Below are 57,671 nucleotides of genomic sequence, written 5' to 3'. Positions count from 1 at the left end.
GCATTACCTGCTAACTGTTCAGGAAGAACCCGACTACGATTGTTTTAATCCCGTGCGCGATCGCATTCGTAAAGGACAAGGAATAATTCGCAAACACGGAGCAGATTATCTGGCTTATACTCTGTTAGATTCGATTATAGATGGATTCTTCCCTGTATTAGAAGTTTACGGAGAGCGCATTGAAGAATTAGAGGATGAAGTGGTGGTGAACCCCACCCGCAAAACCCTGGAAAAAATCTATAAAATCCGGCGAGAATTGCTGACGCTGCGCCGCGCCATTTGGCCGCAGCGGGATGCAATTAATGTTTTGATTCGAGATAGCAGTGATTTGATTAGTCCAGAGGTGCGAATTTACCTGCGGGACTGTTACGATCACACGGTGCAGGTGATGGATATGGTGGAAACCTATCGTGAGTTGTCTTCGGGTTTGATGGATGTTTATCTGTCCTCGGTTGGCAATAAAATGAATGAAATTATGAAACTGCTGACAGTGATTTCTAGTATCTTTATTCCTCTAACTTTTGTGGCGGGAGTATACGGGATGAATTTCAATACAGAGAAATCGCCTTGGAATATGCCGGAACTGAATTGGTATTTTGGCTATCCGCTTTGTTGGGCGCTCATGGTAGCGATCGCCTCTGGTTTAGTTTACTTCTTCTGGCGGCGCGGCTGGTTTGATAATTTTTCTACTATCAAAGATGACTCATTAAAGTAACCGAATTGAAGATTTGAGATTTGAGATAGGGCATAGGGGAGTGAATAATTCAAAACACTGTTAGGGATAAAGGTTTCCTGCCCCTAGTTGAAGCCGTGTCATAAATCCTGGTATCATCAATCAAAAATCCTTAAGCTTACAGATTCAATGCTGCAAGTAAGGATCGCGAATTAAATAACTTATCATTTTAATTGTTATTGTGGGAGGGGCGTCCCGCCCGTCCTTAAACGACGGGCGGGACGCCCATCCCACAAACTTGTGGAAGTTATTTAATTCTCATTCCTAAATCTAAAATCTAAAATCTAAAATCTAAAATTGATTGACGAACGATCGCGTACAATAAATCTGGGGGAAAAGTAGGCGCAGGCGGTTGCGGATTAGCGAAAGCTTGTCTGAGGAAAGTCCGGGCTCCCGAAAAACCAAACTTGCTGGGTAACGCCCAGTGCGAGCGATCGTGAGGATAGTGCCACAGAAAGATACCGCCAATTAGTCATTAGTCAGCAGTCATTGGTCATTAGTAAGTAACTGAGGATTTTTGACTGGGAAGCAACAACTAATTTGGTAAGGGTGCAAAGGTGCGGTAAGAGCGCACCAGCAGCATCGAGAGGTGCTGGCTCGGTAAACCCCAGTTGGGAGCAAGGTCGGAGGAACTATGGTTGGTTTTTTACCAGTTCCGTTTTTTGGTACCGCTTGAGGCGTCTGGTAACAGGCGTCCCAGATAGATAACTGCCCTCGAAAACTGCTTGCAGTTGAGAGAACAGAACCCGGCTTATGTCCGACTTTTTCCCCACCCAAATTTGGGTAAGGTGCTTAGGGGCAGACTTGTCAAGATTTAGTTAATGTGTTTGCGTCATCGTAACCATTGAGCTGTATTCTTGATATGTTATTTATTGCTAATAATCAATTAAATAAAGAAGATTTATCGATCGCCAGAAGCATAGATTTCCAGAGGTTGAGGCACTTTTCGCCACCTTGACAGAGTGGACGCTCAGCACCACGAGGACTATTGAGTTTGTTAATGAAAAGCTTTTTAGTGATATGAATCTGATCCCATTTTCAAAAAATCATGCAATTTTAGAAAAGCTCCAAGCCCGGATAGTCATCCGTCATTCGCAATTATAAAATCTAAAATCTAAAATCTAAAATCTAAAATGGTATGATTTATCCGGGTCGCCAAAAGCAACTTGAAACATTAATTCAAAAATTGGGACTGACGAAGAATGCTTCGATCAAATGGCATCTCGTCGATTTAGCTTTGACTCATGCGAGCGCGTCAGCTAAGGCAAATTACGAGCAACTAGAGTTTGTCGGCGATGCAGTTGTGCGGCTGGCTGCGTCGGAATTGTTGTTTGAGATTTATCCTGACTGTACAGTGGGGGAATTTGCTGCTATTCGATCGATCTTGGTGAGCGATCGCATTCTTGCTAAAATCGCTGAAAGTTACGGGTTCGATCGCTATTTAATTGTTTCCAGCAGCGCAGCCGCGGACAAAACAGGCGCTGAACCCCGGCTGGCAGATGCTTTGGAAGCGGTACTGGCTGCGCTTTATTTGAGTACCCAGAGCTTAGAATTAATTCGCCCTTGGCTAGATTCTCACTTTCAACGCTTAGCAACAGAAATCCGCAGCGATCCGGCTCGCCAAAACTACAAAGCTGCTCTCCAAGAGTTGACTCAAGGCAAATACAAAACTTTGCCTAAATATAGCGTGCAAGAAACCGGGACAGTGCAGGGCGGAGAGGATCGTTTTACCGCAGAAGTTATCATTCAGGGAAAGTTGGTAGCAGAGGGAAAAGGTCGATCGATCAAAGCGGCCGAACAAGCAGCGGCTCAGGTAGCTTTCAATAAATTAGTTGGTAGTGAGTAGTCAGTTGACTGTTGACTGTTGACGGTTGGCTGTTGACTGTTGAGTGGTGTTATCAGTTATTTGTTATTTGTTAGGAGCGCGAATTAAATAACTTACAATTTTAATTGTTATTGTGGGATGGGCGTCCCGCCCGTCCTTTTTGGAAGGGCGGGACGCCCATCCCACTTTCAAGAGTGGAAGTTATTTAATTCTCATTCCTTAGCTGATAACAATAACCAATAACCAATAACCAATAACTACTGAAAACAGTCAAAAGTCAACAGTGATTTTTTTGAGTGAAAACATAGATAATAATAACAAAATATGCTAGAATTGCTGTGCGATTTTTGAAATTATAATTAATGAAAATCGGAATAGCTGTATTGGGTGCAGGCCGCTGGGGAGTTAACCTAATTCGCAACTTTCTCGAACATCCCAACAGCCAAGTTTTAGCGGTGGTAGACCCGAATCGAGATTCATTGGCGGCCGTTCAAAAACAGTTTAATCTGGATGCCTCGGTGATTCTAGCTACCGATTGGTCTCAAGTGCAAGCCTTGCCGGGACTGCAAGCTGTGGCGATCTCCACTCCAGCTTCCACACACTACACCCTCGCAGCAGCAGCGCTGAAACAAGGCTACCACGTCTTAGCAGAAAAACCCCTCGCCCTCAACCTCACTGAAGCAATAGAACTCTGTCAATTAGCCGAAAAACAGCAGCGGCAACTCTTTGTTGACCACACTTATCTGTTTCATCCAGCAGTCGATCGAGGCCAAAGAATTATTCAACAGCATCAACTCGGAAAATTGCGCTACGGTTACGCCCAGCGCACCCATTTTGAACCGGTTCGCCATGACGTTGATGCCCTTTGGGACTTGGCCGTTCACGATATCGCTATTTTCAATACTTGGTTGGAACAAACGCCAATTGAAGTAAGGGCGATCGGCACTGTTTTTCCGAAGGAATCAGGAAGTTCGGCAACGGATTCTGTAACGGATGTAACGGATGTAACGGATGTAAAGGATAGAAGGAAGAAGAAAGAAGGAACAAGGAACAAGGAAGAAGGAATAAATCAAGACGCAGCAGAAATTGAAAATCAATTTGCTCCTTCACGGATGACTGCTAATCCTGCAGAAAAACTAGCAGATTTAGTTTGGGTAACGCTCACCTATCCCGACGGATTTCAAGCATTTATTCATCTGTGCTGGCTAAATCCCGACAAACAGCGGCGCTTAACAGTTGTTGGCAGTTTGGGAACCTTGATTTTTGACGAAATGTCGCCAGAAACTCCCCTGATTGTGCAGCGCGGCCGTTCTGATTGCGGGGGCGAAGAGAATCACTCTATTGAAAGTGCGTTAGCGAAGCCCGCCCCTACGGGGGCTACGCCAACGAAGAGGAGCGCGTCGCAGCCAACAAGCCTCAAACACCGCGAAGTGTTGAGTTTAGAAAAAGTAGAACCGCTGAGGCGAGTGTGCGATCGCTTCCTCAATTGCGTGCAAACAAATACCCCCTGTCTTACCTCTTCGGGCGCCGCCTCCGTCGAATTAATCCGCATTCTCAGCACTTTGAGCAAATCCCTCGAACTCGGCGGACAGCCCCTAATACCATTTTAGATTTTAGATTTTAGATTTTAGATTGGGAACATCACTCCTCAATTTTTAAAACTTCCCTTTTCCGTTACTAAGTCGGGGCTGTGAAAATAAAAACTTGACTGCTGATTGACAGGCAAAGAAATCATCACCGTAGTACCTTGATTCACGCCCGCGCTGTGCAGGGTAATGCTTCCGCTCATAGATTCCATTATCCTTCGCGAGATAGCCAAGCCCAAACCGTTACCGCCAAACTTGCGAGTTGTAGAACCATCAGCCATCACAAAAGGTTGAAACAATTTCTGCTGGTGCTCGGGATCGATACCAATTCCCGTATCTTTAATTGTCACCACCACCCAATCGCTTTGACCGCTGGGGCCCGTTGTACTTTCAGCACTGCCGTTAAAACTACCAGAATTAGTTCTCGACTCTAGCCGCACAGATATACTAATACTGCCAGACTCTGTAAACTTAACGGCATTGCTCAAAACATTTAAAAACACCTGTTTTAGCTTCTCTGGATCGGCATGAACAATAATCGGATCGTGAGGAGCGGGCAAACTTAACTTCAAGCCTTTTTCCTCGATTGGACTCGCTTGCAAATCAATCGCGTCTTCAAGTACCTGAGTAATATCAACTACTTCTAACATCATGGAGAACGTGCCGGATTCTATTTTAGCAATGTCCAAAATATCATTAATAATATTGAGCAATTGCATAGACGAGTCGTGGGCCCGCTGTAGAAATTCCATTTCTTCATCTCGGTCATCGCAGTAGCCGTCCCGCACAATTTGAATAAAACCAATAATCCCGTTGAGCGGCGTTCTCAATTCGTGAGAAATGTTTCCCAAAAATTCATTTTTTAATTGATTTGCAACTTGCGCTTCTTTGGTTGCGACTTCCAGTTCTCTGGCCCAGGATCTGAGGCGCTGCACCATGCTGTTGAGTGCTTCTGATAGTTGATTGAATTCCCTAATTTGGAAATCTTGGGGCACTGTCTGCGACGCTTCGGTATCTACTTTCATCGCGTAGTCTCTCAGTTTTTCCACAGGACGCGCCAAGTCGCGAGACAGATATAAAGTGGCGATGATACTAGCAGCAACCAAACCTACAATTAAATTAAATAAAACTTGCTGAATTTCTTCCAAACCCGACAGAGCGTAATCTAAACGAGAGACAGCTAAAATAATCCACTTGCTGTTCTCCTGTGTAGTTGAAGGACTCGGAATAGCGGCGTATCCTGCTAGCAACTCTACACCATTTCTTTCAAAGGAAAATAGGTGGAGAAAAGCTGTTCCGCCGGCCATCGCCCTTCTGACAATACTTTTTAGTCGAGCGGCATCTGCCTCTTGGTCAATATTGCGGCCCACGCGATTGATATTCGGGTGCGCCAAAATCGTCCCATCTTGGTCGATCGCCACCGTATAGCCAGCTAAAGAGCCCTTGGGAGCGCTGGTTTGCACAGGCAATGCCGACTGCAAACTCAAAGCATAACTCAACTGCAGGGTATTGCCCCGACGAATGTAAACAGGAGCGCTCAACACCAAACTCGCTTGGCTATCGGAGCCTTCTTTACCCGCATCGGGAAAATCCTCAGCCCCCAAAGCCGCCTTCCGATCGTTTGCTGTCCCCTGTCGCTGCGGAGGTAAAGACAGACTGATGTAAACGCTCTTGTCGTCCAGCAGCGTTTGCTGCTGCTGTACGGGCGGCCAAAATTTTGCCGGCAACGACTGAATCGGCTGCTGCCCGCAAGTGCTTGCTATCACTTGATTTGTCTTTAAATTAGTCAATTGCAAGCAATCAACCTGCGTCGGCAACCGCTGCCCTAATTGGGCGATAAACTTTTGATAATCCTTCGGATCTACCGACTGCAACATCGAGCTTTCCGAAGCGCCGATCAGATTCGACTTCAGCGATTTCGCCCACTGTTCAATAGTGTCTGCTTTTCTGACTGCACTTTCTGTCAAGTTTTGACGAGCAGTTTCCAGAAGCGTCGAGCGTGCCTTGCGATAGGTAACATACTCCCCCACCAGTAGAACAGGTACGCTGAGCAACAAAATCCGCGACAGTAAAATACGGCGAAAGGAGGATTGACCTAACTTAACCATAGGAAATATCTAAATTAAGGTGCAACACCCAACAGCGACCATTAAAGTGAAATAAACCAGACCGAAAGCATGAATCTGTCTAGGGGGCTCTGCTGACTGGACAACACAGCTTCCGAACAACATTTAAACACAATTATAGAAGCCACTGTAATAATCTCGATTCTAAGTGTGTGGGCCCAAAGATGCTCAGCAATTTGTTGGGCAAATGCCTGTGATTTCGGTCACACTTCCCTGCTCAATTCTCGGAACGACTGGCACCCGATCGCCCTGGTGCCAATTTTTCAGGCTGCAAAAAGCGTCGGGTGGACATACCGCCGTTGCTTGAAGCTAGAATCGCATAGATGCACTCTGGGCCGCAAATTAAGGGGCAAAAAGTTCTTTCTCCGGCTAGTGGACAGAGAAAATTCTGCTCGATCGGACTTTTTCTTTCCCAAGGCCTTCGAGAGATGGGCCAGAGATGGGCGATGCGAGATTTTGCACCCTGTCAAATATTTCTTTTGCCATCTGATTGATTCAGTTTGATTCAGTGAAAATAATTCACCTGTCAAACAAAAAGAATGAGACGATCGAGCTGCCGATCGACTCTGACAACCGTAATGTGGGGAACCTTGGCCCAAACAGTGTACCCACGCTCGGTAAATTCGCGGTCTCGGCAATAATCTCCATAGCTTAATCGATGAAAAAAAACTTTACCAATTATACGTATTATTACACAAACAACCGTCCGAGATATCATCACGCATATTTGATATCTCCCCTTTTAGAAATGCTGGCGACACTTCAGCATACCAGCAAGACAAAACTCCGAGTTTTGGATCTCGGCTGCGGCAATGGCAGCCTCAGTCACGTTATCGCAGAGCACGGCTGCGAAGTTGTCGGCGTTGACACTTCAGCGGCCGGAATTGCCATCTCCCGTCAAAGTTTCCCCGATTGTCAGTTTATCGAAGCAGATATTTACGACCTTCCAGATACCGATATTTTGAACTCATTTGATGTTGTATTAGCTATTGAAGTAATCGAACACTTGCTTTATCCTAAAGAACTAGCAAAAACTGCAAGAAGATGCCTCAATCCGGGAGGCAGATTAATTATTTCCACACCATATCACGGATATTTAAAAAATCTGGCTTTAGCGGTTTCTGGCCAACTAGATCGACATTTTACAGTTCTTTGGGATAACGGTCACATTAAATTTTTCTCAGTAGATACGCTGACCAAATTATTAACACATGAAGGATACACCGACATAAAATTTAAATTTGCTGGTCGGTGTCCCTATCTTTGGAAATCAATGTTATGCTCTAGTAAGTTTTCAGGTTATCCTGAAAACTTATGACGGGGGAGTTGTCAATAAATTAAGTTTCTTGACTAGACCACCAGGCATCATAAAAAGTAAAAAATAAGTTTCACTAAAAAACAAGTAAAATGACTGTTGGCGTTTGGATATTAGGCGATCAACTGTGGGAGAAGCAAGCTGCTCTCAACCGCACAGATGATACATCCTCCCTACCGATAATTTTAATTGAATCTTGGCAGCACGTTCAACAGCGGCGCTACCACCAACAAAAATTAGTATTAATTTGGTCGGCAATGCGGCACTTTGCTGAAGAATTGCGCGGCAGTGGATGGCAAGTTACTTACACAAAATCGGAGGACTTTGAAGCACCTCTCAAAGCTTGGATACAAGCTCACAACATCACCGAAGTGCGGGTGATGGCTCCGAACGATCGACCTTTTTTACAGCTCGTTCAAAACTTGCAACTCCCCTGTCAAATAACCCTAATTCCCAACAATCAATTCCTCTGGACAGAAACTGAATTCAAAGATTGGGCTTCAAGCCGCAAACGTTTGTTAATGGAAGACTTCTATCGAGCCAGCCGCCAGCGTTTTCAAGTTTTAATGGATAGCAGCAATAAACCTGTGGGAGGGAAGTGGAATTTTGACAAAGAAAATCGTCAGCCACCCAAAGGAAAACTGGATACCCCGAAACCTCTCTGGTTTGAACCAGACGCCATAACTCAAGAAGTTATCGCACAAGTTAAATCTCTATCTTTCCCAACTTACGGCAAGATTGAACCTTTTCGCTGGGCGGTTACACGAGAGCAAGCACTGCAAGTATTGGAGAATTTCATCGAACAGTGTCTCCCCGCTTTTGGCCCTTATCAAGACGCGATGGTAACGGGGGAGGACACAATGTGGCATTCCCTAATTTCTCCCTATCTCAATATTGGCTTGCTGCATCCTTTAGAAGTTATTCAAGCGGCCGAAACAGCCTACCTCGAAAAAAACTTAAGTTTAAACGGCGTCGAAGGTTTGATCCGCCAAATTCTGGGCTGGCGAGAATACATTCGCGGTGTATATTTTTACGTGGATGCTGATTATTTTGAAAAGAATTGGTTCAACCACACTCAGCCGCTGCCGGAATTTTTTTGGGACGCCAGCAAAACAGATATGAACTGTTTGCGCCAAGTTTTAACTCAAGTCGAAGGCAGCGGTTACGCGCACCATATCCAGCGGTTGATGATTTTGAGCAATTTTGGTCTAATTGCGGGAATCTCGCCCCAGGAGCTAGAAAAATGGTTCCACAGTGCGTTTGTGGATGCCTATGACTGGGTAATGCAGACTAATGTGCTGGGCATGGGTTTGTTTGCTGACGGCGGTGTGTTGGCGTCGAAGCCCTATGCTGCTTCTGCCAATTACATTCATAAAATGAGCGATTATTGTCGGGGGTGCAAATTCGATCGCACTGTGCGATCGGGCGAAAATGCGTGTCCCTTCAACTTCTTCTACTGGGATTTCCTAGCGCGCCACCGGGACAAACTTCAGTCGATCGGTCGCATGAGCTTTATCTTAGCCAATCTCGACAAAATGCCGCCTGCAGAATTGGCAACCATCCGGCAAAAAGCGGCAGAGTGGCACTTAGGAAGTCAGTAGTCATTAGTCATTAGTCATTAGTCATTAGTCATTTCCTACCCATGCCCCATGCCCCATGCCCCATGCCCGATGCCCCATGCCCGATGCCCCATGCCCCATGCCCTTTGCAATTCTTATTTTTTCCCTGACTTTTCCCTAAACATTCCACAGCGTTTCCCCAGGCAAGTCTGAGGTTTTCCACAGATTCGACAAAGTTTTCCACAGAAATTAACGGCACGGTAGCATCTTGCTGCGGAATTGGGGATTTCCTTAACTTGCTGCCTAATTTCTCATAAATCCCCCTAAACATAAAGATATGTAACAAAAAATGCCCTGAAAAGCTTATTATTTGGTAAACCTTTTTTTAATCTAAAGGACTTTGTAATACTTCGCAACATTGACAAACCCACCCCCTCATAGCGCACAATGATGCGACCGACCTAAAAAAAAGCGCTCTGATTTCGGCTGTACCTGCACCTGTATCCGGCCGAAGGGGGGGTTCTGTTTTCAATTTATTAGCGAGACTAAAAAAAAATGATGAACCCAACAGTCAGTATTTTTGCTGAAATTCCTGAAACGCTGCACGATTCTCTCAAAACTTACCTGGAAACCCATCCCGAATGGGATCTAGACCGAGTATTTTGCGCGGCCCTGTCGCTGTTTTTGTTGCAGAATGCCGATAGCGGTACGCCTGAAGCTTCGCGCAGTTATCGCCAAGCTGCGAGAGTGTATCTCGAAACTCTGTTTCAATCTCCTCAAGACTTGCACAGCAACAATGTAACTCCGCGATCTTAAAGGAGAAGGGGAGAGGGGGAGACGCAGTTTCTAGGAAGGATTTGAGTTGACCGAGAGGGCGCGCACTGCATTGGTGGCAACTTAAGCTTAAAATCCCTGAAAACTATCGCTTGTAGCTTAGGAATGAGAATTAAATAACTTCCACTCTTGAAAGTGGGATGGGCCTGAAAGCCCTTCCACTCATGACGGGCTTTCAGGCCCATCCCACAATAACAATTAAAATTGTAAGTTATTTAATTCGCGATCCTTAATGCCGAGTCCCATTGCATCTCCCTTAAGAAGCAGGGCGGTTTCATTCTCACGAAAATCAGGCTTTTGTAGGGGTAGTGCGCCCGTGCCTACCCCCTCCACGGACGAGGGAATCGGTGTTTCAAATATCGGGGCAACCGGGCGTGGGATTGCCCCTACAAGAGAATGAAACAGCCCCCCGGACTATCAGGGGATGCCGGGGGGATAAACTGCCTTAATCGTCAAATAGTAGACGGGTAGTACATAACACGCGCTTGTTTACACGCATGGTGCTTATGGCTGAAGACTACATCATGCCCATGCCGCCCATGCCGCCCATGCCGCCCATGCCGCCCATGCCGCCCATGCCGCCCATGCCGCCCATGCCGCCCATGTCGCCCATGTCGCCGCCGGCTTTTTTCTTCTCGGGTTTTTCGACAATCACAGCTTCAGTGGTCAGCACCATGCCAGCAATGGAACCGGCATTTTGCAAAGCCGATCGCACCACCTTAGCCGGGTCAATAATCCCGGCCGCAATCATATCTTCGTACACGTCGGTGAGAGCGTTGTAGCCAATGTTGAACTCGCTTGCTCGCACTCGTTCGATGACGATGGAACCTTCAACGCCGGCATTATCAGCAATTTGACGCAAAGGTGCTTCCAAAGCTTTCTTCACCAAGTCAGCGCCTACTTGTTCTTCGCTGTCTAAAGTATGGGCGATCGCATCTATTTTTGTAATCAGGTGAATTAGGGTCGTGCCACCTCCAGCAACGATACCTTCTTCCACAGCAGCTTTAGTAGCGTTCAGAGCGTCTTCAATACGCAGTTTGCGGTCTTTGAGCTCGGTTTCGGTAGCTGCGCCGACTTTAATTACAGCGATACCGCCGGCGAGTTTGGCGATGCGTTCGGTTAGCTTTTCCTTGTCGTACTCGGAATCCGTCGCTTCTAGCTGTTTGCGGATTTGCTCGATCCGTTTTAGCACGTCAGCTTTGTGTTCTTCGCCAGCAACCACGATCGTGTTTTCTTTGTCGATCGTAATTTTGCGGGCGGTACCGAGCATTTCTAGGGTTGCGGTATCGATGCTGAGTCCGACTTCTTCGGAAATCAGTTGACCGCCGGTGAGCACGGCGATATCTTGAAGCATAGCTTTGCGCCGATCGCCAAAACCAGGAGCTTTGGTAGCTGCAATGTTCAATACGCCGCGGGCTTTGTTGACTACCAGAGTTGCCAAAGCTTCGCCTTCAATATCTTCGGCGATAATTAGCAGCGGTTGACCTGTGCGGGCGATTTTTTCGAGAACTGGAATTAGTTCTTGAATCGAGCTAATTTTTTTGTCGGTAATCAGGATGCGAGCGTTTTCGTAATCAACTTCCATGCGATCGCCGTTTGTGACGAAATACGGAGAAAGATATCCGCGATCGTACTGCATCCCTTCGACAACTTCCAATTCTGTTGTCAGAGATTTCGACTCTTCTACAGTAATTACGCCGTCTTTGGTGACTTTTTCCATCGCTTGGGCAATCATGGCGCCGACTTCTTCGTCGTTACCGGCGGAGACAGTGGCGACCTGAGCAATGGCGCTTCCTTCGACGGGTTTCGCCAATTTCTCGATTTCCTGTACCAAGTGGGCGATCGTTTTTTCAATACCCCGGCGCAGCGCGACTGGGTTTGCGCCTGCTGCGACATTCTTCAAACCTTCGCGAATGAGGGATTGAGCGATTACCGTTGCGGTTGTTGTGCCGTCGCCTGCGATATCTTTAGTTTTGGAGGCGACTTCTTGAATTAAGCGAGCGCCGGCATTTTCCAGGGGATCTTCGAGTTCGATATCCCTAGCAACGGTGATACCGTCGTTAACAATTTGGGGACTGCCGTATTTCTTTTCCAATAGGACGTTCCGACCTTTCGGGCCCAAGGTGATGCGGACAGCATCGGCGAGTTGATTGACGCCGCGTTCTAGTGCCCGCCGAGATTTGTCGCTAAATGCAACTATTTTGGTCATGTTTGTCTCCAATCGCTTACATTAGCAAATTTAGCACTCTCTGAGTCTGAGTGCTAAGCCGATCGATTTTTGATTGTAGCGCGCCCCAACGGTGCGGGGGGTTGCGGGGGCGGATTGGAGATTTGGGCGCGATCGTTCCGGGTGGCTGAGGACTGGGGAATACCGTGTCCCCACATATCTCGTGTCGCCACAGATATAATAATGTGGTTTGTTACATATCGATATAATCAGATTTTGGTTGAGGCCAAAACCTAATTTTGATGGCGCGTCATCCCAAAGCAGAATTTTTATTCAAAATTTCTTAACTTGTGTTTTCGGTCATCTACCTTTCGATAGAGCTTCTATTCTTTTTTCCAACTTCTACCTTCTATGGATCGTCAATTAAATAATTTCCCTTTTTTCTTGTGGGATGGGCGTCCCGCCCGTCCCCAATAGACGGGCGGGACGCCCATCCCACAACAGTCATGAAAAGTGGATTTTATTTAATTCTCATCCCTATAGCAACCGCCAAGACTATTAGGACGTTCTTAATTGCTGAAAACCTTGGGGAAGACTCCTTCTTCCTTCAGCATCCATCCGTTACATCCCGTACATTGCTCGTTGCCGAACCTTCTTCCTTCTTCCTTCTTCCTATGGCTCGTTATTCTCGACTGCAAAAACTCGGCTCTTATATGCGCCCGCACTGGAAACCAACATTCTGGGGCGTTTTTTCGCTATTAGTTGTCAATGCTGTGGGCGTTTACATTCCCCTGCTGATTCGGAATGCAGTTGACACTCTGCAAATTGCGACTAAATTTGACGAAGTTTTCAACTTCGTGCTACTGATTCTGATTCTCGCCTCAATCATGTGGGTGATTCGGATGGCGTCGCGGATTTTGCTGTTTGGCGTCGGGCGTCAAGTCGAATTTGACCTCAAACAGCAAATTTTTAACCATTTATTAACATTAGAACCGTCTTATTTTGCTGCCAATACGGTAGGAGATTTAATTAACCGCGCTACTTCCGATTTGGACAATATTCGGCGCTTGGTGGGGTTTGCGGTGCTGAGTTTGGCGAATACTGCATTTGCCTATGCTTTGACTTTGCCCGTGATGCTGGGGATTAATGTAAGGCTGACACTGTTTGCGATCGCAGTTTATCCTTTAATGCTGGTTTTGGTACAGTTATTTAGCGACAAACTTCGCATCCAACAGTTAGCCGTGCAAGAGGAACTGTCGGCGATGAGCGATTTAATTCAGGAAGATATGAGCGGGATGTCCGTAATAAAAATCTACGCTCAAGAAGAAAACGAACGCCGAGCTTTTCGCAATTCCAACGCACAGTTGCTATCAGCAAATTTGGAATTAGCAAAAACTAGAAACTTTATTTTTCCGCTGCTGGGCGGTTTGGCAAGCATCAGTTTGTTGGTGCTGCTTTCTGCTGGTGGCGGGGCAATTGCTAATGGTCAAATTAGCATTGGCGATTTTGTGGCGTTGCTGATTTATGTCGAGCGTTTGGTGTTTCCGACGGCGCTGTTGGGTTTCACAATTACTGCTTACCAGCGGGGAGAAGTGAGTGTCGATCGCATCGAATCAATTTTGACTGTGGAACCGCAAATTAAGGATGCTGCCGGTGCAGTTGAACTGGCAACTCCAGTCAAAGGAGAAATTGCGGCTCGCCATCTAAATTATACTTATCCGGGTGCTAAGACACCTGCGCTTAAAGATGTTGACTTTACCATAAAACCGGGCGAAACTGTCGCAATTGTCGGGGCGATCGGATCGGGAAAATCAACTTTAGCTAATGCGCTGCCGCGCTTGCTCGATATCGATCCGGGCGAGTTATTTGTAGACGGACAGGATATTACCAAGGTAAAATTGACCGAATTGCGCGGGGCGATCGCCTACGTTCCGCAAGAAAGTTTTCTCTTCGGCACTACCATCAAGAATAACATCCGCTACGGAAACCCTTTAGCGGAACAGCCGGAGATTGAAGCGGCGGCAAAACAAGCGCAAATTCACGCCGAAATCCTCAACTTCCCGCAACAGTACAAAACAGTTGTCGGCGAGCGCGGCATTACTTTATCCGGCGGACAGCGGCAGCGGACAGCACTTGCTCGCGCTTTGTTAGTTGACGCCCCCGTGCTCATTTTGGATGACGCTCTTTCCAGCGTTGACAATCAAACTGCTACCGACATTTTGCGAAACTTGGCAACAGGAACCGATCGCAAAACAGTAATTTTTATCTCCCATCAAATGTCAGCGGCGGCTAGTGCCGATCGCATTTTTGTGATGGATCAAGGAAAAATAGTTCAGAGTGGCACTCACCTTGAATTGGTAGGGCAAACAGGGCTTTATCAGTATTTGTGGAACCAGCAAAAATTAGAGGAATTGCTGCATTGACAAAGGATATCATGTCCGGTCGATTACCCTGATTCCTTGCAGGTTGGGTTCACCAATAATATTTGCCAAAAACGGACAATCTCACAAACGGGGCCCGGCAATTGTATTATGGGCTCCCGGCTAAACCCGCCCGACCCATCTAATTGTTTATTTGTAACCACCTACTTAACTAGGAAAGTTACTGTTAAAAGTGCTCCCACTAACTGCAGCCCTAATCATAGGATTTTGGTGCTAAAAAAGCGGCCAAATTTATTGCCGCCCGATTTTAATTAGCTAAATTACTGAATGGAATTTCTTCTTGTTTCTGAAATAATTTAATCGATTGCAGACTATCTGAAGCAGCATCCCAAAGAATGAATTGGAAGCAGTCAGGAATATCGCGAAGTGTCAGCGATTTTGAATTAGCAAGCAGGTGAATATTAGCATTGTGACAATCCCGAAGATTATAGTTAGGTATTCGCTCAGAGAGATGATGAATATTGTGGTAAGCAATATCAGCAGAAAACCAATTGAGAATAGTCGGTAATTTTAGGTAACTGCTGCCTTCAATTGCGCCCATAAGATAGTCCCAACCTTCGGCTTTATGAGCGTAGGAACCGTTAAAATTATGCTGAACAAAGAAAATACAGATAAATATCGCTGCTGAACAGGTCATGACAATTGAGTAAACACTCCAGAAAAAGCCAAAACCAAGTAAGTTGCTCAGATAAATCCAGCTACCAACAACACAAACATTGTTGAACAGTAAATCCCAAAACTCAGCCGTCGTATACCAATGTTTGGATTTATAAGAAGCAATGATTTCCGATAAACCCATGCCAAAATCTTGATTGAGACAAGCAAAAATATGTCGGATAAAACCCGTAGTTCCCAATATCAGTGCGAGTCTTGGTTTAATAATTAGATAGAAAAAACCACCGGGAAACAGCATCAATGGGTGTCTGAGTAACTGATACATCTTTTTACTAAATGGACTTAGCGCCGCAAATTTTTCGGTGGTGATCAACGCCGAAGGGCCGCGGTACATATCCCAATTACCATTATGTTTGTGGTGATAAGCGTGCCCCCTCGACCAGGGGTACTGAGGAATCGCATTGATGATACCTAGCAGGAAACCCATAATGCGATTGACTTTTTTGGAGCTAAAAAGAGAATAGTGTCCGCAATCGTGCATCAAAGAGAAACAACGTCCTGAAAAAAGTATCATCAACACCATTATCGGCGGCAGAAGGAATACAGAAATGGCAGCCGCTTTAAATGCTAAAAACCATAAGCATATATAAGGAACCACTGTATTGAGTATTTGGCAAGTAGCTGTCAAATTGTTGCTCTTCATATAAGGATCTAGCACAAAATCCGACTTTTTAATCGCGCTTTTCATTCAGTATGTTTATGGTGTGTGGATAAGTGCTTCGTTTAGCATCACAGTTGCGGGACAGGGGCGGATTTACCCCGGACTTTCCCCGTTTCTTCCAAAAGTTTTGTTGGAACCGATTTTTGCACATTTATGAGGTTATCACAACTCTGCTTTGTTTACAGAAAAAACTGTGAAGCCTGTCAACAGCCGAACAAATCGCTGCACCGGAAGGCATGAATATCATTGGTTGGTTGCAGGCTATTGAGTAATTTATGCCACTATTTTTGCTTGCATCGTCTGTGGCACACTTTATTGTACCGGGTTCTAGCCCAACATCGATCGCTCAAAATTTGGGCTACTCGCGAAAACTTTTTATAGACGGGCGATAGGGGCGATCGACAAAGCGCCCGCCCCGGAAACCAAAGCTGACACAACATCCAGAAGCGCAGAGGATTTTGGATCAACTCCTTGAGAAGAGAATTTGAAGGACGATCGCAATTGCCTGCGTTTTTTGTGCTCGGAGATAGCTCGGATTTGCTACAATCTAATCGCACACGCGACTAGAAATGGGTTATGACCGAACTATTAGATGAGGCGCTTTCTATTGAAATGGCCACTCGCATCAAAAGCAACCGTAAAAACTGCTTTGACAACGCCTGTAAAGCAGCATTAGCCACCGAGGGCGCAATTTATGTTCAAGGCTTTTTAGCTGTGCCGGGAGTGCCATATAAACCCATCGAGTATAGCTGGATTGAACTCGACGAGCGAATTGTTGACCCAACATTTCCCCATCTCGGTTTCATCGCTCAAGACATTCATTACTTCCCAGTCCAGCGCTTCAGCGTCAAGAAACTCAAAGCAATCCTAGAAGAATCAAAAGAAGATTATCCTGAAGACGACCCGCTGCCGATTTATGGCAATCAACCTTATGAATATTACGGCGATTTGATGTTAGGCGGTAGCGATTACCAAAATGCTTACGATTTGGCTGCCGCTAAATGCAGGGAATTAAACCAACCCAAAAAACAGGATGCGAACTAATTCAGGACTTAGCAAAAAATGGTTGGATGCGCTACTTACAGCGGTAAGGTGTGCACAGTGCACCCTACAGATACAGATTACTGTAGCAACTGTTCTGTCGATTAATATACTTCATCATGACTTCCCAAATCTACAAACACCGCTTTTCCGTCTTCTGTAAAGTAGAAAAGTACCCTTTCGTCGTAATCTACGCTAAAGCTCCAAAACTCCTTGAGCCTACCGGACAATTTATGAGTTTTTAAGCTTGGTTCAAACGGCTCTCTGATGAACTGTTCCAGCTTTTGCCAAAACCTAGCCTCCAAATCAGCATCGCCTTTGATCCGCTTTTTGAAAGCACGCTTGAATGAAGAACTGAAACTGACTTCCACGATTATTCCTCTATCATTACTCGGAGTTCATTGATGTTAGCGAAAAATTTCAGTTCACCTTTTTGTTGTTCAATCTGCGCTGACTTAAAGTTTTGATACATCTCTTCGCGACGTTCTTCCCGGAGATATTGCTTCAACAACAGTTGAAGCTCTTGCTTTTCGTCAGTAGAAAGATTTTTGATCGTCTCGACCACATCACTAAAAGTCATAACTTACAAAACCCTATTGTGCTGATTAGATTATAGCAAAAAATATCCTTTTGGTTGACTTTCGTTTCTCGTTATGCGGCTCTGCCTCGTCTTAAAAAAAGCAACAAATCTCACTATTTACCATTTTCCACCTTCCAAGATTCAGGAAACCTCGAATAATGAAAAGCAGCCAATAACGGATCTGATTTCTGATTCCCAATCAAATCCGCCAATAATTTAGCCGTCACCGGAGCCAACAAAATGCCGTTGCGGTAATGCCCCGTAGCCCATGTCAAATTCTCCCAAGCACTAGCACCCAAAATCGGCAACTCATCGGTCGTAGCAGGCCGAAATCCCCACCAAAACTCCAGAATCGGATAATTTTGTAATTCGGGATATAACTTAATCGCTCCTGCTAGCAAACTTTGGATTCCCGCAGGCGTATTTCCCGGCGTGAAATCGACATTTTCGCTAGTTGCGCCAATAATAATTCTACCATCTTGACGCGGCACAATATAAATGCCAGTGCCGAATAGAACGGTTTGCAGGGGCTGGATAACTCCCCTATCTTCTGGTACACATACTGACAGCATTTGTCCCTTTCTTGGAAAAACAGGAACATTCAATAACTGCTCCGACCAAGCACCAGCAGCCAAAACATAACGGTCGGCTTGCAATTTTCCTGCTGTTGTTTCAATGCCAACAACTCGGTTTCCCTGCCGAACAATTTCCCCTGCATTGCCTTGAATAATCTCAATCTGCAATTCTTTAGTTGCGGCCTGAAGCGTCCGAAATAAAGCGCGGTTGTCTACTTGAGCGTCGTCAGGATACCACCAACCGCCAATTACTTCTTGACCTAATCCAAACTGGTGCTGGCGAACAGTATCTCTGTCCAACCATTGATAATTAAGGTTTGACAAAAGCGGCTTTTCATGAGGCTCATTTTGACAAACTGGTGCGAGAATTCCCGATCGCCAATATCCCGTTTTCAATCCGGTAATGTCTTCTAGCTGTTCCACCCAGGCGGGATACAGTGCGCGGCTTTGCAAGCATAAATCCAGCATCGGACTGGGGGGAATTCGTTCGGCTTGGGGGGCAAGCATTCCGGCGGCAGCCCGGGCGGTCGGTTGTTTAGAATCGGCGGTGAGAACGGCGACAGATGCCCCTCGCAATTTCAGTTCAACTGCTAGCGAAAGGCCAATTATGCCGCCGCCAATAATCAGAATATCTTTAGATGAATTCATTAACTTTTATATGGACTTTCTGGGTTTTTTAACCTCTCGGATTTCTTTATGGTAAGGTGCCCCCTGTGCACCTTACAGTTAGAATTCTTGCACAAGTCTTAGAGATTATCTTGTGGGGTGGGCTTCTAGCCTGCCCCAAATATGCAATCTCAATAAAGTACAGCCTATCTGCCTTCCTTAACAAAAAATCTATGCGATTGGTTTCCAGACAGTTTCAGAACCTTGACCCCAGAAACCGTCATATTTTGTCACCTTAATATCGCCTAAAACCTTGGTTTGGCAGGACAAACGGCGGTTGGAGGCGGGAGAATGGGGAGGAACCGAAAGTCGGGCTTTTTCGCGCCACTGGGGCTCGGAAACTTCGCCCTCGACGGTGACGGCGCAGGTGCCGCAAGTGCCGATGCCGTGGCAGTTGATGACTTTGGCGTTGCCGTTGTAGAGATCGATACCGTTTTTGAGCAATACTTCACGGAGATTGGCTCCGCGATCGCACTCAAATGTTTTTCCTTGCGCTTGTACTTTGACCACAGCAATTTACCCCAGTTATATTTATGTTAATTTTCCTATATATTATCGCATTAAATTCCCATAAATTCATCTAATATGGTAAGTGATATATTACCAATTTCTCGATCGCAATTTCCCATGACAAATCGGCTCTGGATCTACGATACCACGCTGCGAGACGGTGCTCAGTGCGAGGGACTCTCCTTATCTCTCGAAGACAAACTGCGAATTGCTCGACAGTTAGACAGTTTAGGAATTCCCTTTATTGAAGGCGGCTGGCCGGGGGCAAATCCTAAAGACGTACAATTTTTTTGGCGTCTCAAAGAACAGCCCCTAACTCAAGCAGAAGTTGTAGCTTTTTGTTCGACTAGGCGGCCGGGAACTACGGCAGCTAATGATGAAATGTTGCAGGCTATTTTGTCCGCCGGTACTCGCTGGGTGACGCTGTTTGGCAAGTCGTGGGATTTGCACGTTATTGAAAGTTTGAAGACGACGCTAGAAGAAAATCTGGCGATGATTCGAGATACAATTGAATATTTGCGGAGTCAGGGAAGGCGCGTTATTTACGATGCCGAACACTGGTTTGACGGCTACAAACACAATCGAGATTATGCTATTAAAACTTTAGAAGTAGCCGCCGATGCTGGTGCAGAATGGCTGGTGCTTTGCGATACGAACGGCGGTACTTTACCTCACGAAGTCAGTCAGGTTGTTCGCGATGTTTTAGCATCTTTAGGAACTAATCACGAAAAATCTTTACAATTAGGAATTCACACTCACAACGACTCGGGAGTTGCGGTTGCTAATGCTTTGGCTGCTGTGCGGGAAGGAGTGAGGATGGTACAGGGAACTATTAACGGTTACGGCGAACGCTGCGGAAATGCCGATTTATGTTCCTTAATTCCTAATTTTCAGCTAAAGTTGGGTCAGAATTGCATTGAAGACGAGCAATTAGTTAGATTAACTCAAGTAAGTCGATCGATTAGCGAAATTGTCAATCTTGCTCCCGACGATCGTGCTCCTTTTGTCGGTCTTTCGGCTTTTGCTCACAAAGGCGGAATCCATGTATCGGCTGTTGAGAAAAATCCGCTGACTTACGAACATTTGGAACCGGAAAAAATTGGCAACAGGCGGCGAATTGTGATTTCGGATCAAGCTGGTTTGAGCAATGTTTTGGCGAAGGCGCGCACTTTTGGCATGGATCTCGATCGCAAAAATCCTGCTTGCCGCCAAATTTTGGAAAAATTGAAAGATTTGGAAAGCCAGGGATATCAATTTGAGGGTGCAGAAGCTTCTTTTGAATTGTTAATGCGGGAGGCTTTGGGAAAGCGCAAGCGTTTATTTGAAATCAAAGGTTTTCAAGTTCACTGCGATAAAGGTAGGGAGGAAACAGTTAATTCTTTAGCAACCGTGAAGGTGACTGTTAACGGTCAAGATATTCTGGAATGCGCGGAAGGAAACGGGCCTGTTTCGGCACTTGATGCGGCTTTGCGGAAGGCTTTGCGGAATTTTTATCCGGCAATTACTGATTTTAACTTAACCGATTATAAGGTGCGAATTCTGGACGGATGTGCGGGAACTTCTGCTAAAACTCGCGTGTTGGTTGAGTTTAGCAACGGTCAAGACCGCTGGACGACTGTGGGGGTTTCTGGTAATATTTTGGATGCTTCTTATCAGGCGGTTGTTGAGGGTTTGGAGTATGGTTTGGTGTTGGGAGATAGGGAGGCGATCGTTTTAACTGTGTCGAGTTATTAGGTTAGGATCGCGAATTAAATAACTTACAATTTTAATTGTTATTGTGGGATGGGCGTCCCGCCCGTCATGAGTGGACGGGCGGGACGCCCATCCCACAAAATTGTGGAAGTTATTTAATTCTCATTCCTTAACGGCGAAGAGAAGTTGCCTGAATATCGATGTTTAAATAGATACCAAATACCCAGGGGAGCATCTCAATGAAAGCAGCCAAGCTAGAAATTGGAGTTTTGAGGCAGGAGGAAAGAATCAGAAGGAAGGAGCCAGAAGAAGTGTTTTGACAAATATGAGATGCTACCCTACTTTTTCACCTCATTATTATTACCTTCCCCAACGATCGATCGCATTCCTTCGAGCGTGGCGGGAATGCTGCGCGGATCCATAAACATCACCTTGCTGCTGTCGCTGGTGCCAATTTGTAGACCCATATCCAGATAGTTTTGAGCTAACAAAAATTGTAAAGCTTCGCGAGCATTGGGGTCATTTTGCAGAGTTTTGCCGATTATTTGCAAGGCCTCAGAAGTAGCTTGAGCTTTCAAAACCTGACTTTGACGTTCTGCTTGAGCTTTCAGGACGATCGCCTTTTGTTGAGCTTCCGCTTCCAAAATAGTCGCTTTTTGGCGCGCTTCTGCATCCAAGACTTGCGCTTCTGCTTTACCTTTGGCGCTGTTAACTGCTGACTCGCGTTCGCCCTCGGATGTCAGAATTAGCGCCCGCTTGCGTCGATCGGCTGCCATCTGCAATTCCATCGATTCCTGTACAGTTTTAGAAGGGATAATATCGCGCAATTCTACCCGCGTTACTTTTACTCCCCAAGGATCGGTAACAATATCTAAATCTCTGAGCAAGATTTCATTAATTTGAGAACGAGCAGTAAAGGTTTGTTCGAGATCCAGTTGACCCATTTCGGCGCGAATTTGAGTCAGCACCATATTTACCATTGCTGACTGGAGATTTTCTACTTTGTAACAAGCTTTTTCCAAGTCTACAATCCGCCAGTAAACCACAGCATCAACGGTGATGGAAACGTTATCGCGGGTAATACAAGCTTGCGGGGGAACATCTAAGACTTTTTCCCGAATGGTTTGCTCGTACACGACGCGATCGAGAAACGGCGTGACAAAATTCAAACCGGGTTCCAGTTTCTTGCCGCTGTATTTACCTAAAGTTTCGACTAACGCTTCATTTCCCTGATTGATAATCTTGACGGAACCTGCGAGGGCTGAGCCGCCTAAAGCTAAAAAGACAAGTAAAAAAAATTGTTCCACGATTGCCTCCTATAAATTTTGACTAAAGACTGATGACTAACTACTAATTGTCTGTGATTAATTACGCATTTTGTTTAAGAATGCAAGAGATTTTCGGGCAAAACTATCAGAGTAGTGCCTTTCCGTCCCACGACAATTACGTTTTGGTTGGGGGGAATAGTGACCTTGGTGTCTTCGCAGCGAGCTTGCCAAGAATTCCCCTCATAAATGACTCGGCCGGCTTCTCCGGGGGGAATTTCTGTTAAAGTTTTGGCTTCCTGAGAATCTGCGATCGCCCTTGCGCTGCCTTTTGGTATCAACCGCCGAGACAGCAGCACAAAAACTGTCGAAAATACCATCCACAGGAATATTTGTAAATTAACGTAAGGTAGAACTAGAGAGCATCCAGCTACGGCGAAGGCGCTCAGTCCCATCATAAAAGCGACAAAAGCAGTCGGGAGAAATAGCTCTGCCAAACAGAGCAAAGACCCAGCTAGCAGCCAAAGGAGCGTCGGAGTCAAGATCATAAAAAGAATAGGTGATACTATTTAGATATTAAATTGGAAATTTAAGATTTAAGAAATGCAAACAACTGACTCTGCAAGGGTTTGCCACTTGCAAGCCCTCAGAGCGATTTTTCGCGCCGCGGTACCAGGTTGAGGCTTCCATCCTACTCCAAGTCTGAGTTTAGTAACTTAGATTACAATTTTAGCCGGTGCAGACTGGCAGAAACTACAATTTCTACGGGCCCAAAGGCAGTTAAGAAATTGATAGGGGCTAAAATCAGTTTATTCTCAAGCTCATGAATTTGGGCTGGCGAATCAAATATCTTCAGAATCTTTTTACACAAACTATTTCGATATGATCAGCAGTTTCTCCGAACCCATTTATTGCCCGAATCTTAGCTGTGCAGATCCCCGCAATACCTTTGGCCGCCAGCACTGTGCAGCGTGCGAAACGGATTTAATTTATCGCTATGTGTGGGCGGTGGGGCCAGCAGCCGAGGAAGTGCCGGCGGGGAAGGTAATAGCCGATCGATACTTTGTCATTGCACCGCAAATCTGGCTCGACAGCCGCCCAGCTTTGCCTCCGAGCGTCCCGGAACAACTGCCGGATAGCATTATGCCTTACCTGCATTTGTATCCCCAACGGCTGCATACGCCGGAAGTATACGGTTATTGTTCCCTGGGGGAAGCACCCGAAGCGACAGAGGTGCTGTTGTTGGAAAATGTGCCCATCAATAATTTCGGTCGCCTGTATCCTTCTATTTTAGAAGCTTGGTCTGGGGCAACCGGCGCGCGCCAAGTATACTGGCTGTGGCAAATGCTCCAACTGTGGGGGCCGCTATCGGAACAGGGAGTCGCTTCGAGTTTGCTGGTACCGGAAAATTTGCGGGTGGAAGGTTGGCGGGTACGCCTGCTGGAACTGCACCGGGGCAATTTTGTACCGACGCTGCGGGATTTGGGAGATGTGTGGTCAGGTTTGGTGGAATCAGCCGGGTCTGAGGTGCAGTCGAAACTCGGAGAGATTTGTCAGTTTATGCGCCGCAGCAGCATGAATTTCGACGCGATCGCCCTGGAACTAAACGATTTATTATTAGAACAAGCCGCTCAATTGCCTCTGCATTTAGAAGTAGTCGGCATGACTGATATCGGGCCCCAGCGCTCCCAAAATGAAGACAGTTGCTATCCGGTTGCTGCTGATTTTCAATTTAGCAAAACTTCAGGGGGCGAGAAATTAATTCCTTACTTAACAATGGTTTGCGACGGGGTTGGAGGCCACGAAGGAGGAGAAGTTGCCAGTCAATTAGCCGTGCAATCCCTGAAAGCTTTAATCCAAAATTTGCTCGCAGAAATTGCTCAACAAGAAGAGTTGATGACGCCAACAATGGTGATCGAGCAACTCGAAGAAATCGTCCGAGTTGTGAATAATGTGATTTCCGCTCAAAATAACGAGCAGGGAAAAGAGTTGCGGCAGCGGATGGGGACGACTTTGGTGATGGCCCTCCAGTTGCCTCAAAAAGTGAAAAATTCCGAGGATTTGCCCTCGAATAACAGTCACGAACTTTATTTAGTCAATGTTGGAGACAGCCGCGCTTATTGGATTGGCAGAAATTACTGTCACCGGCTGACTGTGGACGACGACGTAGCCTCAAGGGAAGTCCAGCTAGGACATTGTTTGTACTGGGAGACTCAACTGCGATCGGATGCAGGAGCCCTGACTCAAGCTTTGGGCACGCGGGATGCCGATTTCCTGCGCCCGACGATTCAGCGATTTATTGTCGAAGAAGAAGGCTTACTGCTGCTGTGTTCCGACGGTTTGAGCGACAACGACTGGGTAGAGAAATCTTGGGAGAATTACGGCCCAGAGGTGCTTGAGGGCAAAATGTCTTTGGAAGCTGCAGTTCAGTCTTGGATTCGTCTCGCCAACGAGAAAAACGGTTATGACAACACCTCCGTGGTGGCGACTCACTGTCGGATGTCGCCGGAGAGATTGGTACTGTTCGATCCGGCGGTGGCGTCAGCGCCGGCGGTGGCGCCAGTGTCAGCCTCGGTGTCGCTGCCGCCTTCCCTCGCGGCGTCCCTCCAGAAGTCCGGGAGGATTCCAGAATCTCAGCTTTCAGAATCGTCCAAACAGTTGTTGTACCCCGAAACTTCCCCCGCCCCGGAACCCGTTCAAAAACGGCGATCGAAGCTGCCTCTGCCCCTACTGGGGGTGTTGGGGCTGATATTAGCCGGCGGCGGTTTAGGTTTGTGGGTGCAAAGCCTCCAAAGCCCCCAGCCAGAGCCCGCACAACTTCCGCCACCGCCGGAAACTCCCGCCCCAAGTCCTTCGGAGAGTCCCTCGCCCGGGGCCGAGAGTCCCTCGCCGTCTCCCGAATCGAGTCCTGCGGAAATTCCGCTGCCCGATAGCGAGAGTCTCTCGCCGTCGCCCGAATCGACTCCAGCAGAAATTCCGCCCCCCGAAGAAGCGGAAACTCCTTTGCCATCAGCGGAGTAAGGGAGATTACACCTCTTGCAAAAATCCTTCTCCTCAATTGATGGGCCCGAGAACCCGTCCTAATTATTTTTGCAAGAGGTCTATTGAATTAATTTGAGGCAGAAGGAAAGAGGCAGAAGAAGTGTTTTTACAAATATGAGATGCTCCATCACAGTTAACGATTTTGTATCATAGTCCGCTTGCAGAAATAAGATGGCTAAAAAGTCAGCCCTCACTACAAAAAGCAGTTAAAAATGCTGAAAAATCTCTATGCAGCTAACAACTAGCGATTAGGAACTAAGCTGTGGAGCATTTAAAATGGTATTGTATGGTGCGTCAGTTTTAAGGCGTTTTTCATGTATAGTCAGTGTTCACTTCGCTTCGCACCCGGAGCGGCCTTGTTAGTGGTTTAAATGCTCCACAGCTTAACAACATAAGCTTTTTTATATTGACCGCGAATTTCAAAGGTGGTACCCGCCACGGGATTTATCTGTGGAATCAATCCAAAATCGAAAATCGAAAATCCTTGCGTCCCCCGCATTTATCCGTGGGGTCGCCTCTAAAATCTAAAATCTAAAATCTAAAATCTAAAATCGATTGACGGCGCACAATTTATTAACTATAATTACCAGACCCGAAATAACAAAATTGTTACGCCTAACAGTTTTTCTCAAATAACCGTTAAACTATTCTAACGTTTGCGCGTACCCAACCTCGCAGGCACAACCTATATCTGTTAAGGATTCGTCCTGATTCACAGGAGCAAGATTTTAAAATATGCATCTGAGCGAACTGACTCACCCAAACCAATTACACGGCCTCTCGATTCATCAACTCGAACAAATTGCCCGACAAATTCGAGAAAAGCATTTAGAAACTGTAGCCGCTAGCGGCGGCCACCTCGGCCCAGGATTGGGTGTAGTCGAACTGACCTTAGCACTCTACCAAACACTCGACCTCGATCGCGACAAAGTTACCTGGGATGTCGGCCACCAAGCTTATCCTCACAAATTAATTACCGGCCGCTACAACCAATTCCACACCCTGCGCCAAAAAGACGGCGTTGCAGGCTATCTCAAGCGCTGCGAGAGCAAATTTGACCACTTCGGCGCCGGTCACGCTTCCACAAGCATTTCCGCAGCGTTAGGGATGGCGATGGCGCGCGATCTCAAGGGGGAAAACTTTAAAACTGTAGCAGTCATCGGCGACGGCGCCTTGACTGGGGGCATGGCACTCGAAGCGATTAACCACGCGGGTCATATGCCGAAAACCAATTTGTTAGTTGTTCTCAACGACAACGAGATGTCAATCTCGCCCAACGTCGGCGCAATTACCCGCTATTTGAACAAGATGCGGTTGTCGCCACCGGTGCAGTTTCTCAAAGATAACTTAGAGGAACAATTCAAACACATTCCCTTTGTCGGCGAAACTTTTACTCCAGAAATGGAACGCCTCAAAGAAGGGATGAAACGCTTGGCTGTCTCGAAAGTTGGAGCAGTAATTGAAGAATTGGGCTTTACTTACATGGGCCCGGTAGATGGACACAATTTGGAAGAGTTAATTACCACTTTCAAACAAGCTCATACTATCCAAGGGCCGGTGTTGGTTCATGTGGTGACGGTAAAAGGCAAAGGATATGCGATCGCCGAAAAAGACCAAGTAGGATATCACGCCCAAAATCCCTTTAACTTAGCCACCGGCAAAGGCATTCCCTCCACCAAACCCAAGCCTCCAGCTTACTCGAAAGTTTTTGCCCACGCCCTAGTCAAGCTAGCAGAAGATAATCCCAAAATTGTCGGCATTACCGCTGCTATGGCAACGGGAACAGGCCTGGATAAACTTCATGAAAAATTGCCTAAACAGTACATTGATGTCGGGATTGCCGAACAGCACGCCGTGACTTTATCCGCTGGTTTAGCCTGCGAAGGAATGCGCCCGGTTGTGGCAATTTACTCGACATTTGTCCAGCGGGGATACGACCAAATAATTCACGATGTTTGTATCCAAAATTTGCCAGTTTTCTTCTGTTTGGATCGCGCGGGCATTGTCGGTGCTGACGGCCCCACTCACCAAGGGATGTACGACATTTCTTTCTTGCGGTGTCTGCCAAATATGACAATTATGGCGCCAAAAGATGAGGCAGAATTGCAGCGGATGGTAGTCACGGGAATCAACCACACCAGCGGCCCGATCGCCATGCGTTACCCGCGCGGCAACGGTTACGGCGTGCCTTTGATGGAGGAAGGTTGGGAAGAATTGCCGATCGGCAAAGCCGAAATTCTCCGCAACGGCGACGATGTGCTGATTTTGGGTTACGGTTCAATGGTTTATCCGGCAATGCAAACCGCCCAGATTCTGAGCGAGCACGGTATTGAAGCAACTGTCATCAATGCGCGTTTTGTCAAGCCTTTGGACACTGAATTAATCTTGCCTTTAGCACAGCGAATCGGCAAAGTTGTCACAATGGAAGAAGGCTGTTTGATGGGAGGCTTTGGTTCAGCAGTAGCTGAATCTTTTCTCGACAATAATGTCCTCGTGCCACTGATGCGACTGGGCGTACCGGATACATTGGTAGATCATGCAACGCCTGAACAATCATTTGCAAGTTTAGGATTAACTCCGTCGCAAATGTGCGATCGTATCTTAGCAACATTCAGTCGCAAACAGTCACCCGTTAGCGTGTAATTTTACTCGTTACCAGGCTCTCTCTCAAATTTTCCTGCTCTCAAAATGAGGTAGAGCCTCTAGACATTGGTTCCTAGGCACAGCCTAGGAACCAGTTAACCAGTTATGATATGATTGAATAAAGATTTCATGATAAAGGAGAATCAACCATGACTTATCTCAACCCAACTCGCACAGTACCCCGGAAAAGATTACACCCAAAGCGTACACTTTCTCCCGAAGAAATAGCCCAATGGTATGCTGAAAGAGAAGCATTTTATCAGCGCTGCAAACCAATTTTCGATCGCCTCAAACCAGAATTGATTAAAACCCACTACAACTGGTACATGGCAGTTGAACCCGACAGCGGGGAATATTTTATCGACAAGGATGATATGCTAGTTGCAAACATAGCCCATGAGAAATACCCGAAAGTTAAATTGCACGTCTTTCGGATAAATGAAACCGGAGTTTGTGGCACGATATGATTCAAGGAACATTGGGTGATGAGGGTGAGCTATTATTTGAAATTTCATTGATTACTGATAACGGCTTTGAATTACCTGTTGATGCCCTGCTAGATACAGGTTTTTCTGGCTGGTTAGCTATGAACGATCAAGATTTAGACGGACTTGATTGGACATATGTCAAACAAGAAAAAATGCGAACAGCTAAGGGAGAATTTAATTTCGATCTTTATGTCGGGAAAGTGCGTATTGAGGAGCGAGAATTTGATATCCCTGTTCACGTAGGTGCCGGAGTACCGGAAATTTTAATCTGCCGCCAGTTGTTGAAAAATCGGCGATTGGTAGTTGATATTTCGGCGGGTGTTTTGACATTGGAAGCTAGTTAAAAGCAAAATGAATTTAAAAAGTTTTGACATAGTAATAGTAGGAGCAGGCCCAGCAGGCGGTCACTGCGCGAGAATCCTAGCCCAATCCGGCAACAAAGTCTTGCTGGCAGAGCAAAACGACAATTTTTATAAAAATGACTTTTCTAGCGCCGCTACACCTCTAGAAACCCTCTCTAAATTCGATTTGCCCGAATCCGTTATCGGCAGTTTTTGGCACAAACTTACTATTGAAACTAGCAAAGTCAGTCAAACTTGGGAGTCTCCCGAAAGCTTGGGAGTTGTTCTCAATTTTGCTAAATTTAGAGCATTTTTGGCCAGCGAAGTTGAGCGATTTGGCGGTGAAGTTTGGCTTGGTTATCGCTACATTCGATACTCACAAGAAAACGGCGAAACAATAGTAGAATTCAAACAGTTATCTGACGGTAAACTAATCAAAGTTAGCACAAAAGTATTGGTTGATGCTACTGGCTTTGCTAGGGCGATTATGTACGAAAAAGAGAATGATAAGCCCAATTTTTTTTCGGGAACCGGAATCGAATATTTAATTGAAGTTGAACCTGAAGTTTACAATAAATACAGCGGTGATTTAATCTTCTTTTTGGGCGATAAATGGATGCCGAAGGGTTATTCCTGGATATTCCCAATGGAACAAAACAGGCTGAAAGTTGGTGCGGGGCGCATTTTTTTAGACCCGAAAACGGTGAGGCATTTGTCACCGCTGAAAAAATATATTGATTTATTGATTGATGAATATCTGAAGTCTAAAAGTTATAAAATTCTTGACAAACACGGTTCGACGCTGAAGTACAGTCCTGGTTTGAAGGATATTTATTGCAAGCATAATATAATTGCGATCGGCGATACTGTCTCGACAGTAAATTTTTTGGGAGGCGAAGGGATTAGACACGGGATGGATGGTGCCCAAATAGCAGGGCAATATATTCAAAGCTATTTGGAGGGGAAAATCTCAGATTTTCGGGATTATGAGACCCAAATGCACCGCAAGTTTGATAAGAAATGGAATATTTCGGAAAGGTTGGCGGTGAGAAAATATATCGATGATGTTAGTGATGAACTAACCGATAAAATGATTTCTTATTTAAAGTATATGAAAACTGAAGATGTGATGGATATTTTATTTTTTTATAAGTTTGAGAAAGTTTCTAGAGGATTCGGCGGTTATTTGCAGCGGAAAATCAAGGCATTGATTAAGCGATTTCACTTGTAAGGTGCGTCAGTTGAGAGATTGTTAGTTGAGGGAAAAATCTCGCTGGCTGACGCACCCTACAAACCTAATTGCCATAAAAAATTTTCTCCTGTAACTTTAATGCGCGGCAGAGACATTAAATTATCGTCAAAACTGCTATAATTTAATTTATATGATACACCAAAAGTATACCCGATCGCTCCAATTAAATGCGCTACAATTGGATCGACATCGCCGTAAGGATAGGCAAAACATTTAACAGATTTCTCTAATCCCCGTTCTAAGATAGCACGGGATTTGGCTGCCTCCCGCACAATTTCTGTCGGTGACAATGCAGTCAAAGGTTGATGAGTAGCAGACATAGAACCGAATTCAATTCCTGCATTCTGCAGTTGCAAAATTTCCGGCCATCCCATTAACTGCACTTCTTCCAATTCGGCTTTTTCCCAACTATGTGTCTTTCCTATTGACTCCGCTACGAGAAAAACAGTTGCTGTAAAATCAAAGCGTTTTAGCAGAGGCCAAGCATATTGGAAAAAGTCCAGATAGCCGCCGTCAAATGTCATCAATACAGCTTTACCGGGTAAAGGAGTTTTAGCCAGCTTTGCGCTTCGCCAATTTTCCCAACTCGCACTATAATAACCGCGATCTTTGAGATACTGCAATTGTTGTTCCAAAACCTGCGGGCTAACTGCGTCTAAACTGTCAGGAGAAATGCGGCGGTAGGAGAGAATCGGAAGTTTTTGTGTAACGCTATGGTTGTCCAAAAGTTGGGGTTTCACGGAGTGAGAAACTTCCTGATAAGAAGATTTTGAGCGAATGATTTCCGGTGCGTAAAATACTTGCTTTGGGAACTCGTTTTCTTGGGGAATTTGCATTGTCGGTTCCCCCGCGATTGCTGCGGCTGACTCGATTTCCTGTAGCGCAGCCGCTGGGAGTGAGGCGCGACGGCTGACACTTGTCCCGATCGCACCCGATCGCCTGCCGAACATCACCGCATTTTGGGGGTAAATGCCCCCAGCACCCGGTGCATTCAACCAGTCGGGCAAATTTGACCTTTGTCGAGCACAAGAGGCTAAGCGCGATCGTAGCCCTTGCTTGCCGTTGAGTGGTTTTCCCAGCAAAGCTTCTCGCACGGCGGCGACGCACAACTCAAAACCAATATTTCGATTAATTGTCGATCGCAATTTTTGAGCCGAAACAAAATTATTTTCCACTGCAACAGTGACAATCCCGACAGCAACGCCACCTACTTTCACCAGCACGTCAATTTCAGAAATCTCAACTTTTATATTAGCAAATTCCTCGCTAATTTCTACAGCAATCAAATATTTTTCGATCGTAATTGTTGGGACTTCCTCAGCTATTTCATGATTGTAGAAGTCCTCCAAATGCCAATTCGGACGCCCCCATAATTCTTGCAAAAATAGCGTCCAGTCATGTTTATGGTGCAATGGTTTCAGCACAGTTTCCCACAATTTATTGCCTTTTTCCCAGCGATTGCGTTGAAAGAAGCGATCGAGAATTTGCCAAGCAAACTGGGCTGCAACCGCATCCGCCAACACCGAAGCCGCCACCATGCCATCGCAAATCGGCAATTCAACAATACCGAGTTTAATTCCTTCTAGTTTGATCGTACAGCACAGGCGATCGTATATTTGCGGAAGATTACAAATATCGGAAATTGGTTCGCTCACTTCCACCGTCAACTTCCAGGCAATTTCACCCTTGACTCGCTTAATCTTATCTAAAATATATCGAATTTCCCGGTCATTAAAAATTTTATGATATTTGTGAACCTTATTACTTTTAACCTCTCTATCAATTCCTTTGTGCCAAGGCAGATTTAAACTGAGATGAGCAGCTTTTTCTTGATAAAGTTCCAACATTTTATCATCATAGTCAATTTCCATAAACTGACAAATCTCTTCTAACTTTTTTACTTTATTGTCGATAATTTCCTCATAGTTGACTAATATATGATTAGAAATTTTAGCATATTTGTGACTAATTAACATCGCCTCCTTCCAGCGACGGATACAGTGGTTTAAATCCCAACCAGACCCCCACAAATCATGAGAAGTCCTAGTCGCCTCATGCAGAGAAGCTATTGTATCCATACTGTTTCGCAAAATATGAATAAATTTAGCATCCGGCAAAAAGCGCTGTATGTCCTCAATAAAATATATGTGTTCCGGCGTTTTTTCCAACCAAATACTTTTGTTTTGTTCCGCCGCCAAACCATCCAAAACTCCGACAAACCAACTAACTTTAGTTGCCACAGTTTGACTATCATCAAAACCTTGCAAAAGTTCAGGCCGATTAATCTCATCCTTAAAAAAAGCTTCCATCCTACCTGGCAACTTTCCCGCAAACTTCTTGTACAGTAAATAGTGAAAAAACTTAGATTCAGGAAAAGAAATAACTTCAGGGTGAGCAGCTAATAAACTTTGAAGCATGGTTGTGCCGCTTCTCGGAGAGCCTACTAAAAATATCCTTTTCATTTTTCTAGCTGATAGATGGTTTGTGAATTAGATTTTTTTTTACGAACCGCAGAGAGCGCAGAGGGCACAGAGGAAGAGAAGAAAGAGGTATGATTCATGTTCCTCTCTGGGCACTCTGCATTTAAAAATTTTTTTCCTAACTCCAACTAAAATCCTCATGCAACAAATCCGAAAGTTCCTGATTGTAAGGTTTGAAATAATTAGTCAATTCTTGTTCTATTGTCGCTGGCATTTGGCTGTATTCATCGACATGATTAATTTCATATTTTTTACTTGTATTCTCACTAATTTCCAGAAATTTCAATACTTCGGAAAATACTTTGCCTGTATGTGCGTAAAAATCTTCGCTCTTGATAATTAGCAACTGTTCTCTGGGAAAATAGTCGAGCCAATTTTTGATTTGTTCTACATAAATTCCCCGCGACAAATAGGAATAATGCTGGTGATTGAAACTGTAATAATTTTCATCGGCTTTGATTTTTTCAATCTCACCTTTGAGTCTATCAGGTTCAGAAGCGATCGCCTTTTCAAAATCCAACTTTTCGGAGCCTCCCGCCACTTCTAAATGATAGTGCATCCACGCTCGTTTTACTGGGTTTCGCAGCATTACAATCAGCTTAACATCCGGGAAACACTTGTAAACTCGCTCCGCCACCAAAGGATGATAAATATAGTAAGAAGTCATCTCCCACAGGATCACCTTCTCACTCGCTAAACTCCGTGTCAACTGCTTGCTGTACCAATCAACACCACGCTCAAAATTTAATTCAAAAAAGTGAATATCTCGAGAACCTTCTTTGATAATTTGCAAGTGATTTTCTAGATGGCTGTATAGAGATTCTGTGCCACATTTTTGAGCGCCAATTATTAAAAAGTCAGGTTTTTGCTTGTTTTCCAACTGAGTCAAAATCTTGGCGTAGCCGGGATTATTCTTATCCAAATCGTAAGTTGCAGCGCCCGGTTCAGCCACATCCAAAAGTGGCATTTTGCCCTCAAATTCCCAGCGGTACGGCGGACAAAGAATCGTTTTTTGGTTTACAGTCGATCGCACGTACAGCGGATAAACCTGCCAATGATAATCGTAGGCGTAAGCCAAAGTTTCCTCGTAAACCCCAGCATTCACGTAATACTGACCGTTTCCTAAATCCAGCCTGTCTATTTGCAGCCGGATTTTGCCTTTCCCTTTCACCAGCGGCAACAGTCTGCCCATTTGATTAGTATTAGTCTCAAAACAACTTTGACCATCATCCCTGCTAATTGTTACTGCAAAAATAGCCGCATAAATTTCATGGAACACAGAATAATGGATTTCAATGCTAATAGCATCACCGCTATCTATTTCCGTATTTGGCGACACTTTGACATCGGTAATTTCTACTTCCATAGTACCGAAGCGATTCTGATTACCTCGCACTGGCGAGCCGCTACTTGTAGCTTCAGCACCACCCAGGGGAGTGCGATTTTCTGTGGACGATCGCATTTCTGACAAATACTGACCCACTACCACTTCCGGTTCCCCATAAGCCACTATCTCACCGGATTTCAGCCACAAAGCCCGATCGCACATTTTCTGAATTTGCGACGCAGTGTGAGAAATCAAAACAATCGCGCATCCTTGATTCTTAAACTCAGTTATCTTATTCAAACATTTAGTTTGAAAAGCCACATCACCAACCGACAAATGTTCATCAACTAACAGCACTTCTGGATCGGTATGCACCGCCACCGAAAAAGCCAGCCGCATTTTCATCCCCGTACTATAAGTCCGCATCGGGCTGTCAATAAACTGTTTTAACTCTGCAAATTCCACAATATCGTCAAACCTGCGCGCCACTTCCCGGCGAGTCAAACCTGCCACCACCGCGCCCACAAACACGTTTTCTCTGCCCGTTAGATCCGCGTGAAAACTCGCACCCAAATCTAACAACCCGCCAATTCTGCCGTTAACTTTAATAGAGCCTTCCTCAGCCCTGCAAATACCGCCGACAACTTGCAGCAGCGTTGATTTTCCCGCGCCATTCTTGCCAAGAATTCCCAGCATTTCGCCAGGAGAAACAGTAAAATTTATATTCCGCAGCGCCCAAAAACTCGCCTCCGGCTTCAGCTTCCACCAACCGGACAAAGCGGCTTCCATAATCGTATAAGGTTTCGCGGTAGAGTAGCGGTTAAAACGCTTACCCAAACCTTTGACAATAATTGCTTCACGCATTTACACTTCCTCCACAAAATGAGCGCTTTGCCGTCTAAAAATTCCCAGTCCGATGGGTAAAAGAGCCGTCACAGCCAAGCTCAAAATTAACAAAGCCGACCAATCCGGCTGCATACCTTTAAGAAGTATGGCGCGGTAAGCTTCAATCAGGGGCACCATTGGATTTAAGTAATAAAAAATCTTAAATTTTTCGGGGACGCTGCTGATGTCGTAGAAAATCGGAGTCAGGTAAAACAGCATCTGCAAAACTACTCCCAAAGTGTGCTGAGTGTCGCGGAAAGTGACATTCAAAGCGGCAAGGGGATAAGCAAAACTAACTGTCAAAACAAACTGAATAATCATCAGCAGCGGCAACAAAAATAGCACTGCATTCAGAGGAACGCCATCAATTGCCAGAAAGATAAGTAACACCGGCAATGCTAAGAAAAAGTGAATGAGCCCCGTCGTCGTCGTGACTACCGGCAAAATTGCCGGGGGGAAATTTGGCTGCCTGATTAGTGCCTTATGATTGGTAATTAATGCCGTTGATTTAAATAATACCGTTTGAAACCAATTCCAGATTAACAAGCCGCTGAAAGCAAAGGAAGAAAATTTGGGAATATTAAGGGGTACGACAGAGCGAAACAAAAAGGAAAATACAGCCAACTGTAACAGCGGACTGATTAAAGTCCAAGCAATCCCCAAGGTCGATCGCTTGTAAAGTAATTTCATCTCGCGATCGACCAATACCCGTAGCAAATCAAAGAAATGAGTTATTTTGCGAATATAAGCTACCTTTCCCGCATTTCTCACAGCACACCCCCAGCAACTATCTGATGTTCTCCCCCGGATAAATTCCAGGGCTTAATCTTAACCAGATTCAGGGTCTGTACCAGAGTCTGTTTGTCATAAATTGGTTCTAAAAAATCTGCTTCGATCAATTTTATTGTCATAATTACCTTTGTCACTTTCTGTGGATTTTCATATCTAAATTACTATTTATTCTCACTTAATGGCTGACTTGATTCCACCTCTATATTCTGTTTTTTCTCTAATCTAATCATGTCATTTCTAGGAAGAAGTTTTCAGTTTTTTTTGCTCCAATACTGTAAACAACTGTAGATTTTGAAGTAGGGTGTTGTCAACCAAGCTAGGCTCCGAATGAGCAGCACTTTTGGGCATACCGTTAAGCGCGATCGCCCGAGCCAGGGGTTCGGCAAAGTCAAGGGCCAGAATCGATCGCAAGTGAGCGCCCCGCAGTGGCTCTACACCGAATTTGGGAGTGACGTGACCGACAGACAGTTCACCGTAACTGAGGTAAATGCCATCGGGTTTTTTCTCATCAATGATTCGTTCTGCTGCTTCCCAACCTTCCTGCAAATCGATTTCAATTTCATGTCTGCCCAAATCGCCGCTAGCCGTTCCTTCTTGCATAATAAAACCAGAAAGCGCCGATCGACTTTTCAACTCATCAATAGCACCCCGCAAATACCAATAAGCGCGCAATTTTGCCCGCAACCACCGCCAAGTTCCCCGCATCCGCAAGCTTTCGAGTACATCAAGAGATTGCCTCAGTCCCACAGCCAGCCAATCCATAGCAGCAGGGCAGAAAAACGTGACCGCCACCACAATTTTATCCACCAGCGAGCAAGCAGTTTCGTAGGCTGCTATCGGCAGTATCGGTCTAAGTTCCGGGTGTCGGTACCCGATCAAAACATTCGATCGCCCCTCCTGACGAAATCGGCGGAAAGAGCGATCGAGATTGTTGGTTTCGTGTTCGTAATGATAGCCCACTGCTTCAGCAGCCACAACAAAAGGTACATTAGCTTTCAGCAAACGCATCCCAAACTCATAATCTTCTCCGCCGCAGTTCCCAAAAGCCGAATCAAACCCATCGAGACGAGCAAACAGTTCTGCATCCAAAGAAAGGTTGCCGCTGAGCAAATCTAGATAAGTAAATCGATGACCGGGCTGACTCATCTGATAAAACTTCTCTTCCCACCACGAGCGCACTTCCACCTCGAACAATGTAGTTCCTCCATGCAACTTAGGCGGATAGGGGCCCATGACAGCCGAGCCCGGACGCAAAGAGTGAGCCCGCGCGTGGCTTTCCACCAAAGCCGGCAGCGCTTCGATATCATCGTCGAGAAACAGCAGCAATTGCCCCGTAGCCGAAGCTGCTCCCGTATTGCGGGCGATGGCAGCACTCTGGCAATTTACCTCGATCGCCTGCACTTTAAACCGAGCTTTATAGTCTTGTAGCATTGCCAAAGTATTATCTATGCAGCTATCTGCCACTACAATAACCTCGATCAGGTCGATCGGATAAGTCTGCAAGTGCAAAGCATCCAAAGCCCGCCGCAGCGAAGAACTTCGGTTGTGGCTGGGAATAATTATGCTAACTGTTAGATTTTCCATATTTACATTACAACAATTAATTTCATCTGCATTTCATCTCCCTTCATCGGCCGTTAAAAATAATCTAAAAATCCCTATTCATTGCTCCCCTTCATTTTTTGTAACAACTTCCTAGAAGCAAAATAAGCCATCGGCCCGCTAATGCAGCCCCGCAGTTGAGCCCACAGCAAATCCTTCGGAACCGCATCCGGCTGCTTTCGCAAAGAAGCAATTAATTCAGGAATTTGCTTGTACCACAGCCATCCCCAAGCTAATAGAGGCACACTGAATTCTCTGTTGATTACAAACATCCGCGTCCAGAAAGCATAGACTCCGATGCCGTAGCCTCGGAGGGTTTTTCGCAATTCTTCCCAAGTGCGCCGATGGCGGTGCCAACTCAATGCTCTCGGCTCGTAGACAATGCAGTAGCCCGCGCGCAAAATGCGGGCAAAGAGTTCACAGTCTTCGCCACCCACCGTGGGCGTTCCCGCCCCCAAAGCTTCGTCAAACAGCCCAATGTAGTCGATCGAGCTTTTCCGCACAGCCATACTCGCCGAAACTCCCACCAGATGCACAATCAGAGGATTGCAGTGCGCCCCGTCAACAACTCGGCGCTCAAATCCCCGCCCGTGGGGGCTGTAGCGCTCGAACCATTCTTGCGCTTCGGTTTCCAGTTCCAAGGGCATCACCAGCCCCGTAACGCACATCACTCGCGGATCGCTGAAATTTCGCAAGAGCGATCGCAGCCAGTTCCGATCCGGCGCCGCATCGTCATCTGTAAACGCTACGAATTCGTGTTTAGCTTCGCGTAAAGCTCGGTTACGGGCAGCACTGGAGCCTGGTACGTCTTCGCGCACATAGCGGGCTTGTGGGTAATTTTTGACCAGTTCCTTCGTCGCGTCCGTGCTGGGGCAATTGTCAATTACTAAGTATTCCTGACCCTCGTCTGGGAGCTGCATCAGCGCGTCAAGAGTGCGCCGCAAATCTTCCGGGCGATCGCGCGTGCAAACCGCTACTGTAGCGATCGGCAATACCTCCACCGACCCCCGCTCATCCCATTCTAGAGTCTCGTAGAGCAAGTTTTTCCACAAGTTGTCCCCCGCAGCCTTCATCAGTGTTTCCCGTAATTCGTCACCGCCAATGCCACCTCCGACTACGGACAAAAGAGCTTGACCGATCGGTTTTCCGTGCAGTCTAATTAAAACCAAGGCTTTGCTGTAACGCTCCTCAACCGTAATTTCTGGCGGGAGTTTGGAGATTTCCAGCTCAACAATAGCTGTTGCCATTTTAGATTTTATATCTTATATTTTAGATTGCCAAAAAATCCTAGATCCTCCGTATATTAACGGATGTATTTTAGCATAAATTGTTTTAGGGTATAGTAACTTCTCAATGCCACACTTCCCGATCCCCGATTGCGAATCTAATTGCGAATCTAATTGCGAATCTAATTGCGAATCTAACATAAAGCCTCATTGCTTTTATTGCTCTTATTTATTTTTACTTTCAATTACCCGCTGATGTCAAGTTTTTTCCCAACACAAGTTTTACCATCGGCAACTATCCCGCGATGATTGTGTCCATAGCAGGTATTATTGGCAGCATAGCGCCACCAAGCCTCGCCATTAAGGCCACATCTGAAAACCAGATTTTTCGATCGAACCGGGTGGGTGCGATCGTTCCTCATTTCAGCTTGAATAGCGCTCTGATACTATTATCAAAAACCTAAGCTGTGGCGGCATTCAAATTGTATCTCAAAAAAATCAATTCGTCTGAGAAGTAGGGGGTTGGGCGTCCCGCCCGCCCTGAATATACAATTTAAATGCACGACACCCTACCAAATAATTCAACACTCTCGCCCTTCAAACTTTCGCGATCGAACCGCGCACGGATTAGGTGAAAAATACTCCCAAACTCAACCCTAAATCCGATCCAGCAATGATAAAAAAACAGGAGATTACAGGCAGGTTGGAGACTCATCGATCAGAGATTACTTCTGGCAAATTAGTGGTATTTTTACAGGATGAATATCATGTATTGTCTGGGGATTTATGTGGCTATGTTTGGGGTTAAACAAAAAAACGCATCGTTTTGCCCCCTTGTCAATGAGCGGAGTAAACAAACGTATTATGGGGCAGTCAATCGATTGCGCGATTTGAGATTTTAGATTTTAGATTAAAGAATTGAAGTATTGACTTGCGCCAGATAAATTTGGGGGATCCTTTATCGGATACAGTTTTTTGATTTCTGCACGGATCGATCGCGTGGCGGGTATCCTGGATGCGGGAATTGTCAAAAAGCCATTTACACTCTCTCCTCGATAGCCACAAGGTTTACTTAGAAGAATGTATCAAACTTTTACAAAGAAACCCATCAAACTCATAAAGTCTCTCTCTGCCTTGACAAAAGCAGTTAGCTAGCACAATGGGGGTTCTTCCTTTTTCAGATTGGACTATAAACCGCCCTCAAAACCCTAAAAATGAAGAATTGTAAAGTTTTATCAAGATGTTTGGGCATCTGAATTAAAATCTTCTCATAAAAAAGACTAGCTTTTAGCAGGCGCAAATTGTGGAAAAAGGTTTAAAACTCAGAATATGAGATCGAGCTCGCTACTCTTACATGGTGCAATAAAATGTAACTTTTGATGCAAGAACCAGTAGGCTGAACTTTGTCGAAGGCCCAAGGCCCGTCCGGCCAATGCCTTCGGAAAATCGCCTTCTTGGCGCTGCATCAAATCTCAAGTGCAATTACTTTCCTTGCACGAGAGCCGGAGCCTTCGAGCCAACATTTAGCTCCAAGGGTTACGCACCAGAACTTTGATAAACCGGGTTTTTTTACCGGGAGCGAGGGCGACAACAAAGTCTTTTCGTTCATCAAACCCGGTTTCAGCGTCCGAGACTGAACTCGATCGAATGAATGCAGTCGCAACCAATGTTTAGAAGTGGCGATACTGCAAGTTGCGTGAAAAGCAGGGAGCTAACCGCAGTGATGGATCTCGATTGTTTACCTTACGGCGCAGGCCACGCACAGGAAGGGGTCTGTCTGCTAGTCCGAATGGGGCCGCACCGGATTTTACTCGACTGCGGTATAGAGGATATTGCACCGCTATCAGCGACACTAAATCGATCGCTGCCAGCCGATTTTGTGGTGTGTACCCACGCCCACTCCGATCATGCCAGAGGTTTGCTAACACTCCATCAATCTTTCCCCCACTTGCCAATTTACGCCAGCGAAGTGACAGCGCGACTGCTACCGCTCAACTGGCCACAACTGGCTCAGCAGCCAGAGTCTCGGTTCTGTCAGGGACTGCCCTGGCAGTCACCGCTCGAAGTGCGCCCTGGACTGAGCGTGCAGTTGTTCCCGTCGGGCCATTTGCCCGGAGCGGCGACTGTGCTGCTGACTTATGCAGCCCCGCACCGCACCTACACCGTCGTTTACACAGGCGACTTTTTCCTGTCCAATTCTCGTTTGGTGGAAGGTTTGCCCCTGGGAGAACTCAGGGGCATGAAGCCGGATGTGTTAATTTTGGAAGGCAGTTACGGCACGGCGCGCCACCCTCACCGCCGACAACTAGAAAATCAGTTAGCCGATCGCATCCACCGCGCCATCGCCGACGGGTACTCCGTACTGCTGCCCGCGCCGGCCCTTGGTTTGGGCCAAGAACTGCTGATGCTGCTCCGCAGTCACCACTACTTCACCGGCCGCGACTTGGATATTTGGGTAGACGGCACTGTCGCCGACGGGTGCGACGCTTATCTGGAACTGTTACCCCAATTTCCCACCGCCGTCCAAAATTTTGCTTTGCACCAACCTTTGTTTTGGGACGAAAGGGTGAAACCCCGCGTCCGCCGGCTGTCTGCCGAACAACGCCCCGGATTGGGAGCCACGCCCTGTATTGTAATTACAGACAAGTTAGCTGATTTGGCTTTGTATGTTGCCGATAGCACAAACCCTTGGATTTTGCTCGCCCCTCAAAAACCAGGATATCCCGTCAGCGACTGGCTGGGCAACAAGCCCGAATATCGAGTCACAAGTGTCGAAACTTATGTGCTAGCCGAACACTGCGACGGGCCGGGGACTACCCAACTCATCCACAATTTGCGTCCCCAGCACGTAATTTTAGTCCACGGTTCCCCTGCATATTTGGCTGACTTGGCTAACTTGGACGAGCTGCGAAACCGCTACCAGTTGCACACTCCGGCGGCCGGAACACTGGTTGAATTGCCGATCGGGGAAATGTTTTTGCAGCCCGCTATCCCAGAAACTAACTATGAGGGAGAACTCAGCGAATTAGGGACAGAGGTAGCAATTAGCTTGCCGAGTCCGATTACAGCCGATCCTCGGTGGGTAAATTTTGCCGATACCGGCTTGGTAGAAGCCCGCTGGCAAGGCGAAGAACTGGTACTGCGCGGCATCTCCCAGCGGGAACTTCTTTTTCAAGGCAGTGCCGTTCAGGCCAACCTCGAATGCTGTGGCAATTGCCAGCACTACCGCAGCCAGCGCTGTTGGAACCAGTCGAGTGCTTTGTTTGGCTTTAAAGTAACCCCCGACGGTTTCTGTCCGGTGTTTAAAGCGATACCGGAGTCCGAACTTTTCCTAGATGGCGAAACAGACGGCGAATAAGCTGTCGGGCACCTCGAAACCAGCCCGCAGGCACAAAAAACAAAAAAACACTCCTGGACGCACCCCGACCAAAAACCCCGTTTCAGCAGGGGTAAGCTGTCGCGTATTGAATTTTTAAACTACTGTGTACTTATACCACTTCTCTAAAAGTTTGCTACAGTTTGGGTAGGGGCGGGTTCGCGATAAGATTTGCCACCAAAAAATAACATTGATAAACCCGCCCCCAAGACTGTAGCATTAATTTAGAGAATTGGTATTGCGCTGTTGTGGGGAGTAGGGGTTGGGCAGGAGAGCCCGCCATCAAGCTTAAATTTAAAGGCAAAATAGCTTATGGGGTCACAACCCAGAATATTTTTGGCCTAAACAAACTGGGTTTTTTGCATAATTTCTCGACAAAAAAGGGAGAAAAGCCGTTTTCTTTTCCCCCAAGTTTTCCTTCTGCCTCAAGCGCGAGCTCAAAACTATTCCAAATTCGAGTCCGGGTAGTGATTGCGAATTTGTTCGGCTTCGGGACAATCGTCAGAAACTAGGGGTTCGCAGTTAGTTCGGGATACCGAAGCCAACTTCTGGGACACAGCTCCAATACTTTCGAGACGCACCATTTCTTCCCAGGAGCTGATTTCGTCTTCTTCGTCGGTTTCGTAGCGCAGCGTGACTAGATCCCCTTCAATATCTAGGATACGAGCGCGCTCTATCCAACGTTGCTGATCTCGAAGAAAAATAGAAACCTCACGACCATCACAACAGAGTTGATAGATTTTGCGCTGTAGCATTTGTCAGTTCTCCTGCGCAGTGTAACTTGCTTAAAATATGGTCTGTTTACCGTAACGTACTTTGGGTTTTACATCGGAAGGCACAGCCGTATGGACTGGCCAGTTTCACGTTTTCCGCAACTTTGGTACCGATGGGAGTTACCAAATTCGATTTTACCACCAAATCTATCCAGTACGCCATTTATCCAATTACAGGTTGTGCAGCCAGTGGCATCCCTCGTGAGAGGCATTTGCCACCATAGATCCGAGCATTAGGACTTGACTCTGGCACGCGATTAACAGCGACAATAACAACAGACTCTGCCTCTAAAATCTCGCTCTGTTTTGCCTCAAGTCCCCCAGAAACAAGAGTGTTTCGACGTTGGTTCGATCGCCCGCTAACGCCGTCAAGGCTCAATCTCAAATCTCAAATCTCGAAGGGAAAGCTCTAAAGCGACACTCAAACAGCGACAATAAAAACAGACTCTGCCTCAGATATCTCGGTCTCTTATGTCTCACTTCCCCAGAAACAAGAGTGTTTGGAGGTTATTTCTAGCCCCTAGTACCCCCTCTCAACTCAATCTAAAATCTCAAATCTAAAATCTCAAATTTAAAATCGATTGTTCGATCGCCCGCTAACGCCGTCAAGGCTCAATCTCAAATCTCAAATCTCGAAGGGAAAGCTCTAAAGCGACACTCAAACAGCGACAATAAAAACAGACTCTGCCTCAGATATCTCGGTCTCTTATGTCTCACTTCCCCAGAAACAAGAGTGTTTGGAGGTTATTTCTAGCCCCTAGTACCCCCTCTCAACTCAATCTAAAATCTCAAATCTAAAATCTCAAATCGATCGATCGAAGTGTGATAAAAATCACTGACAGCAGGCAGCCCCTAAATGTAGAAAATGGTGGCGGCCAACAACTAGCTTCAAAACGGGCAGCGGAACCTGTGGCGGTTAAGCTAAAAGAATTGCGGTTCCGTTCAAAACAAATTGGAGTCATCGCTCGTGCGTATTAAGGAGGCTAATTGATGGTGTACGCAGAAAATTGGTCGCAGCCGTCTATCTTAGAGCTAGCGCGATCGGGCAACTTTCAAGCCCTGAATTACTGGATTGACAGCTTGCTGCGCCCCGAAGGGATTTATGCCCGCGTCGAACAGGCTCAGGCCGGCTGCGTCCAAATCCTCGTAGAATTCCAGCGCGAATTTGCGCCAGATACTACATTACTGGGGAGCACTCTCCGGGAAGGCTTAGTCAAATTTATTTGCCACCAACTCTGGAGACTCAACTCGCCAGCAGTAGAAGGAGTGCGAATTCAGGCGCGCTTGGCGGGGGATGCAGACATTCTCTGGAAACAGTCAGTGCGAATTGTCACTCCGGCAAACCGCCAGCGGCGGCGTTACCGTTCCCTACCGATCGTCGATTGGGTTAAATTTAAAACGTATCGTTCTCTGCTGCTAGTGGGATCGGCACTTGCCTCATTTATTTTAGGGTGTTGGGTCAGCTACCACGAGGCTGTGACCCTGCAGTTAGGCTCGCAAGTATCCGGCTACCAGCAAGCTGCTGTAATTTCGGGGCCTCCTCCCAAACGTGCGGATACGGTGCAAGCGGCCTTAGAAGCGGTACCAGTAGTACGGCAAAAGCAAGTTGCTAATCCTTACGATCCAACAGTAACGCTGATGTTCGGAGGAAATGTGAATCTATCGGATGCGCTGGGAGCATCTGCCGCCAACGATCACCAATGGGCTTTCGCCAATATGGACGAGTACCGGCAAGCAGATGTGGCGATGGTTAACCTAGAAAACTCCCTGACTCGCTCTACATTGGGCTCTGCTAAAAAACAATTAAATTTTAAAGCCGATCCAGAATCGGTGAAAGTATTAACAGCCGGAGGAGTGGATATTGTCAATCTGGCAAACAGCCGCGCTATGGATTACGGGGAACCGGGGCTGGTGGAGACAATGAATACTCTAGATAATAGTGGGATTCAACATCTGGGAGCCGGCAGAGATATTAAAGAAGCGAGGCGTCCAGATATTATTGAAGTTAAGGGTCAGCGGATTGCCTACCTCGGTTATTACGATGCCGAGCTGAACGTCGCTGACCAAGGGAAAGCGGGCACTAACCCCCGCCGCAACAATCGGGTGGCGGAGGATATTCGAGCTCTTAGGAGTCAGGTAGACTGGATTATTGTTAATTACCACTGGGGAGTCGAATTGGCAGATTATCCGGGGGACGGGCAGATTGATTTGGCTCGGTTCACGATCGACCAAGGAGCTGATTTGGTAGTGGGACACCATCCCCAGGTACTGCAAGGTGCAGAAATTTACAATGGCCGCCCGATAGTTTACTCGCTGGGTAATTTTATATTCGGCCCGAATGCTCGCAGGGATTACGATACCGCAGTCCTGAAAGTATCGCTCAAAGACAGGAATATGAAGGTAGAATTTCTGCCTGTGGAGGTGAAAAATTTTCAGCCGAAGGTGGTGAAGGGAGCAGCAGCAGATCGCATCCTCAAACGCGTCGAGCAAATTTCTAGTATTTTCGATCGACCGATGCGATCTTCTGTAGTTCTCGAAGCCCTAGTCCAGCCAGGAGCGGCATCAAAAACTCCAAATTCTCCATTGCCAGGAGCACCAAAGAGCGGTACATACCAGCCGGGGCGAGGTTCCGAGGCCAGCGGCGGTGAAAGCAATCAGCAAGGCACCGGACAACCCAAACCTACTTTGATTTTGCCGGCTTTGCCGGCTGCGCCCCAACAGCCGGACAACTCCTCATTTTTCCCGAACGGGACAGGGCCTGCAATTGAATCAAACCCACCTGCAAATCAAAATTTGCCGCCGCGCATCTACCCCGCTCAACCTCAAAATCCCAGCCGGGAACCAGAGCCGTTTACAAAAGAGCCATTCATCAAAGAACCGTTTATTTCGCCCCCTTCTCCCAGTCAAGGAGCAGTGCTGAGTCCCCAAAGCTATCTTCCCCCCACTGGGGCTGTATCTTTTGAAGTCGCACTCAAAGCGCAGCCGGTCTCCGCGATCGTTCCAGCTACCAGCAGCAACCGCTCCAAGCAGCGGCTCGCCCTGCCTCCTATAGGTAGGAGCATTGGTTAGCCGGTGGGGGTTGGCGAGGATGCAGGGGGAGGATAGGGGCGGTAATGGGTGAACATCAACATACCAGCGACCAATTATTAACGATCGATTTACTGACAACCAATGATCAATGACCTACTACCGATGACAAATGTGTTTGCGATCGCGCTCAAGCAAAAGCAGTACAAAACCTATATCCTCTCCGACGAAACGGCTAACTCTACTCTAGAAGTTGTGCCGGAACGGGGCGGTATTGCCACTAGCTGGCTGGTTGAAGGCAAAGAAATCTTTTATTTGGACGCGGAACGGTTCGCCAATCCCGATCTAACTGTACGTGGCGGGGTTCCCATCCTGTTTCCCATCTGCAGCAATCTCCCGGAGAATACTTACACGCACAAGGGAGTGGAGCGTAAGCTCAAACAGCACGGCTTTGCTCGGGACTTGCCTTGGACAATAGGCGAACAAGTTACGGAGGGTTGCGCCGCTCTGACGCTGATTCTCGACAGCAGCGACAAGACGCTGGCTGTTTATCCGTTTGATTTCCAACTAGCCTTCACTTATCAGATTAAAGGCAATTCTTTGGAAATTTTTCAGCGATACACCAATCTGTCTGACGAACCCATGCCGTTTTCTAGTGGTTTGCACCCCTACTTTTTGGCGACGGACAAATCTCAGCTCCGCTTTGAGATTCCGGGGATGCAGTACAGAGATCAGAACACCCACACCAAGGGTTACTTCACTGGGGTTTTTGACCCGACGCTGGATGAAATTGATGTTTCCTTTGACGAACTCACTGGTCTTGCTGCTACTGTCACTGACGCGGCGACCGGCTTGCGGCTGACCGTCAGTTACAACTCCAGCTACGGGAAGTTGGTTTTCTGGATGGTGAAGGGCAAGGATTTTTACTGTTTGGAACCTTGGACTGCTCCTCGAAATGCCCTCAACACTGGCGAACACTTGATTTATTTGCCGCCGGGAGCGACTTGCGAGATGCTGGTTCGCATGACTGCAAATTTTATTTAACAAAACACTTGCTATTTCAAAAGAGGGGTGCTACTATTAGAAATTGTGTGCGGTAACAATGTTTTCGCGGGTCGCTAGCTCAGCGGTAGAGCATTCGGCTTTTAACCGATTGGTCTCGGGTTCAAATCCCGGGCGACCCATAAAAAATTTGTGAGTTAAGAATTTTGAGTTTTGAGCTGAATGCTCGGAACTCAAAATTTTGTTTGTTGAACTTTTTAGTAAATCTGGAAAGATAGTGCGCGATCGGTGGCAAATTGTCTTAAGATTATCGTAAGAATTGAGCTTGTTCAAAATTCACTGCCCAAAAATCACAAATAATTAGGAGGAATATCTATGGCGCTTGTACCTATGCGATTGCTGCTCGACCACGCGGCTGAAAATGGTTACGGCCTACCGGCTTACAACGTCAACAACATGGAGCAAATCCAAGCGATCATGCGCGCTGCTGACGAAACCAACAGCCCCGTGATTCTGCAAGCTTCTCGCGGCGCTCGCTCCTACGCTGGCGAAAATTTTCTGCGCCACTTGATTTTGGCAGCAGTTGAAACCTATCCTCACATTCCCATTTCCATGCACCAAGACCACGGCAATGCCCCCGGCACTTGCTATTCTGCCATGCGCCAAGGTTTCACCAGCGTCATGATGGACGGTTCTCTGGAAGCGGATGCTAAGACTCCCGCTAGCTACGAGTACAACGTTCAAGTTACTCGCGATGTGGTGAATGTTGCTCATTCGATCGGCGTTAGCGTTGAAGGCGAACTGGGTTGTTTGGGTTCTCTGGAAACAGGAATGGGCGAAGCAGAAGACGGCCACGGCTTTGAAGGTGCGCTTTCTCACGATCAGTTGCTGACAGATCCCGAACAAGCTGTTGATTTCGTCGAGCAAACCGGCGTGGATGCTCTAGCAGTCGCTATCGGCACTTCTCACGGCGCTTACAAGTTCACTCGCAAGCCGACTGGCGAAATTTTGGCAATCAGCCGCATTGAAGAAATTCACCGCCGCTTGCCGAATACTCACTTGGTAATGCACGGTTCTTCTTCTGTGCCCCAAGAATTGCTGGAAATTATCAACAGCAACGGCGGCAAAATCCGCGAAACCTACGGCGTACCTGTGGAAGAAATCCAAAAGGGTATCAAGTGTGGCGTTCGCAAGATCAATATCGATACTGACAACCGTTTGGCGATTACCGCTGCGGTGCGCGAAGCTTTGTTTGCGAAGCCCGATGAGTTTGACCCCCGCCACTTCTTGAAGCCGTCGATCAAGTATATGCAGAAGGTTTGTAGCGATCGCTATAATTCTTTCGGTTGCGCCGGTCACGGTACAAAGATTAAGCAAGTATCTTTGGACGACTTTGCAGCTAAGTATGCTAAGGGCGAATTGAGCTCTTCTGCTAAGAAGACTGTAGCTGTTTAAGAATTTTAGGTTTTAGATTTTAGTTTTGTCTGAAGTCTAAAGTTAGGATTGCCGGGTAGCTTTGAAGTTGCCCGGTTTTTGTTTGTGCGATTTTATGTATAGCAGTAGTTGATTATTCCCTCGATCGGCGGTTGAAACAGATCCTACACAAACTTTCGTCCCTCTCTCAGAGACTAAAGAATCAACGGGGTATTACGGTGACAAAGCAGGGCGCACAACGCGAATCAGTTTACCTTCCAAAGGTTCTGCGGCTACGATCGCGGTGTGGATTCGGTTAGGCAGCGCTTCCCAATTGCGATCGTTCGTACAGGCGATAATGCCAGCATGAAGGGGGTGTATGCGGTGCAGCCGAAAGAAATATTTACGGTTTTCGGTAATGACGACCGGTTTTTCGCTAGTAGCAAAAGCTAAAACATCCGGGTTAGGAATTTTCTGATATCATGTCCGATCAATTAACCATAATATCCCGGTCGGGGCGGGTTTTTGAGATGGTCAATTATTTGCCGCTATTGTTGGTGAACCCGCCCCTACAAAAATCGCGATCGCTCGACCGGACATGATATGATTCGCTCTGCCTGCTTCTTGGACAGTCAAAACATCATGTCCTAAAGCTCTCAGTAATTCTACAACAGGATAGGGATATTGCTCATCGGCATAGAGACGTGCCATCTGCTACAAATCCTCGTCCATCACTTCATTGTTTTCCCGAATTTCTGTTTCAATTTCATCGGGAAAGGCTTCAGCATAGGCCCAAGCGTTAGCAATATCAGTAGCAGATAGCGATCGATAGCTTGTGAGTAAGTCGGCTTCGCTGTAGCCAATGCGACGAGCTTCTACAAGTCCCCAAACGGTGATGCGAGTTCCAGCAATGCAAGCACTCCCGCCACAGATATCAGGCGTTTTTTCAATACCGCGCCAAGGAGTGATTTTGCCTTGAGTGAGGAGTTGAACGACTTGAGCTTTTTCGTCGTCAGAGAGTGCCAGGAGTTGAGGCTCTAATTCTTTCAGCGTCATGGCAAACAATGGAATTGCTACTACCAATTATTCTATCGAACCGATCGCCCCGTTTACCCGATCGCCCATTGCCACTCCTAGTAATTTGAGTGAAGCCCCAGAATGCAAGCAATGGTTGTATAAATTACACTGTATGGGCGATCGTCCTCCCCATACGCTTGCTTGCACAACTCAAGCTTTGAAATGTTCTAGGGTACTATAACGCAGCAGATAATCCAGGTTATTTGTCAAGTTTTTTGCCACAAAAACTTGACAATTTAGAAAGTGGTGAGAATAATGGGATTAAGACCCTGACCTGGGATTCAAGGGGTCAGGAACCTCAGCTATCAAGGCATGAGGCTTGAAGGAGAAATCTAACAAGCCATTCTGACCAGCCTAAGTCCTTCGCGGACTACGTTTTTTGAGTCACGACACCCTGGGATGCGTAGCTAGTCCCCTGCTCTGTCGCTGAGAGTTAAACAGTTCTAAGGTCACGCTTTACAGTGCTTTCAGCCTAACAAGCTCACTAAACATTGGCGAAGCTAACTTTACTCCGAAAGGAGAACGGGACAACCATATCCCGGCGGGGAGGCAACCATACCTCCCTGGCCCCTCAAGGGGATTCACTTCAATGTAAAGCCGTCCTACGAAGGACGGGGTTTCAAACCCATAATTCTGATGAAAAGGAGTCAAGTCAACACAGCAGAGTTAATTCGCAGACAGATTGAGGAACGGGGAGAAGGCTATTGGCGGCACTCTGACTTTTCTAACCTGCCGTCAACTGCGGTCAGCAAAGCACTTTCCCGAATGGCGGAAAACGGAATTTTGGAGCGAGTCAGCAAAGGACTATACTATCGATCGCGCCCGACTCGATTTGGTCGCAGTCGTCCCTCTCCAAGCGATATCCAAAAACTGCTGACAAAACAGAACTTGCATCCGGCTGGAGTGAGTGCGGCTAATTTATTGGGATTTACCACTCAAAACGCAATTCAAGGTGAATTTGCTACCTCAGCGAATAGTGTCCCCCGCACTATAATTGCTTCTCGCGCCCGAATCCACACTCGCAGACCTGAAACTTGGAATCGCTTAGAAGCGACTGATGCAGCAATGCTTGATTTTTTAAGGTCTAGGGGTAAGTTGAGCGAGTTGTCTCTGACGGAGACTAAGCAAAGGTTGCTAGACTATTTTCGAGAAGGATCTCGCTTTGAACGTTTGCTTGCAGTTGCAGATGCGGAACCGCCGCGAGTACGAGCTATGCTGGGTGCGATCGGACAGGAACTCAGAAAGAGTGTTAAAGAGCTAGAAAAACTCCGAAAAAGCCTAAATCCAGTCTCTCGGTTTGATTTTGGTAACTTCAGCAATCTGAGTTATGCCAAGGAGTGGCAAGCCGAGTGAAAATGTTTGAACATCCTGATTTCCGCGATGCTGTCATCGCAGCTAGGGAACATTTCGCTCGCTTTGGACTCACCGAACAATTCATCGAGAAAGATTACTATGTCACCTCGGCGCTGCGAATTGTGGCGAATCAGTGGCGTACTCAAGTCATTTTTAAAGGCGGAACCAGCCTCTCGAAGGGGTGGAAACTGATAGAAAGATTCTCGGAGGATATCGATCTGTTTTTGAACAAACAGGAATTCGTTCCTCCCCTTGGTGCAAACAGAATTGATAAAGAATTAGCAGCAATCGAAAGTGCTGTGGGAGAGCATCCTGCTTTGACGCTAGAACCTGATTCGTCCAAGCGGAAGCGGGGGGTTTTTCGCAATAGCTATTTCAGATACACTCAGCAATTTTCGGGCAATCAGGCGATCGCCAATCGTGTATTCTTAGAAATGGGAACTCGCAGCGGCACTTATCCTACGCAGACTGTACAACTGTCTTCCTATGTGGCTGAATTTCTGCGTGAAATTGGGCAGAGTCTTGATACTGAAGATGAATTGCCTTTCTCTATGCTATTGCTGGACTTTCGGCGCACCTTTGTTGAGAAGCTGTTTGCAATTCACTCTAAAGTAGTGAAGATTCAGCAGGATGGGCAATCAATTGGAACCTACGCCAGACATTATTATGACCTGTTTTGTTTAGTTCAAAAGTCCGAAGTGCGCCAAATGTTTCAAACTGAGGAATACAGCCAGATTAAAGAGGATTGCGATCGCATTAGCCGCGAACACTTCCCAGATTATCAGCCGCCCTCAGCGATTAATTTTTCCAACAGTTCGGCTCTCTTCCCAACAGGAGAACTGCGTCAAACTATTGCTAGAGAATACGAACAGCAGTGCGGTAGACTCTGCTATGGAAATTATCCATCATGGGGGGAAATTGAAGCTTGTTTTGAAGAAGTTCGCGATCGGCTTTGACTGTTGAGCCTGAAGTATATCGTTGGTTATAACCCTTTGATATATTCCCTGATTACTGGCGGCAGAGTGTAAAAATTTGCTTGTTTTTCTATCAAGCAGCGCCGCGATAGAGATTGCAGCGCATTTGGCAAATCTGAAGCCGGAATTATGTCATTTTCTAGCAATTTTGCCCGATCGATCGGCTGGCTTTCTTTGGCTAACAAAGAGATTACTTGTTTTTCTAGTTCCGATAGGCGATCGAACTGGTGCTGTAAAACATCTTTCAAATCTTCCGGCAACAATATGGTATCATTTGGTAATAACTCAGCCACGCCTCCTCCCAAGTCTTGAATCAGATTTCCCACGCTTTTTAACCATAGGGGATTGCCTTGGTAACGATGAATGAGTGCTTCACTGTTGGCGCTTGCTTCTAACCCATAATCTCTGAGTATTTCCCGTCCGGCGGCGATGTCTAAACCTTTGAGTTGTAAGGTGCGAATAGAAGTATTTTGGTTTTTAACTTGAGTCACTTCTCTCGGTTGTTCCCAACCGATTAACATCAAGCAGCTTTGATGGGATAATTTTTCTATTTGTTTGAATAAAGTGCGATATTCTTCGGATTATGGTTTATATTTTCCTGCCAATTCGCCGCTACAGAAAAGGTTGTGAACGTCATCTAAGACGATTAAACAGCGCTGGTTTTGTAAATACTTAATCAGCGGTAAGCGTTTTTGGTTTGTTGGGGATAAATCTTGTTTTTCGGAATGGGAAAAAAGCTGTATTAGGTTAGATTGAAATTTTTCTATGGTGGGGAGTTCGTCTAGCGTGTACCAGGTTGCGTACTCAAACTCGTCTTTAATTTGTTGTACGAGTTGTACTGCTAGGGATGTTTTGCCGATGCCACTGATACCGGTGAGGGTGATGAGGCGGCAGTGTTGTTGTAGAATCCAGGTGGTGAGGGTGTGGAGTTCGGGGGTGCGATCGAAGAAATCGCCCAACTCTGGCATTTCGCTTAAATCTTGATGTAGAGTTTGAGGTTGTTTTGTGTTAGATGTTTCTTGATTTGGTGGGTGTGAGTTTGGGATATTTGGCGGGTGTCTAGCTTCTCCACAATAATTAACGCAACTTATTTGCACACAGTCTTGTGCAAAATGCGAAACAATGGAGATTTGCAACCTCTCCATTGCCGAGCAAAAATTCTTTTTATTGACATCTTCCCCTAATTCTTCTGAAAGAATCCGCCATAATTCCGAACCCGCATTCCTAGCACTACTTTCAGAACAGTCAAAATCTTTGGCTATGTGCTTGTATGTCTCGCGTTCTAGAGTTCCCCGCAGTACCGCCTCTTGTAAATCGTCAAGGTGCTGACCTGTTTTCTCGAAAACTATGCGATCGGCGACATTTAACATTTCTTTAAGATTCATCTGGCAGGGAGATGCGAGAGTTTTGTGTATTGTAGCTCACAACTGCCAACATTTTCGTACATTTTCGTACATTGTTGTACAAACTTAGATTAAATTTAAAGTAAAAGCGAGGGAGAAGTGGCGGCAAAATAGAACATTTTTGGGCTAGACAAACCTTGAATTTATTAAGGATAATGGAACAAGTATTAAAAGGATAAATTGATTTATGAATTGGGAAAATTTTGCCAGCAAAGCAGGTGAAGAAGTTGTAGAAAATGTTGTAGAAAAAACTCTGGGAATTAATGGAAATACAGTCAAAACAGTCAAAGCGGTTGCAGAAACTGGTGCTGCGGTAGGTGCGGCTGCCAGTGCTGCTACAGGGTTGACTGTGGCAGCAACTTCAGGAGCAGGAATTACTTCTGGTCTAGCTGCAGCAGGTGGTGTGGTTGGTGGTGGCATGGCGGCTGCTCCTGCGGTATTAGCAGCAGGCCCTGCTTATCTGGGGGCAAAAATAATGAATGAAACTTTGTTCAAAGAGCAATCGAACTTGTCTGAGGAAGAGAATGATGCTCGTGCAGCGGCAAGAACAGCTACAAACATTGGGGCTGTTGCTGGTTTAGCTGGTGCTGGTGCTGTAACGGTAGCTGGCGGTGCCTCTGGTGCTGCAATTATGGGAACCCTTGCTGGTATCGGTGGTGCTGTCGGGGGAGGCGCAATTGCTGGTACTGCCATAGTTGCTGCTGCACCTGTTGCTGCGGCGGCTGCTGTTGGATACGGAATATATAAACTGTTTGGAGGTAAAGGGTAAAGATAGTTAGTTCAGTTTGAATTGGTAGGTTGGGTTTCCTGTTGCAACCCAACCTTCATCAGCGTTTAGTCTGGCTTTAGAATTTCCTCGCACCTCGCAGCAAATATCATAAAACTGCGAGCGATTGAAAAGGTAAGCTTGGCTATGTAGATGCAGCAAATATTACAGCGTTGGGCTATAGGTTCTGTTTCGTAGCTTTGGAGTATACGGATGTTTGGTTTGCTATCTGAACTATTTAATTGGTTTTTCAGACTATGGAATCGGTTGGATGATAAAACGAAAGGTAAAATTATAGAGGAAGTTGTCAAATCATTTGAAAAGCTGCTTCGTGCTTTTTATGGTTCGTGGAAAAATCGGCATACCAAGTGAGAATAAGTGATGAGTAATTTTAAGGAACTTATGGATGAGATTGAGCAATCACCTACTCAATCAGTGATGAGTAATTTTAAGCAATTTATGGATGAGATTGAGCAATCACCTACTCAATCACTGCCAGAATCTGATTTAACTCTTCCATCCCTTCAAATGGCTTTAACAGCAGGAACTTTCCTTATGTTGACGCCCTTCTCATTTTCAAATAATGAAAAGCAAAAATTCTCAGAAGAGGTGTCGAGCTTAATTCAGAATGAATCTTTTTTATCTGACTTGAGCAATCAAATTGGTGAACCTTTGGAGCAGGAATCTGAAGATGACTTCGTGAAACGCGGTAGCAATAGGTTAAGAAAGATGCTTTATGATAGATTTGGCATCAAAGGTTGAATGGATATAATGTTCAGGCCTGTCGAAGTAGTCGCAGCATAACTTAGTCCGATCGCCCCACCAAGCATATTCTATTAACCCTCGTGTTACCCAACTTCTTTTTCCACTTACAATCTTATCCATTTCCACAATTTTAAAGTGCGATGTTTGCACACAGGGCGTGAAGCGTAGCTATCCAGTAGGGAATCGCCCCAGCAAAAAAAAGGGATCTCGCCTACAAAAATATAAAATATTGCCTAACTGAGTGTTTGTAGCACCGAATTACCTGTAAGGTTGGCATCAACTGTAGCTAATATTAACCCATAATAAATAGCTGTGGCCGCAATAAATCGGTCTCCGGGGTCTTGATGGGGTAGTGCAATCTCGCGACTTAAAATGGCAATGGAGTGATTCATTTGGGCTTCACGAGTTTCCAGAGTTTTTAAAGCTAAGTTAACCCATGTAACCGGATCTGGCTGTAAAGATATCCTTCCTTTTTCTGCAAGGATGAGCGTCTCCCAAATGCTAATTGGACTCAGCCAAAGTTCAGTATTAGGATCGGCGATCGCCGTTTGAAGTTGGAGCGATAGGCGTTGATCGCCGAGTAAATACCAAAGCCAAATGTGGGTATCGAGTAAAAGTTTCATTCTAAAACTTCCCATAGTTCGGCGACAGGAGCAATTAAATCTCCTAATATTTCACCGCTTCCTTTCATTGTGCCAAACACGGGGCGTGGGGTTTGGGTAGTGGCAGGATAGATAATCACTAATGGTTTCCCTTCATGGATGATGGTGAGGGGGGTTTTGGTACGTTCGACCTCTATAAGTAGAGTCTGGAGGGTTTGAGGTAATTCAGTCGTGGTAATTTGTGCCATTTGCTGACTTTTCCCAATCTTATTCTATTTCTACTATGATAATGCGAGGATTAGACGGAAAGCGATGCTTGAGTGAAAAAAGTGCGATCGCCCTTCGCACCAAATACCAAACACTGGGATGATTCTACAGAGTGCGATCGCACATAATCATCATCCCTAATGTGCGATAGACCTCCGGCATCAATTCTCCACAAAGCATCCGGCTGAAATTCGTTATCTGCGTCCAAGCGCACAGTAGCATTCTCGCCCAATTCCACCCTAGCCAACGTATAATTTGATTGTGTGGTTCGCCGTGACTTCTGAATCTTACCGATGATGCCACATAAAATATTTTTTCAATCTATTCAGTTAGCGATAAAAATTTAAGCAAACATAGGATCGGGGGGCGAGTTTTGCCGCACTAAGCTCGCTCCTAATATCAAATTATAACTAAATCCGCCCCTTAAACCTTCTGCTTCTTCCTTCGCGTCTTCGCGGTTCGTTTCTAACGCAAATACTCAATCCAAGCCGGCAAAACCTCCGGCGAACCGTACCACTTCCCCGGAGAACGAGGCGAATGCCAAACCCCCTCCAACACCAGATTTTCGGCCCCGTCCAAAACAGCAGCTTCCACCGGCGTAATTCCATCTCCCCAAGTTTCGCCCTTCCCCACAGTCAACTCGTAACTTTTATAAGCCAGCCAAGTTCCTAAACCGCGCTTGCCAAAAACAGCCTTCCCAGCAGCGCACACGTAGCGCACCTGCGGGTGAAAAGCCCCCGGATAGTGAATTTTGACAAAATCTAGATTTTTGCGCGTCCAGCGCTCTTGAGAGACGTGCGGCGTGCCTAAAGTGATTAAAGTATTCACGCAGGGGTGAGCTTCCCACAAACCCGCGTCCTCAAGCACGTCGCCGTGAATCGTGTAAGGCTTTTCGCCCAAATAGATGCGAGAAATCCAGCCGCCGGCGGAATGACCGACGAGATTGATCTGCGGAACGCCGTATTGCTGTAACATTTGTTTGACCGTGCGATCGAGCTGTCGCAAAATTGGCACCATCGACCGCCCGCCAAAAGTCGGCAACCAATCTCCCTTGCCCAGAGGCACTGTTACTGTGGGGAAACCTCGATCGACCAGAGACTTTTCTAATTCGCGATAGTCGGAAGCAGCAGCAAAATATCCTGGTAAAATCACGGTTGGTAATGGCATGGTCAATTTTAGATTTTAGATTTTAGATTTTGCGGTCGGAGTGCTACGATCTGTTTTTCAAGTTAAAAGACACTTGCCGAAGCATCGTTTGGATTGCTAACATCTGCCACTCGTTAAACCTTTTGCTTAGGGAATATCTACTTCTATGGCTCGCGAGCCGATTCAAACATGGTATTTTACCCTAGTTGTCGTTCACTTAGAAGACCGTTTTCTACTGGTACAAGAGCGCAAGTACGAGCAGCAGTGGTATCTCCCAGCAGGGCGAGTGGAAAAAGGAGAGACTTTGCTCGAAGCTGCTATGCGTAATACCCTTGAGGAAGCGGGCATTTCCATCATCGTTGAGGGAATTCTCCGGGTAGAGCACACAGTGATGCCTAGGGGCAATGTGCGCCTCCGAGTCATTTTTGTGGCTCGTCCACAAGATAAGACGCCGCCCAAGAGCAAGCCGGATGAGCATACTTTGTGCGCTGGCTGGTATTCTCTCAAGGAATTAGACCAGTTGTCGTTGCGGGGAGAGGAAGTTCGAGAAATGTTTCAATATATGGCAAGCGGCGCTCCAATCTATCCCATCGACTTGCTCACCATCGAGGGAGCTCCTTTTAAAAATTACCGCTATCGCTGGTGAATCCATCGATTTTGGATTTGGGATTTGGGATTTTGGATTGAATAATTACTTCCACGGATGAATCCGGTTGTGTAACGGAATTGGAAACAGGGGTCGATCCGTTTGCTCGATCGTGTTTAATGAATTAGTGGCGCTCCAGCTCCCGGAAAAAGACGGTATAGCAGCGGCGCAGTCTGTTTTTTGCTCGCCCCAGTCCGGCCCGTCTGACGCCCCGCTCACCATTCTCAACAATAACTGAGAAACCCCGTATAGGATTCGGCCAAAGGCAGTAGGCAAGAAAAACAATGGTTTCAGCAATTAACAACGTCCTCACCCGATTGGCGGCTGCTATACCAGCGTGGAACCAGCCAAAAAACCAGGTTTCTAGGCTTGAGTGCTGGAGGTGAGGGTCGCGAAATCTCAATAAAAGTCGATCGGGAAATTTCGATACCGACCGTGCTACAATTATACCTTTGAATTCCCAACCTCTCCTCATTAAAAATTAAAACGAATTCACACTCAATCACAACCACAACAATATAAATTACCCATCGCCCAATCACTCAATCTCCCAATCCCCCAATCCCCCAATCCCCCAATCACTCAATTTCCCAATCCCCCAATCTCCCAATCCCCCAATCCCCCAATCTAAAATCTAAAATCTAAAATCTAAAATCTAAAATCGAACAATCCCCCAATCTAAAATCTAAAATCTAAAATCTAAAATCGAACAATCCCCCAATCTAAAATCTAAAATCTAAAATCTAAAATCG

General features: G+C 46.3%; 48 protein-coding genes, 1 tRNA gene, 1 other RNA gene and 2 pseudogenes (1 of these 52 cut by a window edge). 27 read left to right on the top strand and 25 right to left on the bottom strand.

Annotated features, from left to right (window positions below; genetic code table 11):
- The 4 genes from corA to QUA50_RS11265 all read left to right on the top strand — a co-directional run.
- Window positions 1-715: the 3' portion of a magnesium/cobalt transporter CorA gene (gene corA, locus QUA50_RS11280; RefSeq protein ID WP_333267062.1), read on the top strand. 464 nt of this gene lie to the left of the window's left edge; 715 of the gene's 1,179 nt are visible here — the last part of the coding sequence; its start codon lies off the left edge, out of view; it ends in the stop codon at window positions 713-715.
- A 353-nt stretch (window positions 716-1,068) separates the two neighbouring features.
- Window positions 1,069-1,502: RNase P RNA component class A (rnpB, locus tag QUA50_RS11275), an RNA gene on the top strand.
- A 369-nt stretch (window positions 1,503-1,871) separates the two neighbouring features.
- Window positions 1,872-2,579 carry a ribonuclease III gene (gene rnc / locus QUA50_RS11270; protein ID WP_333265497.1) on the top strand — a complete coding sequence of 236 codons (708 nt, stop codon included), beginning with the start codon at window positions 1,872-1,874 and terminating at the stop codon, window positions 2,577-2,579.
- A gap of 341 nt (window positions 2,580-2,920) precedes the next feature.
- Window positions 2,921-4,168: a Gfo/Idh/MocA family oxidoreductase gene (locus QUA50_RS11265; protein WP_333265499.1), complete on the top strand. Its 1,248-nt coding sequence runs from the start codon at window positions 2,921-2,923 to the stop codon at window positions 4,166-4,168.
- Between the two features lie 38 nt (window positions 4,169-4,206).
- Here QUA50_RS11265 and QUA50_RS11260 read toward each other — a convergent pair whose 3' ends face one another.
- Window positions 4,207-6,252, bottom strand: a complete 2,046-nt coding sequence (locus QUA50_RS11260) for an ATP-binding protein (RefSeq protein WP_333265501.1) — start codon at window positions 6,250-6,252, stop codon at window positions 4,207-4,209.
- A gap of 676 nt (window positions 6,253-6,928) precedes the next feature.
- On the opposite strand from QUA50_RS11260, the gene QUA50_RS11255 reads away from it, so the two are divergent.
- Together QUA50_RS11255 and QUA50_RS11250 are read left to right on the top strand one after the other, a co-directional pair.
- On the top strand, window positions 6,929-7,588 hold the full coding sequence (locus QUA50_RS11255) for a class I SAM-dependent methyltransferase (RefSeq protein WP_333265503.1): 660 nt from the start codon (window positions 6,929-6,931) through the stop codon (window positions 7,586-7,588).
- An 89-nt stretch (window positions 7,589-7,677) separates the two neighbouring features.
- On the top strand, window positions 7,678-9,186 hold the full coding sequence (locus QUA50_RS11250) for a cryptochrome/photolyase family protein (protein ID WP_333265505.1): 1,509 nt from the start codon (window positions 7,678-7,680) through the stop codon (window positions 9,184-9,186).
- Window positions 9,187-9,214: 28 nt separating this feature from the next.
- Here QUA50_RS11250 and QUA50_RS11245 read toward each other — a convergent pair whose 3' ends face one another.
- Window positions 9,215-9,475 carry a hypothetical protein gene (locus tag QUA50_RS11245; RefSeq protein WP_333265507.1) on the bottom strand — a complete coding sequence of 87 codons (261 nt, stop codon included), beginning with the start codon at window positions 9,473-9,475 and terminating at the stop codon, window positions 9,215-9,217.
- Between the two features lie 227 nt (window positions 9,476-9,702).
- Between QUA50_RS11245 and QUA50_RS11240 the strand changes: the two genes are divergently transcribed.
- Entirely contained in the window at window positions 9,703-9,960 is a 258-nt protein-coding gene (locus tag QUA50_RS11240) for a DUF2811 domain-containing protein (RefSeq protein ID WP_333265569.1), read from the top strand.
- 535 nt (window positions 9,961-10,495) lie between these two features.
- Here the strand turns inward: QUA50_RS11240 and groL are convergent.
- A complete protein-coding gene (groL, locus tag QUA50_RS11235; protein WP_333265509.1) occupies window positions 10,496-12,187 on the bottom strand; it encodes a chaperonin GroEL in 1,692 nt (563 codons plus the stop codon).
- Between the two features lie 53 nt (window positions 12,188-12,240).
- On the bottom strand, window positions 12,241-12,378 hold the full coding sequence (locus QUA50_RS11230) for a hypothetical protein (RefSeq protein WP_333298784.1): 138 nt from the start codon (window positions 12,376-12,378) through the stop codon (window positions 12,241-12,243).
- A 441-nt stretch (window positions 12,379-12,819) separates the two neighbouring features.
- On the opposite strand from QUA50_RS11230, the gene QUA50_RS11225 reads away from it, so the two are divergent.
- Window positions 12,820-14,568 carry an ABC transporter ATP-binding protein gene (locus QUA50_RS11225; protein ID WP_333265571.1) on the top strand — a complete coding sequence of 583 codons (1,749 nt, stop codon included), beginning with the start codon at window positions 12,820-12,822 and terminating at the stop codon, window positions 14,566-14,568.
- A gap of 265 nt (window positions 14,569-14,833) precedes the next feature.
- On the opposite strand, the gene QUA50_RS11220 is transcribed toward QUA50_RS11225, so the two are convergent.
- On the bottom strand, window positions 14,834-15,949 hold the full coding sequence (locus QUA50_RS11220; RefSeq protein WP_333265512.1) for a fatty acid desaturase: 1,116 nt from the start codon (window positions 15,947-15,949) through the stop codon (window positions 14,834-14,836).
- 549 nt (window positions 15,950-16,498) lie between these two features.
- Between QUA50_RS11220 and QUA50_RS11215 the strand changes: the two genes are divergently transcribed.
- Entirely contained in the window at window positions 16,499-16,966 is a 468-nt protein-coding gene (locus QUA50_RS11215; protein ID WP_333051426.1) for a hypothetical protein, read from the top strand.
- A 101-nt stretch (window positions 16,967-17,067) separates the two neighbouring features.
- On the opposite strand, the gene QUA50_RS11210 is transcribed toward QUA50_RS11215, so the two are convergent.
- The 4 genes from QUA50_RS11210 to QUA50_RS11195 form a co-directional block, all read right to left on the bottom strand.
- Entirely contained in the window at window positions 17,068-17,334 is a 267-nt protein-coding gene (locus tag QUA50_RS11210; RefSeq protein ID WP_333200466.1) for a type II toxin-antitoxin system YafQ family toxin, read from the bottom strand.
- 2 nt (window positions 17,335-17,336) lie between these two features.
- On the bottom strand, window positions 17,337-17,543 hold the full coding sequence (locus QUA50_RS11205; RefSeq protein ID WP_015177124.1) for a hypothetical protein: 207 nt from the start codon (window positions 17,541-17,543) through the stop codon (window positions 17,337-17,339).
- A 113-nt stretch (window positions 17,544-17,656) separates the two neighbouring features.
- Window positions 17,657-18,766: a glycine oxidase ThiO gene (thiO, locus tag QUA50_RS11200; protein WP_333265514.1), complete on the bottom strand. Its 1,110-nt coding sequence runs from the start codon at window positions 18,764-18,766 to the stop codon at window positions 17,657-17,659.
- A 189-nt stretch (window positions 18,767-18,955) separates the two neighbouring features.
- The gene (locus QUA50_RS11195) at window positions 18,956-19,294 is read right to left on the bottom strand and encodes a 2Fe-2S iron-sulfur cluster-binding protein (protein ID WP_333265516.1); all 339 of its coding nucleotides are present in this window, start codon (window positions 19,292-19,294) and stop codon (window positions 18,956-18,958) included.
- Window positions 19,295-19,369: 75 nt separating this feature from the next.
- Here QUA50_RS11195 and cimA point away from each other — a divergent pair, with 75 nt between their 5' ends.
- Window positions 19,370-21,028 carry a citramalate synthase gene (cimA, locus tag QUA50_RS11190; protein WP_445243172.1) on the top strand — a complete coding sequence of 553 codons (1,659 nt, stop codon included), beginning with the start codon at window positions 19,370-19,372 and terminating at the stop codon, window positions 21,026-21,028.
- A 296-nt stretch (window positions 21,029-21,324) separates the two neighbouring features.
- Here the strand turns inward: cimA and QUA50_RS11185 are convergent, their stop codons facing one another.
- Window positions 21,325-22,293 carry an SPFH domain-containing protein gene (locus QUA50_RS11185; protein ID WP_333265518.1) on the bottom strand — a complete coding sequence of 323 codons (969 nt, stop codon included), beginning with the start codon at window positions 22,291-22,293 and terminating at the stop codon, window positions 21,325-21,327.
- A 74-nt stretch (window positions 22,294-22,367) separates the two neighbouring features.
- A complete protein-coding gene (locus QUA50_RS11180; protein WP_333265520.1) occupies window positions 22,368-22,799 on the bottom strand; it encodes an NfeD family protein in 432 nt (143 codons plus the stop codon).
- A 334-nt stretch (window positions 22,800-23,133) separates the two neighbouring features.
- Between QUA50_RS11180 and QUA50_RS11175 the strand changes: the two genes are divergently transcribed.
- The 5 genes from QUA50_RS11175 (at window position 23,134) to QUA50_RS11155 (ending at window position 29,996) form a co-directional block, all read left to right on the top strand.
- The gene (locus QUA50_RS11175) at window positions 23,134-25,272 is read left to right on the top strand and encodes a protein phosphatase 2C domain-containing protein (protein ID WP_333265522.1); all 2,139 of its coding nucleotides are present in this window, start codon (window positions 23,134-23,136) and stop codon (window positions 25,270-25,272) included.
- A gap of 756 nt (window positions 25,273-26,028) precedes the next feature.
- Window positions 26,029-27,936, top strand: coding sequence for a 1-deoxy-D-xylulose-5-phosphate synthase (dxs, locus tag QUA50_RS11170; protein WP_333265524.1), 1,908 nt, complete (start codon window positions 26,029-26,031; stop codon window positions 27,934-27,936).
- Between the two features lie 149 nt (window positions 27,937-28,085).
- Window positions 28,086-28,403: a hypothetical protein gene (locus QUA50_RS11165; RefSeq protein WP_333265526.1), complete on the top strand. Its 318-nt coding sequence runs from the start codon at window positions 28,086-28,088 to the stop codon at window positions 28,401-28,403.
- Complete coding sequence (locus tag QUA50_RS11160) at window positions 28,400-28,768, top strand: aspartyl protease (RefSeq protein ID WP_333265528.1); 369 nt, start codon at window positions 28,400-28,402, stop codon at window positions 28,766-28,768. Before QUA50_RS11165 ends, QUA50_RS11160 begins: the two co-directional genes overlap by 4 nt.
- Window positions 28,769-28,775: 7 nt before the next feature.
- Window positions 28,776-29,996, top strand: coding sequence for an NAD(P)/FAD-dependent oxidoreductase (locus tag QUA50_RS11155; protein ID WP_333265530.1), 1,221 nt, complete (start codon window positions 28,776-28,778; stop codon window positions 29,994-29,996).
- A 56-nt stretch (window positions 29,997-30,052) separates the two neighbouring features.
- Here the strand turns inward: QUA50_RS11155 and QUA50_RS11150 are convergent, their stop codons facing one another.
- From QUA50_RS11150 to QUA50_RS11125, 6 genes are all read right to left on the bottom strand, one after another.
- A complete protein-coding gene (locus QUA50_RS11150; protein WP_333265532.1) occupies window positions 30,053-32,479 on the bottom strand; it encodes a sulfotransferase in 2,427 nt (808 codons plus the stop codon).
- A gap of 136 nt (window positions 32,480-32,615) precedes the next feature.
- A complete protein-coding gene (locus QUA50_RS11145) occupies window positions 32,616-34,688 on the bottom strand; it encodes an ATP-binding cassette domain-containing protein (protein ID WP_333265533.1) in 2,073 nt (690 codons plus the stop codon).
- The gene (locus QUA50_RS11140; RefSeq protein WP_333265536.1) at window positions 34,689-35,480 is read right to left on the bottom strand and encodes an ABC transporter permease; all 792 of its coding nucleotides are present in this window, start codon (window positions 35,478-35,480) and stop codon (window positions 34,689-34,691) included.
- The gene (locus QUA50_RS11135; protein WP_333298786.1) at window positions 35,477-35,620 is read right to left on the bottom strand and encodes a hypothetical protein; all 144 of its coding nucleotides are present in this window, start codon (window positions 35,618-35,620) and stop codon (window positions 35,477-35,479) included. Before QUA50_RS11135 ends, QUA50_RS11140 begins: the two co-directional genes overlap by 4 nt.
- 118 nt (window positions 35,621-35,738) lie before the next feature.
- Window positions 35,739-37,085 (bottom strand): glycosyltransferase, encoded by a 1,347-nt coding sequence (locus QUA50_RS11130; RefSeq protein ID WP_333265538.1) that lies wholly within the window; start codon window positions 37,083-37,085, stop codon window positions 35,739-35,741.
- Window positions 37,086-37,159: 74 nt separating this feature from the next.
- Window positions 37,160-38,350: a glycosyltransferase gene (locus tag QUA50_RS11125; RefSeq protein ID WP_333265548.1), complete on the bottom strand. Its 1,191-nt coding sequence runs from the start codon at window positions 38,348-38,350 to the stop codon at window positions 37,160-37,162.
- 1,702 nt (window positions 38,351-40,052) lie between these two features.
- Here QUA50_RS11125 and QUA50_RS11120 point away from each other — a divergent pair.
- Window positions 40,053-41,687, top strand: coding sequence for an MBL fold metallo-hydrolase (locus QUA50_RS11120; protein WP_333265574.1), 1,635 nt, complete (start codon window positions 40,053-40,055; stop codon window positions 41,685-41,687).
- A 461-nt stretch (window positions 41,688-42,148) separates the two neighbouring features.
- Here the strand turns inward: QUA50_RS11120 and QUA50_RS11115 are convergent, their stop codons facing one another.
- A complete protein-coding gene (locus tag QUA50_RS11115) occupies window positions 42,149-42,460 on the bottom strand; it encodes a DUF6679 family protein (protein ID WP_006633466.1) in 312 nt (103 codons plus the stop codon).
- A gap of 840 nt (window positions 42,461-43,300) precedes the next feature.
- Between QUA50_RS11115 and QUA50_RS11110 the strand changes: the two genes are divergently transcribed.
- The 5 genes from QUA50_RS11110 (at window position 43,301) to fba (ending at window position 47,962) form a co-directional block, all read left to right on the top strand.
- On the top strand, window positions 43,301-43,456 hold the full coding sequence (locus QUA50_RS11110) for a hypothetical protein (RefSeq protein WP_158307982.1): 156 nt from the start codon (window positions 43,301-43,303) through the stop codon (window positions 43,454-43,456).
- A gap of 12 nt (window positions 43,457-43,468) precedes the next feature.
- On the top strand, window positions 43,469-45,547 hold the full coding sequence (locus tag QUA50_RS11105) for a CapA family protein (RefSeq protein WP_333265550.1): 2,079 nt from the start codon (window positions 43,469-43,471) through the stop codon (window positions 45,545-45,547).
- A 132-nt stretch (window positions 45,548-45,679) separates the two neighbouring features.
- The gene (locus QUA50_RS11100; RefSeq protein ID WP_445243173.1) at window positions 45,680-46,549 is read left to right on the top strand and encodes an aldose epimerase family protein; all 870 of its coding nucleotides are present in this window, start codon (window positions 45,680-45,682) and stop codon (window positions 46,547-46,549) included.
- A gap of 68 nt (window positions 46,550-46,617) precedes the next feature.
- Window positions 46,618-46,689: transfer RNA gene (locus QUA50_RS11095), tRNA-Lys, on the top strand.
- A gap of 193 nt (window positions 46,690-46,882) precedes the next feature.
- Window positions 46,883-47,962: a class II fructose-bisphosphate aldolase gene (gene fba, locus QUA50_RS11090; RefSeq protein WP_006633469.1), complete on the top strand. Its 1,080-nt coding sequence runs from the start codon at window positions 46,883-46,885 to the stop codon at window positions 47,960-47,962.
- A gap of 192 nt (window positions 47,963-48,154) precedes the next feature.
- Here fba and QUA50_RS11085 read toward each other — a convergent pair.
- Both QUA50_RS11085 and QUA50_RS11080 read right to left on the bottom strand, forming a co-directional pair.
- A pseudogene (locus QUA50_RS11085) lies at window positions 48,155-48,631 on the bottom strand (DUF5615 family PIN-like protein).
- A gap of 3 nt (window positions 48,632-48,634) precedes the next feature.
- Window positions 48,635-48,976, bottom strand: a complete 342-nt coding sequence (locus QUA50_RS11080) for a DUF433 domain-containing protein (protein WP_333265576.1) — start codon at window positions 48,974-48,976, stop codon at window positions 48,635-48,637.
- Between QUA50_RS11080 and QUA50_RS11075 the strand changes: the two genes are divergently transcribed.
- The 3 genes from QUA50_RS11075 (at window position 48,975) to QUA50_RS11065 (ending at window position 51,306) form a co-directional block, all read left to right on the top strand.
- Window positions 48,975-49,178 carry a hypothetical protein gene (locus QUA50_RS11075; protein ID WP_333298790.1) on the top strand — a complete coding sequence of 68 codons (204 nt, stop codon included), beginning with the start codon at window positions 48,975-48,977 and terminating at the stop codon, window positions 49,176-49,178. The two genes, QUA50_RS11080 and QUA50_RS11075, sit on opposite strands and share 2 nt — an antisense overlap.
- Window positions 49,179-49,633: 455 nt before the next feature.
- Complete coding sequence (locus tag QUA50_RS11070) at window positions 49,634-50,350, top strand: DUF6088 family protein (RefSeq protein WP_333265557.1); 717 nt, start codon at window positions 49,634-49,636, stop codon at window positions 50,348-50,350.
- A gap of 2 nt (window positions 50,351-50,352) precedes the next feature.
- Window positions 50,353-51,306, top strand: a complete 954-nt coding sequence (locus tag QUA50_RS11065) for a nucleotidyl transferase AbiEii/AbiGii toxin family protein (protein ID WP_333265578.1) — start codon at window positions 50,353-50,355, stop codon at window positions 51,304-51,306.
- A 26-nt stretch (window positions 51,307-51,332) separates the two neighbouring features.
- Here the strand turns inward: QUA50_RS11065 and QUA50_RS11060 are convergent.
- Window positions 51,333-52,709 (bottom strand): annotated as a pseudogene (locus QUA50_RS11060) (NB-ARC domain-containing protein).
- Window positions 52,710-52,914: 205 nt separating this feature from the next.
- On the opposite strand from QUA50_RS11060, the gene QUA50_RS11055 reads away from it, so the two are divergent.
- Together QUA50_RS11055 and QUA50_RS11050 are read left to right on the top strand one after the other, a co-directional pair.
- A complete protein-coding gene (locus tag QUA50_RS11055) occupies window positions 52,915-53,496 on the top strand; it encodes an RNA polymerase subunit sigma-24 (RefSeq protein WP_333265559.1) in 582 nt (193 codons plus the stop codon).
- A gap of 378 nt (window positions 53,497-53,874) precedes the next feature.
- Complete coding sequence (locus QUA50_RS11050) at window positions 53,875-54,255, top strand: hypothetical protein (protein WP_333265560.1); 381 nt, start codon at window positions 53,875-53,877, stop codon at window positions 54,253-54,255.
- A gap of 236 nt (window positions 54,256-54,491) precedes the next feature.
- On the opposite strand, the gene QUA50_RS11045 is transcribed toward QUA50_RS11050, so the two are convergent.
- The 4 genes from QUA50_RS11045 to QUA50_RS11030 form a co-directional block, all read right to left on the bottom strand.
- Complete coding sequence (locus QUA50_RS11045; RefSeq protein ID WP_333053938.1) at window positions 54,492-54,881, bottom strand: PIN domain-containing protein; 390 nt, start codon at window positions 54,879-54,881, stop codon at window positions 54,492-54,494.
- Window positions 54,878-55,108, bottom strand: coding sequence for a type II toxin-antitoxin system Phd/YefM family antitoxin (locus QUA50_RS11040; protein WP_333053935.1), 231 nt, complete (start codon window positions 55,106-55,108; stop codon window positions 54,878-54,880). The genes QUA50_RS11045 and QUA50_RS11040 overlap by 4 nt, the downstream gene beginning before the upstream one ends.
- Before the next feature lie 50 nt (window positions 55,109-55,158).
- Window positions 55,159-55,374 (bottom strand): hypothetical protein, encoded by a 216-nt coding sequence (locus QUA50_RS11035; RefSeq protein WP_333265563.1) that lies wholly within the window; start codon window positions 55,372-55,374, stop codon window positions 55,159-55,161.
- 218 nt (window positions 55,375-55,592) lie between these two features.
- Window positions 55,593-56,294, bottom strand: coding sequence for an alpha/beta fold hydrolase (locus QUA50_RS11030; RefSeq protein ID WP_333265565.1), 702 nt, complete (start codon window positions 56,292-56,294; stop codon window positions 55,593-55,595).
- Between the two features lie 145 nt (window positions 56,295-56,439).
- On the opposite strand from QUA50_RS11030, the gene QUA50_RS11025 reads away from it, so the two are divergent.
- Window positions 56,440-56,919, top strand: a complete 480-nt coding sequence (locus tag QUA50_RS11025; protein WP_006633478.1) for an NUDIX domain-containing protein — start codon at window positions 56,440-56,442, stop codon at window positions 56,917-56,919.
- Window positions 56,920-57,671: the final 752 nt, after the last annotated feature.

It is taken from the genome of Microcoleus sp. M2_D5 (assembly GCF_036701935.1).
Classification (GTDB): domain Bacteria; phylum Cyanobacteriota; class Cyanobacteriia; order Cyanobacteriales; family Microcoleaceae; genus Microcoleus.
This window is presented reverse-complemented; position numbering and strand designations above follow the sequence as displayed.

What these genes read in the sequence shown, in the direction of transcription:
- QUA50_RS11145 (WP_333265533.1), bottom strand. Translation starts at nt 34,688, where the DNA reads ATGCGTGAAGCAATTATTGTCAAAGGTTTGGGTAAGCGTTTTAACCGC.
- QUA50_RS11155 (WP_333265530.1), top strand. Translation starts at nt 28,776, where the DNA reads ATGAATTTAAAAAGTTTTGACATAGTAATAGTAGGAGCAGGCCCAGCA.
- QUA50_RS11240 (WP_333265569.1), top strand. Translation starts at nt 9,703, where the DNA reads ATGAACCCAACAGTCAGTATTTTTGCTGAAATTCCTGAAACGCTGCAC.
- QUA50_RS11250 (WP_333265505.1), top strand. Translation starts at nt 7,678, where the DNA reads ATGACTGTTGGCGTTTGGATATTAGGCGATCAACTGTGGGAGAAGCAA.
- QUA50_RS11260 (WP_333265501.1), bottom strand. Translation starts at nt 6,252, where the DNA reads ATGGTTAAGTTAGGTCAATCCTCCTTTCGCCGTATTTTACTGTCGCGG.
- QUA50_RS11050 (WP_333265560.1), top strand. Translation starts at nt 53,875, where the DNA reads ATGAGTAATTTTAAGGAACTTATGGATGAGATTGAGCAATCACCTACT.
- QUA50_RS11105 (WP_333265550.1), top strand. Translation starts at nt 43,469, where the DNA reads ATGGTGTACGCAGAAAATTGGTCGCAGCCGTCTATCTTAGAGCTAGCG.
- QUA50_RS11165 (WP_333265526.1), top strand. Translation starts at nt 28,086, where the DNA reads ATGACTTATCTCAACCCAACTCGCACAGTACCCCGGAAAAGATTACAC.
- thiO (WP_333265514.1), bottom strand. Translation starts at nt 18,766, where the DNA reads ATGAATTCATCTAAAGATATTCTGATTATTGGCGGCGGCATAATTGGC.
- QUA50_RS11135 (WP_333298786.1), bottom strand. Translation starts at nt 35,620, where the DNA reads ATGACAATAAAATTGATCGAAGCAGATTTTTTAGAACCAATTTATGAC.
- QUA50_RS11180 (WP_333265520.1), bottom strand. Translation starts at nt 22,799, where the DNA reads ATGATCTTGACTCCGACGCTCCTTTGGCTGCTAGCTGGGTCTTTGCTC.
- fba (WP_006633469.1), top strand. Translation starts at nt 46,883, where the DNA reads ATGGCGCTTGTACCTATGCGATTGCTGCTCGACCACGCGGCTGAAAAT.
- QUA50_RS11080 (WP_333265576.1), bottom strand. Translation starts at nt 48,976, where the DNA reads ATGACGCTGAAAGAATTAGAGCCTCAACTCCTGGCACTCTCTGACGAC.
- QUA50_RS11065 (WP_333265578.1), top strand. Translation starts at nt 50,353, where the DNA reads ATGTTTGAACATCCTGATTTCCGCGATGCTGTCATCGCAGCTAGGGAA.
- QUA50_RS11070 (WP_333265557.1), top strand. Translation starts at nt 49,634, where the DNA reads ATGAAAAGGAGTCAAGTCAACACAGCAGAGTTAATTCGCAGACAGATT.
- QUA50_RS11150 (WP_333265532.1), bottom strand. Translation starts at nt 32,479, where the DNA reads ATGAAAAGGATATTTTTAGTAGGCTCTCCGAGAAGCGGCACAACCATG.
- QUA50_RS11120 (WP_333265574.1), top strand. Translation starts at nt 40,053, where the DNA reads ATGGATCTCGATTGTTTACCTTACGGCGCAGGCCACGCACAGGAAGGG.
- QUA50_RS11055 (WP_333265559.1), top strand. Translation starts at nt 52,915, where the DNA reads ATGAATTGGGAAAATTTTGCCAGCAAAGCAGGTGAAGAAGTTGTAGAA.
- QUA50_RS11115 (WP_006633466.1), bottom strand. Translation starts at nt 42,460, where the DNA reads ATGCTACAGCGCAAAATCTATCAACTCTGTTGTGATGGTCGTGAGGTT.
- QUA50_RS11215 (WP_333051426.1), top strand. Translation starts at nt 16,499, where the DNA reads ATGACCGAACTATTAGATGAGGCGCTTTCTATTGAAATGGCCACTCGC.
- QUA50_RS11025 (WP_006633478.1), top strand. Translation starts at nt 56,440, where the DNA reads ATGGCTCGCGAGCCGATTCAAACATGGTATTTTACCCTAGTTGTCGTT.
- groL (WP_333265509.1), bottom strand. Translation starts at nt 12,187, where the DNA reads ATGACCAAAATAGTTGCATTTAGCGACAAATCTCGGCGGGCACTAGAA.
- dxs (WP_333265524.1), top strand. Translation starts at nt 26,029, where the DNA reads ATGCATCTGAGCGAACTGACTCACCCAAACCAATTACACGGCCTCTCG.
- QUA50_RS11245 (WP_333265507.1), bottom strand. Translation starts at nt 9,475, where the DNA reads ATGTTTAGGGGGATTTATGAGAAATTAGGCAGCAAGTTAAGGAAATCC.
- rnc (WP_333265497.1), top strand. Translation starts at nt 1,872, where the DNA reads ATGATTTATCCGGGTCGCCAAAAGCAACTTGAAACATTAATTCAAAAA.
- cimA (WP_445243172.1), top strand. Translation starts at nt 19,370, where the DNA reads ATGGTAAGTGATATATTACCAATTTCTCGATCGCAATTTCCCATGACA.
- QUA50_RS11175 (WP_333265522.1), top strand. Translation starts at nt 23,134, where the DNA reads ATGATCAGCAGTTTCTCCGAACCCATTTATTGCCCGAATCTTAGCTGT.
- QUA50_RS11265 (WP_333265499.1), top strand. Translation starts at nt 2,921, where the DNA reads ATGAAAATCGGAATAGCTGTATTGGGTGCAGGCCGCTGGGGAGTTAAC.
- QUA50_RS11125 (WP_333265548.1), bottom strand. Translation starts at nt 38,350, where the DNA reads ATGGCAACAGCTATTGTTGAGCTGGAAATCTCCAAACTCCCGCCAGAA.
- QUA50_RS11255 (WP_333265503.1), top strand. Translation starts at nt 6,929, where the DNA reads ATGAAAAAAAACTTTACCAATTATACGTATTATTACACAAACAACCGT.
- QUA50_RS11205 (WP_015177124.1), bottom strand. Translation starts at nt 17,543, where the DNA reads ATGACTTTTAGTGATGTGGTCGAGACGATCAAAAATCTTTCTACTGAC.
- QUA50_RS11075 (WP_333298790.1), top strand. Translation starts at nt 48,975, where the DNA reads ATGGCAAACAATGGAATTGCTACTACCAATTATTCTATCGAACCGATC.
- QUA50_RS11040 (WP_333053935.1), bottom strand. Translation starts at nt 55,108, where the DNA reads ATGGCACAAATTACCACGACTGAATTACCTCAAACCCTCCAGACTCTA.
- QUA50_RS11220 (WP_333265512.1), bottom strand. Translation starts at nt 15,949, where the DNA reads ATGAAAAGCGCGATTAAAAAGTCGGATTTTGTGCTAGATCCTTATATG.
- QUA50_RS11160 (WP_333265528.1), top strand. Translation starts at nt 28,400, where the DNA reads ATGATTCAAGGAACATTGGGTGATGAGGGTGAGCTATTATTTGAAATT.
- QUA50_RS11130 (WP_333265538.1), bottom strand. Translation starts at nt 37,085, where the DNA reads ATGGAAAATCTAACAGTTAGCATAATTATTCCCAGCCACAACCGAAGT.
- QUA50_RS11030 (WP_333265565.1), bottom strand. Translation starts at nt 56,294, where the DNA reads ATGCCATTACCAACCGTGATTTTACCAGGATATTTTGCTGCTGCTTCC.
- QUA50_RS11045 (WP_333053938.1), bottom strand. Translation starts at nt 54,881, where the DNA reads ATGAAACTTTTACTCGATACCCACATTTGGCTTTGGTATTTACTCGGC.
- QUA50_RS11225 (WP_333265571.1), top strand. Translation starts at nt 12,820, where the DNA reads ATGGCTCGTTATTCTCGACTGCAAAAACTCGGCTCTTATATGCGCCCG.